This window comes from Blautia difficilis, from assembly GCF_014297245.1.
GTDB lineage: Bacteria > Bacillota > Clostridia > Lachnospirales > Lachnospiraceae > Blautia_A > Blautia_A difficilis.
This window is the reverse complement of sequence record NZ_JACOQG010000009.1, coordinates 1-57,671: the sequence shown is the minus strand read 5'-3', so window position 1 is coordinate 57,671 and position 57,671 is coordinate 1. Positions and strand designations below refer to the sequence as shown.

The 57,671-nt window shown below is 41.2% G+C and carries 51 protein-coding genes and 4 pseudogenes (1 of these 55 running past the window's edge); 8 read left to right on the top strand and 47 right to left on the bottom strand.

All coding sequences use genetic code 11. The features are described 5' to 3' along the window. The 5 genes from H8Z82_RS07565 to H8Z82_RS07545 all read right to left on the bottom strand — a co-directional run. Positions 1-1,131: the 5' portion of an HlyD family efflux transporter periplasmic adaptor subunit gene (locus tag H8Z82_RS07565; protein WP_186994758.1), read on the bottom strand. 393 nt of this gene lie to the left of the window's left edge; the window shows 1,131 of its 1,524 coding nt (coding positions 1-1,131); its start codon is at positions 1,129-1,131; the stop codon falls past the left edge of the window. Positions 1,132-1,157: 26 nt separating this feature from the next. Continuing rightward, a complete protein-coding gene (locus H8Z82_RS07560; protein ID WP_226852677.1) occupies positions 1,158-2,045 on the bottom strand; it encodes a carbohydrate ABC transporter permease in 888 nt (295 codons plus the stop codon). Further along, positions 2,042-2,986, bottom strand: a complete 945-nt coding sequence (locus tag H8Z82_RS07555) for a carbohydrate ABC transporter permease (RefSeq protein WP_186994757.1) — start codon at positions 2,984-2,986, stop codon at positions 2,042-2,044. Before H8Z82_RS07555 ends, H8Z82_RS07560 begins: the two co-directional genes overlap by 4 nt. Before the next feature lie 53 nt (positions 2,987-3,039). Continuing rightward, positions 3,040-5,508 (bottom strand): ABC transporter substrate-binding protein, encoded by a 2,469-nt coding sequence (locus H8Z82_RS07550; RefSeq protein WP_186994755.1) that lies wholly within the window; start codon positions 5,506-5,508, stop codon positions 3,040-3,042. A gap of 84 nt (positions 5,509-5,592) precedes the next feature. Beyond that, entirely contained in the window at positions 5,593-6,264 is a 672-nt protein-coding gene (locus H8Z82_RS07545) for a response regulator transcription factor (protein WP_118419853.1), read from the bottom strand. 143 nt (positions 6,265-6,407) lie between these two features. On the opposite strand from H8Z82_RS07545, the gene H8Z82_RS07540 reads away from it, so the two are divergent. Together H8Z82_RS07540 and H8Z82_RS07535 are read left to right on the top strand one after the other, a co-directional pair. Continuing rightward, the gene (locus tag H8Z82_RS07540) at positions 6,408-7,685 is read left to right on the top strand and encodes a sensor histidine kinase (RefSeq protein WP_186994753.1); all 1,278 of its coding nucleotides are present in this window, start codon (positions 6,408-6,410) and stop codon (positions 7,683-7,685) included. A gap of 759 nt (positions 7,686-8,444) precedes the next feature. Continuing rightward, positions 8,445-8,609, top strand: coding sequence for a hypothetical protein (locus H8Z82_RS07535; RefSeq protein ID WP_226825030.1), 165 nt, complete (start codon positions 8,445-8,447; stop codon positions 8,607-8,609). Positions 8,610-8,693: 84 nt separating this feature from the next. Here H8Z82_RS07535 and H8Z82_RS07530 read toward each other — a convergent pair whose 3' ends face one another. Continuing rightward, a complete protein-coding gene (locus H8Z82_RS07530) occupies positions 8,694-9,212 on the bottom strand; it encodes a nitroreductase family protein (protein ID WP_186994751.1) in 519 nt (172 codons plus the stop codon). Between the two features lie 123 nt (positions 9,213-9,335). Here H8Z82_RS07530 and H8Z82_RS07525 point away from each other — a divergent pair, with 123 nt between their 5' ends. After that, the gene (locus H8Z82_RS07525; RefSeq protein ID WP_025579182.1) at positions 9,336-9,659 is read left to right on the top strand and encodes a winged helix-turn-helix transcriptional regulator; all 324 of its coding nucleotides are present in this window, start codon (positions 9,336-9,338) and stop codon (positions 9,657-9,659) included. 65 nt (positions 9,660-9,724) lie between these two features. On the opposite strand, the pseudogene H8Z82_RS07520 reads toward H8Z82_RS07525, so the two are convergent. From H8Z82_RS07520 to H8Z82_RS07510, 3 genes and pseudogenes are all read right to left on the bottom strand, one after another. Next, positions 9,725-9,910, bottom strand: a pseudogene (locus H8Z82_RS07520) (conjugal transfer protein); the annotation flags it as partial. Positions 9,911-9,972: 62 nt separating this feature from the next. Beyond that, positions 9,973-10,932: a PDDEXK nuclease domain-containing protein gene (locus H8Z82_RS07515; RefSeq protein WP_207665007.1), complete on the bottom strand. Its 960-nt coding sequence runs from the start codon at positions 10,930-10,932 to the stop codon at positions 9,973-9,975. 157 nt (positions 10,933-11,089) lie between these two features. Continuing rightward, positions 11,090-11,437 (bottom strand): TnpV protein, encoded by a 348-nt coding sequence (locus H8Z82_RS07510; protein ID WP_117676347.1) that lies wholly within the window; start codon positions 11,435-11,437, stop codon positions 11,090-11,092. Between H8Z82_RS07510 and H8Z82_RS17900 the strand changes: the two are divergent. Next, positions 11,437-11,559 (top strand): annotated as a pseudogene (locus H8Z82_RS17900) (helix-turn-helix domain-containing protein); the annotation flags it as partial. The gene H8Z82_RS07510 and the pseudogene H8Z82_RS17900 overlap by 1 nt on opposite strands. Positions 11,560-12,171: 612 nt before the next feature. On the opposite strand, the gene H8Z82_RS07505 reads toward H8Z82_RS17900, so the two are convergent. From H8Z82_RS07505 to H8Z82_RS07470, 8 genes and pseudogenes are all read right to left on the bottom strand, one after another. Continuing rightward, complete coding sequence (locus H8Z82_RS07505; RefSeq protein WP_186835699.1) at positions 12,172-13,269, bottom strand: RNA-guided endonuclease TnpB family protein; 1,098 nt, start codon at positions 13,267-13,269, stop codon at positions 12,172-12,174. Beyond that, a pseudogene (gene tnpA / locus H8Z82_RS07500) lies at positions 13,232-13,605 on the bottom strand (IS200/IS605 family transposase). The gene H8Z82_RS07505 and the pseudogene tnpA overlap by 38 nt, the downstream one beginning before the upstream one ends. Before the next feature lie 441 nt (positions 13,606-14,046). Further along, positions 14,047-14,469: a helix-turn-helix domain-containing protein gene (locus H8Z82_RS07495; RefSeq protein ID WP_186994750.1), complete on the bottom strand. Its 423-nt coding sequence runs from the start codon at positions 14,467-14,469 to the stop codon at positions 14,047-14,049. Between the two features lie 124 nt (positions 14,470-14,593). Then, positions 14,594-15,970 carry a sensor histidine kinase gene (locus tag H8Z82_RS07490; protein ID WP_186994748.1) on the bottom strand — a complete coding sequence of 459 codons (1,377 nt, stop codon included), beginning with the start codon at positions 15,968-15,970 and terminating at the stop codon, positions 14,594-14,596. Further along, positions 15,958-16,620: a response regulator transcription factor gene (locus H8Z82_RS07485; RefSeq protein ID WP_186994747.1), complete on the bottom strand. Its 663-nt coding sequence runs from the start codon at positions 16,618-16,620 to the stop codon at positions 15,958-15,960. Before H8Z82_RS07485 ends, H8Z82_RS07490 begins: the two co-directional genes overlap by 13 nt. 14 nt (positions 16,621-16,634) lie before the next feature. Continuing rightward, on the bottom strand, positions 16,635-17,393 hold the full coding sequence (locus H8Z82_RS07480; RefSeq protein WP_186994745.1) for a lantibiotic immunity ABC transporter MutG family permease subunit: 759 nt from the start codon (positions 17,391-17,393) through the stop codon (positions 16,635-16,637). A gap of 1 nt (position 17,394) precedes the next feature. Further along, on the bottom strand, positions 17,395-18,126 hold the full coding sequence (locus tag H8Z82_RS07475) for a lantibiotic immunity ABC transporter MutE/EpiE family permease subunit (protein WP_186994744.1): 732 nt from the start codon (positions 18,124-18,126) through the stop codon (positions 17,395-17,397). Then, positions 18,119-18,832, bottom strand: a complete 714-nt coding sequence (locus H8Z82_RS07470; protein WP_186994743.1) for a lantibiotic protection ABC transporter ATP-binding protein — start codon at positions 18,830-18,832, stop codon at positions 18,119-18,121. The genes H8Z82_RS07475 and H8Z82_RS07470 overlap by 8 nt, the downstream gene beginning before the upstream one ends. 310 nt (positions 18,833-19,142) lie before the next feature. Between H8Z82_RS07470 and H8Z82_RS07465 the strand changes: the two are divergent. Further along, positions 19,143-19,544, top strand: a pseudogene (locus H8Z82_RS07465) (DUF554 family protein); the annotation flags it as partial. Between the two features lie 82 nt (positions 19,545-19,626). Here H8Z82_RS07465 and H8Z82_RS07460 read toward each other — a convergent pair. The 5 genes from H8Z82_RS07460 to H8Z82_RS07440 form a co-directional block, all read right to left on the bottom strand. After that, complete coding sequence (locus H8Z82_RS07460) at positions 19,627-19,971, bottom strand: DUF554 family protein (protein WP_243176418.1); 345 nt, start codon at positions 19,969-19,971, stop codon at positions 19,627-19,629. A 44-nt stretch (positions 19,972-20,015) separates the two neighbouring features. Continuing rightward, complete coding sequence (locus H8Z82_RS07455; RefSeq protein ID WP_186994741.1) at positions 20,016-20,456, bottom strand: helix-turn-helix domain-containing protein; 441 nt, start codon at positions 20,454-20,456, stop codon at positions 20,016-20,018. Positions 20,457-20,712: 256 nt separating this feature from the next. Beyond that, on the bottom strand, positions 20,713-21,510 hold the full coding sequence (locus tag H8Z82_RS07450; RefSeq protein ID WP_186994740.1) for an EAL domain-containing protein: 798 nt from the start codon (positions 21,508-21,510) through the stop codon (positions 20,713-20,715). A gap of 25 nt (positions 21,511-21,535) precedes the next feature. Next, positions 21,536-22,663: a YibE/F family protein gene (locus H8Z82_RS07445; protein ID WP_186994739.1), complete on the bottom strand. Its 1,128-nt coding sequence runs from the start codon at positions 22,661-22,663 to the stop codon at positions 21,536-21,538. Beyond that, a complete protein-coding gene (locus H8Z82_RS07440; protein WP_243176417.1) occupies positions 22,663-25,182 on the bottom strand; it encodes a metallophosphoesterase in 2,520 nt (839 codons plus the stop codon). The genes H8Z82_RS07445 and H8Z82_RS07440 overlap by 1 nt, the downstream gene beginning before the upstream one ends. 539 nt (positions 25,183-25,721) lie before the next feature. On the opposite strand from H8Z82_RS07440, the gene H8Z82_RS07435 reads away from it, so the two are divergent. Continuing rightward, complete coding sequence (locus tag H8Z82_RS07435; RefSeq protein WP_186994737.1) at positions 25,722-26,294, top strand: cytidylate kinase-like family protein; 573 nt, start codon at positions 25,722-25,724, stop codon at positions 26,292-26,294. Positions 26,295-26,386: 92 nt separating this feature from the next. Here the strand turns inward: H8Z82_RS07435 and H8Z82_RS07430 are convergent, their stop codons facing one another. The 3 genes from H8Z82_RS07430 to H8Z82_RS07420 form a co-directional block, all read right to left on the bottom strand. Further along, positions 26,387-27,187, bottom strand: coding sequence for an MBL fold metallo-hydrolase (locus H8Z82_RS07430; protein ID WP_186994735.1), 801 nt, complete (start codon positions 27,185-27,187; stop codon positions 26,387-26,389). Positions 27,188-27,286: 99 nt separating this feature from the next. Beyond that, a complete protein-coding gene (locus H8Z82_RS07425; protein WP_186994734.1) occupies positions 27,287-27,769 on the bottom strand; it encodes a GNAT family N-acetyltransferase in 483 nt (160 codons plus the stop codon). Between the two features lie 99 nt (positions 27,770-27,868). Continuing rightward, the gene (locus H8Z82_RS07420; RefSeq protein ID WP_186994733.1) at positions 27,869-28,363 is read right to left on the bottom strand and encodes a pyridoxamine 5'-phosphate oxidase family protein; all 495 of its coding nucleotides are present in this window, start codon (positions 28,361-28,363) and stop codon (positions 27,869-27,871) included. Between the two features lie 343 nt (positions 28,364-28,706). Between H8Z82_RS07420 and H8Z82_RS07415 the strand changes: the two genes are divergently transcribed. Next, the gene (locus H8Z82_RS07415; protein ID WP_186994731.1) at positions 28,707-29,285 is read left to right on the top strand and encodes a TetR/AcrR family transcriptional regulator; all 579 of its coding nucleotides are present in this window, start codon (positions 28,707-28,709) and stop codon (positions 29,283-29,285) included. A gap of 31 nt (positions 29,286-29,316) precedes the next feature. Here H8Z82_RS07415 and H8Z82_RS07410 read toward each other — a convergent pair whose 3' ends face one another. The 14 genes from H8Z82_RS07410 to H8Z82_RS07345 form a co-directional block, all read right to left on the bottom strand. Further along, positions 29,317-30,861: an AMP-binding protein gene (locus H8Z82_RS07410; RefSeq protein ID WP_186994730.1), complete on the bottom strand. Its 1,545-nt coding sequence runs from the start codon at positions 30,859-30,861 to the stop codon at positions 29,317-29,319. A 48-nt stretch (positions 30,862-30,909) separates the two neighbouring features. After that, positions 30,910-31,140, bottom strand: coding sequence for an acyl carrier protein (locus tag H8Z82_RS07405; RefSeq protein WP_186994729.1), 231 nt, complete (start codon positions 31,138-31,140; stop codon positions 30,910-30,912). Between the two features lie 96 nt (positions 31,141-31,236). Continuing rightward, entirely contained in the window at positions 31,237-32,625 is a 1,389-nt protein-coding gene (locus tag H8Z82_RS07400; protein WP_186994728.1) for a condensation domain-containing protein, read from the bottom strand. Between the two features lie 299 nt (positions 32,626-32,924). Next, a complete protein-coding gene (locus H8Z82_RS07395; protein ID WP_186994727.1) occupies positions 32,925-33,911 on the bottom strand; it encodes an alpha/beta hydrolase in 987 nt (328 codons plus the stop codon). 1 nt (position 33,912) lies between these two features. Continuing rightward, positions 33,913-37,290, bottom strand: coding sequence for a bifunctional diguanylate cyclase/phosphodiesterase (locus tag H8Z82_RS07390; protein WP_186994726.1), 3,378 nt, complete (start codon positions 37,288-37,290; stop codon positions 33,913-33,915). 252 nt (positions 37,291-37,542) lie between these two features. Further along, a complete protein-coding gene (locus H8Z82_RS07385; RefSeq protein ID WP_186994725.1) occupies positions 37,543-38,757 on the bottom strand; it encodes a carboxynorspermidine decarboxylase in 1,215 nt (404 codons plus the stop codon). Further along, positions 38,757-40,016, bottom strand: coding sequence for a saccharopine dehydrogenase family protein (locus H8Z82_RS07380; protein ID WP_186994724.1), 1,260 nt, complete (start codon positions 40,014-40,016; stop codon positions 38,757-38,759). Before H8Z82_RS07380 ends, H8Z82_RS07385 begins: the two co-directional genes overlap by 1 nt. An 80-nt stretch (positions 40,017-40,096) precedes the next feature. Further along, positions 40,097-40,954, bottom strand: a complete 858-nt coding sequence (gene speB, locus H8Z82_RS07375; RefSeq protein ID WP_186994723.1) for an agmatinase — start codon at positions 40,952-40,954, stop codon at positions 40,097-40,099. A gap of 3 nt (positions 40,955-40,957) precedes the next feature. Next, entirely contained in the window at positions 40,958-41,812 is an 855-nt protein-coding gene (speE, locus tag H8Z82_RS07370; protein WP_019162638.1) for a polyamine aminopropyltransferase, read from the bottom strand. 5 nt (positions 41,813-41,817) lie between these two features. Beyond that, positions 41,818-43,287: an aminotransferase class I/II-fold pyridoxal phosphate-dependent enzyme gene (locus H8Z82_RS07365; RefSeq protein WP_026077052.1), complete on the bottom strand. Its 1,470-nt coding sequence runs from the start codon at positions 43,285-43,287 to the stop codon at positions 41,818-41,820. A gap of 635 nt (positions 43,288-43,922) precedes the next feature. Beyond that, complete coding sequence (locus tag H8Z82_RS07360; protein WP_019162640.1) at positions 43,923-44,780, bottom strand: EamA family transporter; 858 nt, start codon at positions 44,778-44,780, stop codon at positions 43,923-43,925. Positions 44,781-44,827: 47 nt separating this feature from the next. Further along, entirely contained in the window at positions 44,828-46,105 is a 1,278-nt protein-coding gene (locus H8Z82_RS07355; RefSeq protein WP_019162641.1) for an L-cysteine desulfidase family protein, read from the bottom strand. A 78-nt stretch (positions 46,106-46,183) separates the two neighbouring features. After that, on the bottom strand, positions 46,184-47,533 hold the full coding sequence (locus tag H8Z82_RS07350; protein WP_186994722.1) for an MATE family efflux transporter: 1,350 nt from the start codon (positions 47,531-47,533) through the stop codon (positions 46,184-46,186). Then, on the bottom strand, positions 47,523-47,975 hold the full coding sequence (locus H8Z82_RS07345; RefSeq protein WP_019162643.1) for a MarR family winged helix-turn-helix transcriptional regulator: 453 nt from the start codon (positions 47,973-47,975) through the stop codon (positions 47,523-47,525). Before H8Z82_RS07345 ends, H8Z82_RS07350 begins: the two co-directional genes overlap by 11 nt. Positions 47,976-48,170: 195 nt before the next feature. On the opposite strand from H8Z82_RS07345, the gene H8Z82_RS07340 reads away from it, so the two are divergent. After that, entirely contained in the window at positions 48,171-48,713 is a 543-nt protein-coding gene (locus tag H8Z82_RS07340) for an LOG family protein (RefSeq protein ID WP_186994721.1), read from the top strand. A 563-nt stretch (positions 48,714-49,276) separates the two neighbouring features. On the opposite strand, the gene H8Z82_RS07335 is transcribed toward H8Z82_RS07340, so the two are convergent. The 8 genes from H8Z82_RS07335 to H8Z82_RS07300 form a co-directional block, all read right to left on the bottom strand. Then, positions 49,277-50,038, bottom strand: coding sequence for an ABC transporter ATP-binding protein (locus tag H8Z82_RS07335; protein WP_019162645.1), 762 nt, complete (start codon positions 50,036-50,038; stop codon positions 49,277-49,279). Beyond that, complete coding sequence (locus tag H8Z82_RS07330) at positions 50,035-50,829, bottom strand: ABC transporter ATP-binding protein (protein WP_186994720.1); 795 nt, start codon at positions 50,827-50,829, stop codon at positions 50,035-50,037. Before H8Z82_RS07330 ends, H8Z82_RS07335 begins: the two co-directional genes overlap by 4 nt. A 100-nt stretch (positions 50,830-50,929) precedes the next feature. Next, a complete protein-coding gene (locus H8Z82_RS07325) occupies positions 50,930-52,468 on the bottom strand; it encodes an ABC transporter substrate-binding protein (RefSeq protein ID WP_186994719.1) in 1,539 nt (512 codons plus the stop codon). A 33-nt stretch (positions 52,469-52,501) separates the two neighbouring features. Next, entirely contained in the window at positions 52,502-53,368 is an 867-nt protein-coding gene (gene nikC, locus H8Z82_RS07320) for a nickel transporter permease (RefSeq protein ID WP_186994718.1), read from the bottom strand. Continuing rightward, positions 53,365-54,309 (bottom strand): nickel ABC transporter permease, encoded by a 945-nt coding sequence (gene nikB, locus H8Z82_RS07315; protein WP_118411432.1) that lies wholly within the window; start codon positions 54,307-54,309, stop codon positions 53,365-53,367. The genes nikC and nikB overlap by 4 nt, the downstream gene beginning before the upstream one ends. Before the next feature lie 329 nt (positions 54,310-54,638). Further along, positions 54,639-55,547 (bottom strand): LysR family transcriptional regulator, encoded by a 909-nt coding sequence (locus H8Z82_RS07310; protein ID WP_186994717.1) that lies wholly within the window; start codon positions 55,545-55,547, stop codon positions 54,639-54,641. A 7-nt stretch (positions 55,548-55,554) separates the two neighbouring features. Next, entirely contained in the window at positions 55,555-55,779 is a 225-nt protein-coding gene (locus H8Z82_RS18040) for a diguanylate cyclase domain-containing protein (protein ID WP_408610010.1), read from the bottom strand. Beyond that, positions 55,679-57,397 (bottom strand): GGDEF domain-containing protein, encoded by a 1,719-nt coding sequence (locus H8Z82_RS07300; protein ID WP_243176416.1) that lies wholly within the window; start codon positions 57,395-57,397, stop codon positions 55,679-55,681. Before H8Z82_RS07300 ends, H8Z82_RS18040 begins: the two co-directional genes overlap by 101 nt. Positions 57,398-57,671: the final 274 nt, after the last annotated feature.

Sequence of the window (57,671 nt, the reverse complement as noted above, 5' to 3'; positions counted from 1 at the left end):
TTCATCCGCACCTTTTAAAATTACCTCTCCGCCACTCTTTATGTATTTCAGATCATCTTTGCTGACCTCTGCCTGAAACCGAAAGGTTCCTTTGGATTCATAAAGGACAACCGCAGCTTCCGCTCCTGTCTGGCTTCCTGTCACTGCACTCAGGCTCTTTATCACACCATCACAGGGTGCTTTCACTTTTCCCTTTCGTGCCAGCACTTTCTGCAACGTTTCCAGATCTTTCTGCGCAGTCTCAAGTTCCGCCTGCGTATTCTCCAGCGTGGAATCCGAAGCATCACCGATCTGCGTATCCCGGATTGCCTGCTCTGCTGACTGAAGTTCTCTTCTGCGGCTGAGCATGGCTTCATTGACCGCCTCCTCTTTCGCCCGGATATCATCAATCAATGCCTGCTCCTGAGAATTGTCCTGCGCATTCGAATTGTCGCCGTTTCCTGATGTATTTTTATTCCCTTCGCCATCTGTGCGATCCGTATTTCCGGAATCATCGGAGTTCTCCGGATCATCTGTATTCCCGAAATCGTCTGTATTTCCCGGATCATCAAACTCGCTGGAATCACTGAACTTCTCCTCATCCGGTATCTTATCCTGTACGTCATTCTGCGCCGCATCCCGCTGTGCGTAATAATCCTGAAGCTTCTGTCTGGCTATGGCTGCCTCATTCTGTGCCGCCTGCACACTGTAATTTCCGCTGGAAACCGCACTGTTATAATTTTCCTGTGCATCTGAAAACTCATTATTTCTCTTCTGCTGATTCACAGACTCTGCACTGATCAGATCATTGATCTTCCCCTGCAGAACATCTATGGCATCCTGTTTTTCCTTTATGGTTTTTTCTAGATATTTTACAGAAAACTTCAGCAGCGCATCCCCTTTTTTCACATTCTGTCCTTCCTGCACATAAACCTGCTCCACCTTCTGTCCCTCCTGGGTAAAAACTGCCCGTTCTCTGGTTCCCATCACTTTACCTGTGCCGGTCACCTCATGCGTGATCACCTGATTCTGAGCTGTTTTTGTCTCTACCTGTGCTACATTCACCGAATCTGCCGCCCTGGACAGAAAAGTAAACAAAAGCATCAGGGCAAAAAATCCTGCCAGAATTTTTATCAGTTTTATTTTCTTCATAGATAAATCCTCTCGTTTCTGTCGCTCTATTCCTTGATTGCCGTGGATATGATCCCTTGTTCCAGATAATCCTGCCCTGCCAGAAAAACGATCACTGCCGGGATCAGAACCAGAACAGATACCGCAAATGCCTTTCCTGTCTGGGAGATATCGATCTGTGGAAGGTACAGAGACAGCGGCCACAGACTTTTGGTCTTCAGAAATGCCATTGGCTGTTCGATCAGATTCCAGTATTCCAGAAATCCCAGAACCAGTGCCGAAATGATACCCGCAGAACCCAGAGGGATTCCGATTCTGATAAAAATAAGCAGCTCACCCGCCCCGTCCAGCCGCGCAGATTCCATCAGTGCCTCCGGAATACTCTCAAAGAAACGATACATGATAAAAACCGGAAACGTGGAAAAGGCCGCCGGAAGAATAATCCCCCACAGATGATCCAGAAGTTTCATCTGATCCAGAACCAGATAATTACTGAGCATCATTACCTGAAAGGGCATCATCATCAATGCCACATAGATCATAAACAGCAGATTTTTTCCCGGAAAACGATATCTGGCAAATCCCCACGCTGCCGGTACTCCCACCAGGATCTGCCCTGCCAGAACTCCGACAGTAATCTTTACGGAATTCCAGAACATCACAAAAAACTCCGGAGAATCCAGCAGGACTTTCACATAGGATCTCAGCGTCGGATAAAGCGGAAGTACTCTCCAGAATACATAACTGACTGCCTGACCGGAAGCAGATCCACTGTCTGCTGTCAGTACCGCCCCCAGAAGATCATTTAATTCCTTCTGCCCCATCAGTGATCCTGTAACTGAAAAAAATACCGGAAATACTGCCACCAGTGCAAGGAGTACAAGGAGCAGGCTTCCTATCTTCCTGATACGGAATATCTGCATAACTTTTCTCATTCTGCCCCGCCTTTCCCCCAGGCTTTCCACAATCCCAGGATCAGCAGAAAAATCACCAGTCCGGTCACCACTGCCGCAGCCGACATCTTATCCAGCGACAGGTCCCTGTACCAGTTGTTAAACAGATGCTGAAGCAGATACATTTTTTCCTGCGGATAATCACCGGCCACCAGATATGCCTCACGGAAAACCTTAAATGCATTGAGTACAGAAAGTACCACGATCGTAAAAAGGGACGGGAGCAGATTCGGGAGTGTGATCTTCGTAAAACATTTCCACTCCCCTGCCCCGTCCACTTTTGCTGCCTCGTAAAGTGCCGCCGGAATGGCAGACAATCCTGCCATCCAGAGCACTACATCATATCCAAGATTTCTCCATATATAACTGATCACCAGTACATAAAAAGAAGCACCTGTATTCATCCAGTCAGTCGTCTGAACAGATAACATATGAAGCAGGTGATTCAATAAGCCCTGATCGTCAAAAAGCAGTCTCCACAGAAGTACCACTGATGCTACAGGGATTGCCATTGGCAGAAGAAAGAAACTTTTCAGAATCTGCGTAAATCTTTTCTGCCCTGCAAGCAGGACTGCTATGATCAGAGACAATACCACCAGCAGCGGCACACACACTCCGAAGAACCGAAGTGTGTTGCCTGCTGCCAGACGAAACGCTTTGTTTGCAAATATCGTCCTGTAGTTCTCTATCCCCACAAATTCTCCATTCACTGCCCCGCAAAAAGATCTGCGGATCACATCCACATACGGGATCAGCCAGAAAATGCAGACACCTGCAAAACTCGGAAGAATAAAAGCCAGACCTTTTTCTGTATTTCTGAAAGCTGCAGATCTTCTGCGATTTCGTTTCCGACTAAACAGCAAATCTGATTTTGCGTTCCGTTTCTCTGTTAAAGATAAGTGTTCTTTTAAATTAATCTTCATTCTCTTAAACTCCCTTACCTTGCAGTATTGGGTAATCAGCAGCAGACAGCCGCTTATTCAGATAAATACAGATTTACTTCCTGCATGATCTCTTTCACAGCATCATCCAGCCCCGTTTCTCCATTGAGGTATTTCTCACCGGATTCCGTTACTGCATTTCGGATGATCTGATTACTCTTTGCAGGTACAGTAAGTGTTTTTCCCAGATCCATGATGTTCTGTATTGCTTCATCTTCCGGAATGATCTCGTCCATCTCAAGCTGTTTGATATTACCATCTCCCGTATCATAAGAGGTTTCGATCGAGCCAATGGTATCTCCACTGGATTTTCCCATTTTCCAGTAAGCCATATCTTCATAAACCTTGCTGTTTACAGCCAGTCCTTCATCATTGCTTGCTCTCTGGGATTCCTCTTCAAACAGGAACTTTACGAACTTCTCTGCCGCTTCTTTTTCAGATGCCTTTGCACTGATTCCCACAATGCTCCTTGGATAGAAACAATTCTCGCTTTGTCCGTTCAGAAGTCTGTAATCCAGATCCGGATCTACTTTTTTTGCAGAATCCAGATACACCAGACCCTCCGGTGAAAGCAGACCGCCTGCCGCCACTGTATTGACTTTTACAAGCAGATCCGTTATCGATCCTGCAATATTTGTATATCCGGAACGATCTGAATTCGCCCAGTCATCACCCATCTGGTAAGCTTTCTTTGTCTCTTCTATCGCATCCTTCTGAGTCTGCCAGATCCTGTTTACCTGCTCCAGATATTCTTTCAGTGCATCTTCTTTGAGGGTTCCGTCCTCGTTCATCCATGCCGATGTACTATTGTCTATGGTTCCCTGTATCAGCCAGGATGGTGATATGGAAAAAGAGCTGAAAAATTTCAGTTTTCCATAGCTGTCTTTCTGGCTTTCCGCTGCATCAGCCTCTGTTGTCAGATCCGTAATTCCGGCGATGATATCCTTATTTCCCTCTATCATCGGAATGCCGAACTTGACAGGCATGGTATAAATGCTTCCATCCTCTTTTGTATATGCATCTTTGATATTTGGCAGGATATCTTCGTCTTTTAATACCCCGCTTAAATTCTCCAGCATTCCTCTCTCTATATAGGTATCCTCTGAAATTCCATCCAGCAGCAGAACATCCGGTCCTGTTCCGGCCATGATCTCTGTATTGAGCACTTTCAACGCATCCGTATCTGTGACGGAATCATCTCCTGACATTCCCGCCTCAATATTCACATAAATATCCGGATATTTTTTCTGGAAAAGCACTGCTGCCTGTTTTATGAAGTTACTGTCTTTCAGGGAATAAACTGTCAGCTCTGTATCCGGTGTCGTTGGGGTATCTTTGGAATATACATAGGAATAAATTCTGATATCCTCGCCTGCATTACAGCCCACATAGAAATTTCCATCGCTGTCCTGTCCCCATGCTACAGTTCCTGTATCCGGTGAACTGAGCGAATTCAAGGAACCATCGATTATCTGTTCCACTGTGCTGCCTCCCAGAACATATCTGTAAACACCGGTATGATCAATATAAAAAAGGCTGTTATCCTCATCTCCCTTTAAGAACATAAGCGGAAAACTGCTGGTTGTTGTCCAGTTGACATCCTGCTCATCAGACTGGATCTGCTCTGTAAGCGCGCTGATATTGTCCAGTGGTTTTCCAGTATCCAGATCATATCCGTGAAGAGTCTGATCCTGAATGGTAAACAACATTTTTCCTGCTGTTCCGATAAAATCAACATTGATTCCTTCCTCATATCTTCTTACCAGACTTCCATCTGAAGGATTGATCTCTGCTACGCCATTATCGGGATCTACGATAAGAACTGTCCCATTCTCTGTGAAACATGCCTGAAATGTATAGGAAGACTGAAGCGTATCTCCGGTATCAACTTTCTGTACATTTCCATCAGGGGAAAGATAGAAAAATTCCATTTTCAGGTTGTCATACGCAGAATCCTCTTCCCCACTGTCGGCTGTTGTCTGTGCATTTTCATTGTCCCTGTCAGGAGACAGATCTGCCCCGACAAGTATACTTCCATCCGCTGCTGCAGAGACAACGCTGATATATTCTCCCAGATTCTCCTTAAGCCCCAACAGTTCTTCCAGACTTTTTCCATTCGTCCAGGTTTCTCCATTATCTGCAGAATCTGCTGCATAATAACAGTTATCTGCTGTACTGTAATAAACCATGCGCAATGCACCTGAGTCGAGTACTTTGACATCTCTCAGAAACTGGCTGTTTTCAGGTACTGTAAGATCATTTTCCAGAAAACGTCCCATTGCTTTTGTGCTCTCATCTTTTGTTTTTTTGCCATCTGAATTGTCAGTATTTACATTCACAAGATCTGCTGTATCTGCATTTCCTGCCTGATTGCTGCTTCCTGTTTTTCCTTTGCTTCCGGAATTTTTTCCATCTGCACCGCCACATCCGGCAAACAGGCTGCCGGTAAGTGCGATCACTCCGGCAACGGCGATTCCCTGTTTCCATCTTTTTATTTTTCTCATATCAGGATATACCTCCATGTTTTTATTTTCTTTCTGTCCCTCTCAGGATAAATGGATTGTAACAGGCAAATCTCTAAACTTTCTCTAATTTTCCAGCCGATATCCAATTCCCCGGACGGTTTTCAGGTTCAGTGTACTTCTGACACTTTTTAATCTTCGCCTCAGAAAATGAATATAATTATCCAGATTTCCATCCTCCACCTCGCTGTCTGCTCCCCAGACACGGTTGAGGATCACCTCTCTCGGAAGTGTCTGACCGGCGTTTCGAAGCATCAGCTCCAGAAGTGCTCCTTCCCGTTTGGAAAGGGTACATTCCTTTCCGTTTCCTTCCAGTCTGCCGCTTTCGGGATCAAAAATAAGATCTCCGAGCGATAATACTGCCGTGTTCTCCCATCTTCCGGGTCTTCGAACCATGCACTGTATTCTTGCCAGAAGTTCTTCGAAGGCAAACGGCTTCACCATATAGTCATCTGCGCCGCCTTTCAGTCCGGTCAGTTTATCCTGTAATTCTCCCAGTGCAGTCAGCATGATCACCGGTGTGGAAACATGATTCTTTCTGGCTTCCTGCAAAACAGTGATGCCATCCATGGACGGGAGCATCCGGTCCAGGATCACCAGATCATGGCTTCGTTCTTTCATATAATAAAGCCCTTCTTCTCCGTCATCGCAGATATCTGTCTCATAGCCTTCTTTTTCGAGCTGAAATCTCATGCTCTCTGCCAGTTCCCTGTCATCCTCTATCAGTAAAATTTTCATCTGTTTTCATCCTCCTGATCTTTCATTATACATGAGTTTTCTCTAAATTGTCTCTATACTCGGTTACAGGAATTTTTTTAGAGATTATTTACAGGTTTTCATGATACAATTACCATACAATCTCATAAAGGAGTAAATATTTCATGTTTCGCAGACTTCATATTCAAATGACTTTTTTCTCTGCTCTGATCATCGGCATCGTCATTTTTATTATGACAACTGCCTGTAATTTCATCGCAGAAAACAGCACACGCCAGAATGCGTGGAATACCTTTCAGAACAACGCCATCTCCTGTATCTCTCATCTGGAAACGCAGAGTATCATCAGCAGTGACTGGATTTTGCAGGCAGAAAAAAATTATGATATTTCCATGGATATCAGAGACAACGGAAATTCTCTTTATCTGAAAAAACTACAGACGGATTCTCTGGATGAAACGATTTTCCGGAAGGCAGAAGAAATCTCTGCTGCTTCCTATGCACTTGATCTTTCCAATCCCGGTGCGGTCAGTAAACTGACAAAACGGATCTTTTTTCAGATGAAAGATTTCTATGTTTCCACTGCTCTGATCCCCAAGAGCCACGGAACCGTCAGTATGATCATCCTGTATTCCCTGGATTCTGTAAAACACAGGATTCTGTTACAGAGACTTGCATTCTCCGGCGCAGCTTTTCTGGCAATTCTGGCTCTGAGTATCTGTTCCTGGTTCTTTACCGGAAGAATGATCACTCCCCTGGAAAAAAGCAGGCAGGAACAGACCGAATTTATCGCTGCTGCCTCCCATGAGCTTCGCTCCCCTCTGGCAGTAATCCTGTCCGGAATCTCTGCCATGAAAAAGGCAGATCCGAAAGAACAGGAACATTTTCTTTCAGTCATAGAAAAAGAAGGGACACGAATGTCCCTCCTGATAAATGATATGCTCTCTCTGTCAAATGCAGATAACCATTCCTGGAAAATGCATCCTGTTTCCTGTGAACTGGATACTTTACTTCTGGATACCTACGAAAAATATGAACCCCTGATGCAGGACCACCATATGAAATTTTTCATTGAACTTCCGGAAGAGGAAATCCCTCCCTGTCCCTGTGACCCGGAAAGGATCAGTCAGGTGCTTGGAATCCTTCTTGACAATGCCATCAGTTATGTCCCCGCAAACGGGAAAATTGTTCTTTCCCTTTCACAGACCGAAGCGCACTTTCTTATCCGCGTCAAAGACAACGGACCCGGTATTCCGGATTCTGCCAAGACTTCTGTTTTCCGGCGTTTTTACCGGGCAGATTCTGCCAGAAATAACAGGCAGCATTTTGGTCTGGGACTGTGTATTGCGTATGAGATCATTTCACTTCATAAAGGAACAATCTCTGTACTGGATACCCCGGGCGGTGGTTCTACTTTTCAGATTTCTCTGCCGTTGGCATAACACAGTAATTTTCTGTAACATAAAAACCGGAACGAACATACGGCTTCTCCCACATATTCGTTCCGGTTTTCTAATATTCATTCCTCTGATGGATTCATAGGTCGAGTAGGTGCACCCCTTACGGTCGTACACCCCTCACAGAACTCCGGACGTGCGGCTTTCCCGCATCCGGCTCTTTGCGAAACGAATCGTTCACATTATCATTCGTATATATTGACATATATCCGGGGTCTTACCAGTGGATAGCTGTTATCCAGCATATTTAGAAATTCTACCCAATTATAGCTTTTCTTCTGGCTTCTCCGGTTCAGACAATAGAACAGGCTTCTCATGATGTTATATCGGAATGCCGTTATACTTTCTTAATGTTTATTTTTGACTTTCTCCCAAATTCGGGAAAACTTATATTTGTATCAGCTAAAATGTTGATACATAAAAAAGGGCAGTCAGTGTAAAAAAGTAAAATTTTATGTACTCTGGCAGCTATCTTTGTTATTTCTCCTGCTCCGGTAACATTTCTTTTTGCTTATTTTGCCCTAAATGCCCTTAATTCCCTGATTCATATTTAACTGTAACTGTTTATAATCTCTTTTTTTAATCCCTATCATATCTTTTGACTCCTAATTCTATCAAAATATGGTGTTTCAATTCATCTTTCTAGAAATGTACTTTGTCAACTTTTCCGTTAATATCGTTCGATATGCCCATTGTAATTATGAGCTTTTTCAAGAAGAACGAAAGATACTGCTGGAAAAGTGTATGACAGTTTTACAGCAGTATCTTTCTGGTATTCAAAAACAAGATACGAACGAATGGGAAAAACAGGTCAATCCGTATCATGTTGCCAATCTACAACGTATGACGGATATTGTCTTAGCTGAAATTAGCGGTACAGAACGACTTTTTAAAGCTACAACAAAATAGAATATATGGAAATAGGGCTTGCGGAGCATACTATATAGAGTATGACGCAAGCCTTTTGTCCCAACCTATAATCTCTGTCCAAATTTATAAATAATCATAAGAAACTAATTCTTCCATAGGAATACGTGTTTCTGAATGACGTTCTGAATCTTCTGCAATACCTTTTCCATAACCGATAGCCAAAATATTGATAGGCTCTAAATTATCCGATAACTGAAATTCTTTCTTGATTACATCTGGTTTAAAAAAGCATACCCATACAGTTCCTAATCCTAATTCTGTCGCCTGCAACATCATATGATCTGTTAAGATAGAAGCATCTATATCTGTCGTCTGTTTATTATCGAAAGGTCTTGTCCATGCCTTTGAATGGTCTGCACAAACGATAATTGCCAGTGGAGCATTGTAAATATTTCCAGCTTTAGCAATGCTTTTTAATCGCTCTTTGTCCTGTACCACTAACAATTTAACCGGCTGTAAATTCGCCGCAGTTGGTGCAACATGAGCACAAGCAAGTATTTTTTCTAACTTTTCTTTTTCAACTGGTTTATCTTCATATTTTCTAACAGAATATCTTTTCTTAGCAATATCTAATAATGACATATTAAAATCTCCTTAATTCTTGTATATTAGGTCAACCTATACTATAATTCTATCTGAAATAGTATTTTTGTACAAGAACGCACTATTTTGTAATATACTACCCAAAAAGGAAGTGAAGATATTATGGGAAATAATTGTTGTGGTTTTAGCTGTCCAGTTGAGGCAACCATTCAACTTATTGGTGGAAAATATAAAGCTGTTATTTTATGGCATTTAATGAACAAAACGTTACGGTACAATGAAATTCATAAACTAATTCCGAAAGCAACTGATAAAATGCTAGCTCAACAGCTTCGAGAGCTTGAAAAAGATGGACTTATTAACCGTAAGGTTTATCCAGTTGTTCCTCCAAAAACAGAGTATTCTTTAACAAAATTCGGGGAAACACTGACACCCATTCTTGATGAACTATGTAATTGGGGAGAACAATATTTGATTCAAAAATAAATGTCATGGTAAATAACTTTTTATAAATTATTTACCATGACATTCTTTTAGCATTTTTTACAAACTTATCCTACAATCTTCCAGTTATCGTCCTTATGAAGCACAAGCTCATACTGTGAGATTTGTGTCATTTTCGACTTGTTATCCAGATACTTTACGGGCACACTGACTTTGAGGTTGTCGCCATCTTTGGTAAAGACAGGGTTTACCAGTTCTGAAAATACATAGTCGCCGGATACAGGAGCAAGCACGAAACTGTCCAAGTCGTCCAACAAGTAATCTGGTAATTCTTCTAACTGCTCATAGATACGGTTCAGTTCCGAAATGGAGATATTATATTTCCATGATCCAATTGCATTAATTCTATGGTTTCCTGCGATTTTTCTGCACATAATATAAGAGCAACCGGACTTTCTTCACCTTCTACTCTTTCATTTTTTTCCAACCATCGCAAATACAGTTCAACTTGTCCTTTATCTTGCGGTTCAAATTCTCCAAGCTTTAACTCAACAAGAACCAGCCTTTTCAAACCTCTGTGATAAAACAATAAATCCATATAATAGTCTTTACCATCCAGCACAAAATGCTTCTGCCTTGCCAAAAACGCAAAATCCGATCCCATTTCCAAAATAAATTTTTCTAATTCCGCAAGAATGGCATTTTCCAAATCTTTTTCACTATAAGTATCACGTAAACCAAGAAAATCAAGCATGTATGGATCTCTGTAAAAAAGATCCAGACTCATTTTTCCATCATCCCGTAATTCGGCAATCTCATTTTTTATTGTTTCTTCTGGTTTCTTCGATATTGCAGTGCGTTCATAAAGCATAGATTTTTTTCTTTCACGCAATGTCCTCACTGACCAGTTCTCTTGCATACACATTGCAGCATAAAAGTCTCTCTTTAACTCGTCGTGTATTGGCAAAATCTCTACAAAATGTGACCAGGTCAATTGTTGCGACAGTGTCGCAACTTTTTCGAAGTCAGGAAATTCCTGATAAAATTTAATCATTCTCGAAATTGATGTTTTATCAAATCCAGAACCATACTCCTGTTCCAAACGTTTACTGACTTCTGCAACAACTTTTTTTCCATACTCAGGCTTATTATCTCCGGTGAACTCCGCACTAAGTCTTTTCCCAATTCCCCAGTTAAGTGAGATAATGGCATCGTTCACAACTTTCTTTACATCCGTTTTCTTTTCTCTGATCAATGCATTTATTTCATCGTAAATGTTATCAATATTATTTGCTACTATTATTTCTTTTTTCATTATTGATTCCCTTCTATAATTTAAAATACCAACTTGGCATTTCAAAATCGTACCAACAGGTTATTGTTATATTATCCTATTTTTCTCGTTCTGCCTACTGCAATTTTATATTCTCATACAACAATGAGGTCGCATTCCACGACCTCATCACATTCATTTAAACATAAATCAATTCTTTCAGGATAATCTCTTCTGCAATCGCTCTGTGCTGATTGGCAGCTCTGACCCATGCCATCTGATCTTTCTCTTTATCCGGCAAAGGCTCTTTTTCCTCTAACTGTTTCAGAATGACTTCTTCTCGTTCCCTGGCTGCCTTGTCCACTTCCAGCAGATGCTCACCAATCGTATCCTGCAAAAGCATCACCTGATACAGGGAATTACGATGGTTCTTCAGATAATCTCTGCGTAAGAATCCATACTTGCCAAGCTGCTCCATCTGATTACCTGATTTATAAGTAAGGTTCGGAATCAGATATCCATTCACATTTGTATAAGTCAGTTTCATGGACTCTTAGAAAAGAAGAACTAAAATCCGGCGAGATTACCAGAGATGAATATTTTGAATGGAAAATCAACTGGCCGCAGACTTGTGATGATTGCGGTAAACGGGAACCGTCAAAGCAGTGAAAAAATTCATACAAATAATCCAAAGACCGAAACTCACCATCATACTCTGAATTTCGGTCTTCTTAAACTCATTCGCAGTTGGTCTGTGCCTTCACAGTAACTACAAATATTGTACCTCATATAATTTCTACAAACGTCTTATAAAAATCATATATTTTTCCGTTTTCCTGTGCACAGAGCAAAAAGCGGCTGATGATTGCACCGGTACGGTACGATTCCTGAATATGTGATAAGTGTTCGTAGAGATTATTGGGAAAACCAGCTGTCACTTCTTCCCTCAGCAAAAAAGTTACATATCGATTTACCTTTTTTTGCCAAAGAATACTGGATTTTGGAAACAAGGAACTCATTTCCGCCGGTATAGTAAGCCCACGTTGTTCCTGTGGAAGTGTTTGCGTATGCTGTACTCGTGAATAAAGATATGGATTTTCAATATACTGACGCAGCTTGTCCCTTTCAAGTGACATGCTCCCACCACTTAAATCTTACGATTTTGAAGTGGGGGCTTCCTGCTCGATTGCCTTTTAAGGCAAAGCTAAAACAGGCTATCCCCACGTGTCCCGCGGTTTTGTTTTTTATGTTCATACGGTTACGGATTTTTTTCTTGCGCCGTCAGGCACATTCTTTATAAATCCTTTTTCCTTCTTCTCGGATATTGACTGCTGCATTCACATCCCGATCCATCCTGTTTCCACATTCACAGACATACATTCTGTCCGACAATGCCAGTTCCTTTTTCTTATGTCCACATACACTGCAAATCTTGCTCGATGCAAAATAACGGTCTACCTTTATAAGATGTTTTCCGCGCTCTTCCAGTTTGTATCCCAGCATGGACAGAAACTGCCCATACCCGTTATCCTGCACGCCTTTCCCAAGATGCAGCCCTCCGGACATTCCCTGCTGATTCAGATCTTCCACGCATACTGCATCATATCTTTCAGCAAGCTCCCTGCTGAGCTTATGCTGGAAATCTTTTCTCTGGTTCTTTATCTTTTCATGAAATAAAGCTACCTTTTTCTTCTGTTTCTGATAGTTCCGGCTTCCTTTTTCACAGTGGGAAAGCTTTCTCTGTTCCCTTGCAAGTTTTTTCTCTGCTTTTCTGTAAAACATAGGGTACCCGGCTTTTTCTCCTGTAGAAAATACACACATTCCCTGCATGGCAAAATCGATCCCGAGAAATCTCTCTGCCCGTCTTTTTTCCACTGTTTGGCTCTCACAGCAGAACAAAAGACTTGCATAATATTTCCCGGATGACTCACGGCTTATCGTTACCGATTTCAGTTTCCAGTCTGACGGGATCTGGCGATGAAGTTTTATTTTTACGGCAGACATCTTTGGAAGCTTCAAATGGGTATCCTGCAAAAGGATATTCCCATTTACTGCATTGGTCGTATAAGAAATTCCTGAATGTTTTCTTGATTTATAGCGGGGAAATCCGCAGGATGGTTCCCGGAAAAACTTCCGGAACGCACTTTCCAGATGCAGCTGCGCATTCGCCAGGGCAAGGGAGTCCACCTCCTTCAGCCAGGGATATTCCTTCTTATATCCGGCCGGTGTGTTCCTGAGCATCTTTTTTTCTTTCTGGTAATAGCTGATCTTGTCCGCAAGCATCTGGTTATAGATAAAGCGGCTGCAGCCGATTGTTTTCTCTATCTGAATTCTCTGCTCTTTATCTGGATAGATCCTTATTTTTATGGCGCGGTTCATTTTTCTCACCCTGGCTTTCTATATACTGCCGTATCGTTTCAATCGGCGCCCCGCCTGCACTGAGCAGACAGGAGCTTCAGCAGTCTGTGGTTGGCACTTTTACAGGCATTGATGAATTTACGGTGTTCCGTCTTTGGCTGTGCGCAGAACATCACATGAACATGGTCTGTATCGTGATTCCATTCTTCCAGTACGATCCCGTATCCGGGTGCGATATACTCAAAGATCTCTTTTGCTCTTTCGGATATTTCGTCATTCAGTACTTTTCTTCTGTATTTTATAACCAAGGTGATAATATAGCAGAAATACTGAATTGGAATTATGGTCTGATTCTATTGTATTTATCACTCTTTTTCTTATATCGACTGATATGTATTTACGAACTAATTGTTCTTTTTCAGTATACTATATCAGGGGATAGAGAACAAGTGTTTCTTTGGTACTATAAGGACTTTTTTGAGCAGATATGCTCAGATGTGCAATTCATCTCACCACCTGAAGGACGCCACTGAAAAACTGTTTTTTCATACTATATACAGTGTCTCAAAGTTGATTGATGTACTTTATTTTGTGTTAATTTATACGCAAAAAGGACTTTTTCAGTGGCCTTCCTGAAGAGGTGGGAGAATTCTTGCTACATTTGTTAAAATATTCATTCAATAGCCTGTAGGCTATCATTCGTTAGCTTTATAATAATACATCTATAGAGAGTATGCAAGTCCTTTTCAATAAAGCGAATGCTATCCTGATTGACTTGCATATTATAAGCTCATCTCTCTAATTGTCATTTTCTTTATTAAGATACAATATGGCAAATAGCACCATTAATCCAAGAAGTACCCATGGCAATGCAGCCGAAATAAAATCAATGAACGGATTGCCGTCAAATACATTACCAAGAATAATCATAACAACACCGATTACGATAGATATCCATACAAATTTGATAACGTTATTTTCGGCTTTGGCTACTTTCATGTCTCTTTCAATTTTATTAAGCAATGTCGCATCTCCTTTCAATAATTCATCCAGGCTTAAATCATATAATTCACTCATTCTTATAATGCTTACAATATCAGGTAGTGATTTTCCATTTTCCCAGTTAGAAATAGTCTGCCTGGAAACATTGAGGTCTTCAGCAACCTGTTCCCGTGTAAGTTTCTTTATAGTACGAGCATTTTTAATTTTATCAGCTATCATAATTCTGTATGCCTCCTTCTTCCATGAGATTACAGCAAACGTAGTAGTAATATCTATCAAAAGGCTTTTACATATTAGATAAAAGCATGTAAAATTTCTTTTACATAGCTTAATTACGGTCTATTTAGCCTGTTTCTTGACTACTCAGGAAAAATATCTCTACCTTCGCCCCACCTGTATTTTCAGAATTTGAAAGTTTAATACCTCCACCATATTTTTCAGCCACAGTTTTTGCAAAAAATAGCCCCATCCCATAATGGGCTTCGCCATTTCTACTTGTGTCATCCATAAAAAACTGCTCTGTGCCATGCAATAATGCTTCTTTTGTAAATCCTGATCCGCTATCCTCCACAATGAATGTCAGCCGGCCATCCTGCTCCTTTGCGTCAATATAAATGATTCCATTTTCTTTTGTATGCTCCACTGCATTCTGGATCACATTCATTACGGCTCGAAACATTGGATCATAAGCAATCGTTATCTTTTTATCACTTTGTCCCGCCTTCCAATCTATTATCTGGTGATAGATTTCTGCCAGTCCGAGTGCCTGTTCCTTTATATCTGCGAAAAAATCTTCTAAGCTCAACGTTGTATAGGTAACATCACTGCAATTCCATGATTTTGTGACATCTATCAACTGTTTTACATAACTTTGTATCTGTGTTGTGCCGTTCAAAACATAAGTGATATTATTCTTCTGTTCTGTGGTCAGTTCAGTCTCTGAAAGTAGCTCTGCATTTCCCCTTACAATCGTAAGAGGTGTTTTAATATCATGCGCCAAAGCAGACATTTGACGGTTCTTTTCCTGCTCTGTTTTCCACTGCTTTTCTAAAGATTCTCGCAATGCATCTCGCATGTCATCGATTGCCGATAAACAGTCATCAAACTCTTTGATACCGGAACAGGATGTCTCATATTCCAGATTTTGATCCTTTATTTGTCCGATTGCGTCTAATACAGGCTGCATCTGCTTTTTGATTCTTTTTCCAAAACGTATGGACGGAATGATGATAATCGCTACCGCTCCAATCACAGACATAATACTCATCACATTCTGTGGTCCTATAAAATGCTCCCTCAAAAAAGCCGAATGATATTGAGGTGTCAGGCGATATTGCAATACAACATATTCATTTTCCCTTACAATTACTTTATAAAAATATTTCCCGGATGCGTTTCCGTACTTTGCAACATTCCATGCTATCTGTTCGTATTGTTCTGGAAGATTTCCACCTATTTCCTCTCCCTTCTCTGAAAAAATGACATAATTACAAAGTGCAGGAATCATCTCAGCAGTCACTTTATCTGCATGCAAAATCGTATCATATGCTTCATTAATCTTTTGCTCTGCATAATTCGCCGGATAAATGCAGCCCACACTGATCAAAAGGTAAAGTAGCAGATAAGCAACAATCACCAAACCGACTAATGATCCAAGCATGACAAGTACATATCTCATAAAAATCCAGCTGAGTGCATTGCTTCTCTTTACTCTTCCCATTTATATCCAATCCCCCAGACTGTTTTTATCGGTGTATAATCATAATCCGCAAATTTTGCTCTTATATTTTTGATATGCGTGATAATGGTACTGTCATTACTCTCACTGTCAAAACCAAAGACCTCTTCTAAAATCTGTTCTTTCGAGAAAACCTGTCCCCTGTTTTTAGCCAGGAATTCACAAATTTCGTACTCCGCTTTCGTAAGAGGAAGTTCCTTATCATCAACCAATAGTTTCTTTTGAGATATTTGAATACAGACCCTCCCCAAAACCATCCGGACAGAATGTTCCCTGTGCTCTCTTCTAAGATGTGCATTGATTCTTGCCCGAAGTTCCATCACTCCAAATGGCTTTGAAATATAATCATCTGCTCCCAACGAAAGTCCGTTCACCAGACTTTTTTCCTCCGTTTTTGCCGTAAGAAACAAAATCGGACAATCCACAAGTGTCCTGATTCTTTTGCATAATTCAAAGCCGTCCATTCCAGGCATCATAATGTCAAGTAAAATCAGGTCATAACGATGTAATTCTTCCATATTAAGTTTCAGCGGATTACTTACTTTGGTAACCAGATGTCCATCCTTAGCCAAAATGTTTTCTATCATTTCCAGGATTGCCGGCTCATCATCAACTGCCAGTATTTTTGCCATAGTTCCCCTCGATTCTATTCCGATATTCTGTTTCCTTCCCAGTGGTTTACCCACCAAAAATAGTATATCATACTAATCCCTGTAAATATTAAGCAGCCTGGTATAAATGACAACCATTCACCTACACTAGTTTCTCCCAATACAGATTGCAGATAAGTATATGGTACTCTACCCGTCCAGCAGACAAATACATATTTCCACACATAATCTCCAAGTCCGGTAAGCATCAATGCACTAATTAGTCCTGATATAATCCCTGCTCCAATGGATACCCCTTTTCCAAACTGAAAAGCCAGAATCAGCTGCCACAGATAAAGTGGAACACTGCTTCCCCACAGCAGCAATGCTGCAACAACACATATTTTTACAATTTCCATATTGCTGTTACTCCAGCTACCACTTGCTGATATCATTCCAAATCCTGTTCCAAATATCAAAGTAGTCAGTAAGACAGAGCCAAGGCAAAGCATCAGTAACAGCAGCAGCTTCGATATAAATGCCACTCCTTTTTTCGATAAGGATAACATATTCTGAAAGTTACCTGCATTTTGTTCCTGTTCCATCACACTTGCTGTAAAAATTCCAACAAGTACTGGAAGTCCTGCTCCTATTGCCTGATAAAATGCGATTATTTTCATATTGTCATCCCATAGTGAAAAAGAGTAGTACATTAAAAATACAACGCTGGTTATAATCGGAATCAGTAAGTGTGCCAGAATCACAGAGGTTCCTTTCATCTTCCGTAAATCTGCATTCAGAAACCTTCCAAGCATCTTACTTCACCTCTCTTCCCTCAAACCATTTCAAAAGCAAAACTGTTACAAGAACAAACCAGATCATTGAGAGGCAGATCCCCGGAGCAATGACTCCCGTATTCAAAAAAGGATTTCCAGTTTCCGCAGCAAGACCATTCGGTAAAATATGAAGCAGCGGGCACATCATCCTCATAGGAATTGCAGAGACAAGTACATACCAGATTCTGGTTTGTGATATCACTACACCGCTGACGGTAATAAACAAGCAGACGATCAGGTTTACAATCATTCCAAAGCGTTCACTTAAAAATAAAGCTACCGGAATCTCCCATAACTCAGAAACCGTCAGAAACAATACTGCAATCAACGCTCCTCCAACTGGAACATGTGTCGTCAGAAGAAAACCTCCAAACGATGCTCCTGCAAATACAATCACATTGGAAAATAGAATCATGCACCCAATATAAATAATTTTCCCCAGCAACAATTTGCTTCTGTCTGTGGGAATAGTCGTTAAATGATAGTATTTTATCTTTTTCTCCTGCGCCACAGAAAGATAACAAAATAGAGCAATCATCCCCGGCAGCAAAAGTGTATACCACCAGTTCCAAACACTTTCTGCATAAGCATTTGTCATCCCAAGAGTAAATATAAATGCCATGACAAATGTAAGAAGAGGAAATCCCCAGATAAACTTTTTTCGCATGGTTCTTTTGGCTTTTTGATGTTCTGCTTTTATAATATTAACCATGGATTTCACCTGCTTTCTGGTTTTTTCTTACCACATTCATAAACAAATCTTCAAGATTATCTCCCTGCTTTAATGCTCCTTCGTATCCTAAGATTCCACCTGAAATAATCCCGACTTTATCTGCAAGTAACTGTACCTCTGAGAGAATATGACTGGAGAGAATTACAGTGATTCCCTGTTCCGGAAAAGACCGGATCAGCTCTCGTAACTCCTCGATGCCTATTGGATCTAATCCATTCGTAGGTTCATCCAATATCAAAAGTTCCGGTTCTCCAAGTAATGCCATTGCAATGCCTAGTCTTTGCTTCATTCCCAAAGAAAACTGCCCTGCTTTCTTCTTTCCGGTGTTTGTAAGTGATACAATCTGCAAGACCTCATCAATTCTGTTTTCATCTATACCAAGCAATAATTGTCTTACCTTCAAATTCTCTCTGGCTGAGAGATTTTCATAAATTGGCGGATTTTCAATCAACGCTCCTATTTTTGATAAATCTTTCCTATCCAAAAGTTTTCCATCAAAGTAAATCTTGCCTGCAGTTGGTTTCATCATACCGGTCAGCATTTTCAATGTGGTAGATTTACCAGCGCCATTCGGTCCAAGCAGTCCATAAATCTGTCCTTTTTCGATATTAAGCGAAACATTATTTACCGCTTTCTGTTTTCTAAAATATTTACATAAATTTTGTGTCTGCAACATCATTTCCATCTTTACTATCCTTCCTTCTATATTTCATTTCTTACTGAAATATAACCTAACAGAAAAAAATAAAGATTTGATGAAGATTTATTCCCGTATGGAATAAACCATCAATTGAATATCATTATCAGGACTCGGCTTTCCACCTTTTTTCAGCCTTTTTCCATTACTTTCATGTGAATTACTCGGCAACTGAGTTACCAGAGCATCTGAAAAAAGGCGGGATACCGCCTTTTTTCAGGGTGCATCCATGACACCACTACTGCTTGCTCTTTAGAGCTATACAGCTACTTTTATTATTTCTGGTGTTTTTAGTCCGGTTACTATTATCGTATTATTCTGTGCCAGTGGAACCGGAATTTATGGTTCCATTGTGTCTGGAATGAGCGGAGATCATTCTGTACTGATTTCAAAATCTATTCTGGATTTATTTACAGCTGCTATTTTTGCATGTAGTCTGGGAATGGTGGTTTGCATGATCGCGATTCCGCAGATCATCATTTTTTTGATACTCTTTTTTGCGGCAACAGCAATTTTTCCGCTGACTACACCTGATATGATCAATGACTTTAAAGCCTGTGGCGGTTTCCTGATGCTTGCAACAGGCTTTCGTATGGTGAAGCTGAAAAACTTTCCAACTGCGGATATGATACCTGCGATGGTGCTGATCATGCCAATGTCATGGTTCTGGGTAACCTATGTACTTCCACTGGTATCATAACCGAATCAGGTAGAGCTCTTGTTTATGGAAGAAATCAGCTCTGCCAGTTGTTTCCTTTTGGTGCGTGTATCACCATTGATCATCAACTTGGAGTAACCAGTGTGTTCATAAACTCATCCTCAGACAGCTCTGAACTTGAGTTCTTGAGAAACTTGCTGATCCCACGCTGCATAACACCTGCACCTGCGTTAATTTTCTCACCAAGATGAACAGCCAGCCCGATACCTGTACCAATCACTATGGAAAAAATGACCGCCGGCATATTTTCCATCAGACCAATCGTACTGATTCCCATTCCCATAGAACATACCCCGAACACCAGGGTAATGTCCTCCTTAAACTTTGGACTCAGTTTGTGTCCCAACAAGGTACCCAGGATACCACCGATCACTATGGATAATCCGTTAATAATTACTCCAATTGGCATAACTTTTTCTCCTCTATCTATATTGTCTGTCTTATCTAAAATAATTAATCTTCTTCGAATTCTTCCATATATTTAAAAACTTTATTATCATACCTTGTTTTTTTATACCAACCAATTCCAATCATTACAAGTCCAACAATTATCGCTACAGTTCGACGTATGGAATCGGGTGAAAGCAAGCAAGCTACAATAATTCCAGTGCCTGCACCCGAAAAAAATTCAATGATTGATTTTTCTTTTTTTATTTTTCCCAATACTCTTTCTTTATCCATTGTCTTTACCATTTTTGAATCCTCCTTTATCAACGTATCAAGAGAAATTTCAAACTGATTGCTTATATCTATCAGCATTTGTAAATCCGGATAACTTTTTTCATTTTCCCAATTTGAAACAGTTTGTCGGGTAACATGAAATAATCTGCCAAACTTCTCTTGTGTTAATTGCTTTTCTTTACGAATATTCAATATTTGGTTTCCTATATTCATAATATCACATTCCTTTCTCTGATAGCATAATATTCATATTTTCATCATTCTTTGAACGCAGATTGCGAAGCGACTGCGTTCATGAGCAAGTAGCGAAGCGGATTGCGAATGTCCGCTTTACTATTAGTATCTCAAAAATAATGTTCAAAGTAAAGCAATCATCACATTACATTGCATATATAGTTGCGCAAAGATTCTTTGACAGGTGCTTTTCTCTATGTTTCGTTTCCAGGCAATTATCGTACTTGTCGTAATTTCAGGAAAAATTCTCCGCTGCACAAGAACGTCTTCTCTCTAATATCTCTGCAGCTTCATCGCCGATATTTTCAAATGCGCGCTCTGGTTTTCCGAGGAAAAATCCCTGACCGTAATGCACTCCCAGGCTGTGTAGACATTCCAGTTCCTCTGCTGTTTCTATCCCTTCTGCAATCAGAATTGCTCCTGTTACATTACAGTAATCCAGCAGGAGTTTCATCATGATTTCTTTTTTCTTATACTTGTGGATATCCCTTACCAGTTCTATATCCGCTTTCAGATAATCAGGTGTGGTATTTACCACACGGTTTAGTCCTGAATGCCCTGCTCCCACATCATCCAATGCTATCTCATATCCCTGATCTGCATAATGTTTCATGATTTGCTGCAATATCTGGTAGTTTTCTATGTCTGATCTCTCTGTTATTTCGAATACAATATCAGAAGCAGGAACCCCGGCTTTCATAGCCTTACGGTTTGTAAATCCCTGTATAAACGCTTTATCCTGAATAATATTGCCATCAACATTAAGAAATAATTTTACATTTTCCGGTTTTGCAACTGCTGCCTTCAGAGCTTTGTTTCTGCATAGTTTCTCTAATTTCCATACGCATCCCAACTGTTCAGCGATCACAAACAAATCTGAAATCGTAAGTGTCGTACTGCTCCTGTCTATACGGCTAAGTGCCTCATAGCCGGACACCCTGCCAGTCTGTAAATTGACGATCGGCTGAAACACCGGATATATGGATTTTCTCTCTAATATCTTATAGAATTCATCTGCTTTATTTACTTTCATCGTTTTATGATCCCTCCTGCAAGAATCATTTTTTCAATGCTTTTCCTGAAGTAAAGAAGGCTCCTGCCAGTGAGGTAAAGGGAACCGTCAGGATCACTCCCATACTTGCTGAAATCCCCTGCATCAGTTCAATCCCAATAGAATACATATTGATGATCTGATGATAGGAATAGTTATATGCAAAAATAAATACCAGTGTGTTGAGAGAGCCGCCTGCAAAAGCAAGAATCAGCGTGTTTGACATAGTTCCCATCATATCTTTTCCAACATTCATGCCACTTTTAAACAAGTCCCACATTCCAAGATCTGGGCGTCTGCTGTATATTTCCTGTAAAGTAGAGGCAATAGACATTCCTACATCCATTACTGCTCCCAATGATGCGATCAGGATCCCTGCAAACAGAAGTTCATTTATTTTTATAGCTGTTTTCTCTTCCAGGTAAATCAGCTCTTCAATGTCACTTACATTATATCCTGTGATCTGAGTTACTTTTCCAAATATCCCTGCAAATATAACAGCCATAACAACCCCTGTTACAGTTCCTGAAATTGCAGTTAATGATTTAACCGAAATTCCGGAAATCAGATAAATTGTTACTACAGTAGTTATAACAGCAACAACTACCGCTGAAAAGATTGGCGAAACACCTCTGTATATCATCGGAAGAAACAGAAACAGTACACATACAATGGTAAAGCCCAGTCCCAGTACAGATGCCGCACCTTTTTTCCCCCCGATCAGGATAATTGCCAGAAGAAACACCGCGATCATAAAATATAAGGAAAATTCACGGTCTGCACTATATACAGATGCAATGACTTCGCCCTGTGATTCACTGACCAGTGCAATGACTTTCATACCCTTTTTACAGGTTGCTCCAAACAGATAGCTGGAAGAACTGATTGCTTCCACTTCATCATTCTTAAATTTGCCGGAACAGAGTCTCAGACTGACCGTCTGATTACCCACTCTGTTTCCGTTTTCTGTAAGGTTATCTGAAGTAACCTCTGTTACTACTGCTTTCTCAAAGGTTCTGCCCTCTGTGGAAAGAAGTTCTGTTTTTTCTATCTTATTATATTGAATCAGAAAAATGAGGAAAAGGATGCCTGCGATCACCAGGCACCCTCTCCGAAGGAAATTTTTGTTTAACATTATTTTGCTTTCACCTTAATTGTTTTGCTTGCTGCGCCATACACGTTTTTGTCTGAAACTTTGGTAAATGCTTTTACTCTTACATAGTAAGTTTTTCCTTTGGACAGATTTTTAAGAGTATATGTAGTTTTTGCTGTACGGTAAGTAGTTACCTTTTTGAATGAAGGATCTGTAGAAACCTGGATTGCGTAGCCGGAAATTTTTCCGCCTGCTTTTCCGATCGTAACAGTAGCTGTTCCGGATTTTCCGGCTTTCACAGTTTTTAACACTGCCTTCTCTGGCACAATCTTAAATGTTACTGTCTGTGTTCCTGTATACTTTCCGGTTCCATTGATGGTTGCTTTTGCCAGACCTGTATTTTTGTTATTTGCATAGGTAACTGTATAGTCTTTTCCTGCCTTTAATGTCTTTCCATTCAGAGTTACCTTAAGAGCCGGCTGAATCTGTTTTCCTGTATAAACCTGATTCTTCACTTTACCTACAGATGTGGATTTAATATCTTCTGTCACACCTTTTTTAATCGTAAAGGTTTCATCAATTTTCTGGTCATTATCTGTACGATAAGTATTGATCGTAAATGTGTTATCTGTTACATCAATAACAGAATAAGTCGGAATATCTTCCTGCCATCTGTTTGCAATATAGCTCTGCATTCTTGGTACAAGATCATAATACTTGCTTCCTGATGAAGAGTTTGCTGTCATATAGAGAATACCATCCGGATTTACAACTGTCTCACCCTTTTCTGTATCCTCTACTGCATCCTTATCCATAACCGCATTCAGATAATTCAGATAAGCCACATCAGCCGGTTCCTTGGAATCTGCAGAAATATTTGCCGGTGCTTCATATCTTGTAGCCGGATTTTCTCCTGCATCCATGTCCTTATCCAACTCTGCATCAAACTCATCATCCGTATATTCTACAGTTTTATGTCCGCCCTCAAGAATATGGGTACGGGAATATGCATGATCGTGTCCTGTAAGAACAACATCTACATCATTTGCTTCAAAATAGGGTACCAGTGTATATCTGAGGTTTGTAATCTCCGGTTCATTGGAATGCTCTGCTGAACCATAAATATCCTGATGTAAGGTTACGACTCTCCAGGTACAGTTTGGATTTGCAGCAATCGCCTGTTCCATAAACTGTTTATGTTCAGCAGCATTGGTATCCTGTGTATTGAGCATCATAAACAGGGTGTTTCCATATGTGAAATAATAATCTCCACCCACAACTCCGTTAGAACCAAGGTCACTGCTGTTTGGTGTATTAAAATGATATGTGTAGTTCGCATTATCTGCGTCATGGTTACCAACTGTAGTTGCAACAGGAAGGGATTTCAGCACATCCGGGCTTAAATATCCAGTATACTCAATCTCACTGGTCATTTCACTTTTTCCCGGAGATTTCTTCTTTGTTGTCTGGATCTGGTCACCTGCGGATACTACGAAGCTTGCATTTCCGCCTGTTTTATCCATAGCTTCATTTAATGTAGTGTTCCAGTTAAAGGAATCATTTCTGACCGCATCGGATTGTGCCTGATAAAATTCTGCTGTATCAGAGCCTTTCAGTTCATTGGAAGATCCGATCTGCGGATCACCTACGAAAATAAAGCTGTAATTATTTGTTGATTTTGTAGCATATTCTGCTGGCTCTGTGTAAGTTCCATCCTCTTTTTCATAGCTGTAATAGTACGCAGTATTTGCACTCAGACCAGTGGCTGTTACTTTATTGGAAAAATATGCCTCATTTGTCTTTGTATTTGTAGTTGCATCTGTCTGCTCTGCAACATACACTTTTGCATTTTTCATATTTCTGCCTTCACCAATAATCAGTTTCGGCGCAGTTGTATCAGCCTGTGCTCCAAGGATATCCGCTACCATTGCAGCAATTGCACGACTTTCATCGCTTTCTGTATCAAAATCAGGAAAGTCCGCATCTGAGTTTGCTTCTGCTGCGAACTCTTCTACGTCATTCTCAGAAGCACTAAATGCTGCTGCATTTTCTCCTTCTTCCGCATTAAATGCTGCTATGCTTTCTTCTGCTGCTGTATCCTTTTCAGCTATTGCAGTTTCCTCTGCTGTATTTGCTTCTGTCTCTTCAGACTGTGTTGCTTCCACTGTTTCACCTGCTGAAGTATCGGCTTCTGTCCCTGCAAAGACAGATTCACTGCTGTCACTGAAAGCATCACCTGACTGAGCGGAGAACTCCTGTGCAGCCTGTTCTTCTTTCTTTTCTGCTGTGTCAGAGTTGTCTTTTTTAGAATACCATGCGAAATTTAACTGGCTAAAGTCAGAGCCTGGAGTAAGTGAAACCTGAGTCCAGTCATTCTTAACAGCTTCCCACTCTGTTTTCCAGGATTCCCAGTTCTGGGAAATTCCCATTCCGCCTGCAAGAGAAGCAGCCTCTGTTTTTCCGTCCGGTGCTGCACTTGCAAATACCGGGGTAACCGCTCCTGCTGCCAGTGAAACTGATAAAATACCTGCCATAAAACTTTTTCGCCATAAGTTGTTCATTTTTTCATAATCCTCCTGAGAAATGAATGTTTCATCACACGATCACAGATCGGGTGTTCATTACATTGGAGAGTATATGAACATTAAGAAAAAAGTTCAATAGACTTTACTGAGGTTTAACTATATTTAACATAAGTCTTACGCTACTGTTCGCTCTGTTCTCAGTAACGTCCTGACAATAAGGTGCACCTGCAAGAAATTCGGCTTAAAGTGCTTTTCTCGGATTTGTCAGACCAATTTGCCATAAGTACCAGAATATCAATGTTTGCAAAGGCAATTTATAGTAGATTTTGGCATATACATTTCAATTTTTTTTGAGTATAATAATTCCGAAAAAGATTACTGTTCACTCCGTTCCCAGCAACACGCTTCGCGATGCACGAATATATGCTAATCGCATAAATTCGCGCGGTATGTCTCGGGTTTTCTGTGACCTTCGCTCACAAAAAACACCTCGCGGGATATTAGCAGTGAACAGTAATCGAAAAGTACTCTAACAGTAAATTAAATGCGACATCATTGCACAGGAGGCATGGGATATGATTATTACAATAGCAAGACAGTGTGGAAGCGGCGGACATGAAATAGGAAAAGAACTGGCTTCCAGACTTGGACTGGAACTCTATGACAGAAAGAAACTGGAAGAAGAGGCCCAGAAACTTGGAAAGCTTGACGAAAACAAAGAATTTTTCCGGGAAAAAGCAGTAAACAGCCTGCTCTATAGCATTGCTGTAAGCTATGGAGAAAGCAATCCAATGGAAAAATCTTTTGAACTTATACGTGAACTTACACAGCAAAAATCTGCCGTAATCATCGGACGCTGTTCAGGAGCAATCTATGCAAATGATCCTGACGCAACTACCGTTTTTCTTCACGCAGATAAAGACTGTCGTATCAAACGTGTAATGGAGCGAGACGGCATCAATGAGAAAAAAGCTGCGAAACTGATAAAAGAAGTAGATGAAAAGAGAGCATCCTTCCACAAATTCTGCACAGGCAAAGAATGGGAAGACGCCAGCCAGTATCAGCTGTCTATCGATACTGGAAAACTTGATATTTCCGATGCAGCAGACATGATCATAAATTATATAAACGCTAAAAAATCAAAATAAAAGCTCCTGTAAAACAATCCGGCTGCCGCAATCTGAACGGCAACCGGATCTGAAAAATCTCTTACAAATCTCTTTTCTTTTGACATAGAATTTCAAAGTTCAAATGATTCCAGGTCATCCGGAATCAAAATATTTCCATTAAAATACTCTTTTCCCTCATTATGATAAAGTTCTTTTCGCTGGGCTATATTTTTGTCTTCGGTATGATACAGCAACAGATTTTCCACCTTAAGTTTTTCTGCCAACTGGCAGGCATCTTTTACTGTTGAATGATGTTTTTCATAAGGATGAAATATATCTGCCTGACCATCTAAACAAAATGCTTCATGTAATAGCCATGTACTGTTTTCTGCATATTTCTTTTCATAATCATTATATGGTTCATCTCCGCAACAAGTCAGTTTTTTGCCTTTTTCCAGTTCCATGCAAAATCCGAACTGTTTTGCTTTTGTTGACTGTATATCAAAAAATGTAACCTTTTTATTTAAAATATTAACAGCTTCTCCATCCTTAACAGCAATCAGATGAAGGCGTTTGCCGATAAAACCAATTTCTTTTTTCTGCAGAAGCTTTTCTGCTAAATCTTTTAGCAGATCAATCACTTCATCATGAGCATATATTGTGGCTTCTCCTTCGTATTCTCCCTGTCTCATATACTGACATATCATACGCATCATCCATAATATACCTGTAATGTGGTCAATATGCTTATGTGTTACAAAAATAGTTTTTACATTTTTCCAATCAATTCCTGCATGTTTTAATTGATGAAGTATTGTATTTCCACCGCCACCATCAACCATAAAATACTGATTATTTTCCTGTAATGTGAAGCAAGTATTATAGCACTCTGTAACAAGTGCATTTCCAGTACCTAACATTGTAAGATTCATATATTTTTCTCCTAAGCTAATTCCGATTGACTTTTTCCTTGTTGTTTTTCTTGAATTACCGCTTTACTTACCGCTTGAATTATATCATTTTATCCATGTTTATAAACTCTGATTTAGGATATATTCCATCTGTCTTTCTTTTGTTTTCATGCCCATTTTTTCATAGAACTTTTCGGCTGAAGTATTTCCTGCCCATACATTCAATGTCACTTCATAACAGCCCATTCGCTCTGCTTCGTTTTTTACATACTCAAACAGACGCTCACCAATATGCTGTCCTCGTGCCTGCTGATCCACACATAGATCATCTATAAAAAGAGACTTAAACGGTACCATATTGGTTGAAAAAGGCTGTTCCTGTAATTGGCAAAATGCATATCCCACACAAACATCTTCCTCGTTCACTGCTACATATATGGGTTTTTCTTCTTTTCCTAATAGCTCTGTCAATTCGCTTACAGTATATTTTGTGGTACCAGGAATAAAAATATCAGGTCTTATATTGGCATGAATTTGCAATACCTGTCCCAACAGTTCAATTATTCTTAGAATGTCTTTTTCTTCTGCTTTTCTAATAGTCATTTTTCCCCTTCTTATTTCACAGATATTATTTTATCATTCATTTATAAATCAATCTTTTATTTGTTTCTTTGCTATATACCAGAAAGTTTCTTAATTTTCCTATCTTTCCACTCCTGGCTTTGCCGGTAATGGTCTGTACTTTGCAGTATAATAATCACACTCAATTCGGATGACACTGACAATTGAAACCAGCCGCTCATTAAACTCAAAATCCTTACCTGTTTGTATTTTCATTAAGGCACTCATGGCCTTAATTTTTTCTTGTGGTGCTTCCACAATCTCCGCAGTTCCAAATCCATCAAAAGAATAATAACTACACCCATATTGGCAGGCTACTTTACCTGAAAATGGTTGAACATCACACTCGATCTGAACACAGCAGTCTGAATTGTTTCTGATAATGTCAAGCTTACGGCCTTCCAAAGCACTGTGCACATAAAATACAAGTTTATCATTTTCCATAACATAACCGTAGTTCATAGGAACTATGTATGGCTTTCCCTGATCCACTAGCCCAAGGTGCAAAACCTTACCCGAATCAAGTATATGTATGATCTCATTAAGATCTGTTACTTCTCTGTCTCTTCTACGCATAAAAACTACTCCCATCGTACCTCTGATATTTTCATTTTTTCTTCTCCGGATAATGGATTATTCCATAGTCGATTTAATCATAGCACATACATTCCTGCTTGACAAATACATCGCAATGCGATGTAACATAATATTTTGGCTTGTATGTCTCGGGATTTTGGCATATTCATGCCAAAACACCTCGCGGGATAGTAGTGTGTGAACAGTAACTTTAACAATCAATTATGGATATGGGATTATGCAGAAAGTAAAAGAATTGACTGAGAATGAAAATATATTTTTTTATCGTCAGATTTGTGGTATACTTTATGTATTACTTACAGACTCCCGGGAGGAGACGGCTATGCAAAATATAATTCCCGATGAAAGATATTCCGTGGCTGACGAGGCCATTTTAGGTGCTTTTTTCAAATTGGTAAAAGAAAAGAAGCCTGACAGGATTACTGTATCCGACATCACAAAAACAGCAGGTATTGCCAGAAGTACTTTTTATAATCACTATCAGGACATCCCTTCACTGATCTCTGCAGTTGAGGATAAAACGATTTATGATGTTTTTTCCATGATGGAAAATTTCCAACCCAAAAATGACCGGGATATCTGCAGTTCCTATTTTCTGACTCTGTGCCGGTACACTATGGAAAATCCTTTTCTGTCCGGTCTTTTAAGCACACCTCATGGCAATGATCTGTTTGAAAAAATGCTGACTATGCTCCATCATTATGTTACAGAGACTACATCTAATTCTAGGCCTGACAGGCATACAAAGGAAGAAGTTTCCTATGTGATCACCTGTGCCATCGGCAGTACTATCGGAGTTCTCCACAAATGGAGCCGGGATAATTTTAATCTTGCACCGGAAGTAATCGCTGATATCCTGTCTGAAATTTTTTTATCCGGTATGCTGCCGCTTTTATCCTAATTCAGGGAGCATAATCATTGCCCGGTCTTATTTACGCCAGCGGCTCATCAATCAGAACATCCTGCCTCTTAATCTTCTTTGTTGTGTTGCGGATAAACGGATTTTTGCGGACAACCAGTCCTGTAATGCGGCGATAGGTGGGCTGATTTCTGTTATATTCATCCAGAAATGCCTGAAGCTGTGTCTGAATCGCCTCTGTATCCAATGCTTTCGCTTCCACAACTGCCTGCTCCGGATAGATGCGGGCAGTCAGGCCATTGTCCTCACCTGTCACGATCACTTCGCCTACCAGCGGATTCAGAGCCAGCTTATTCTCGATTTCTTCCGGAGATACATTTTCACCGTTGGACAGGATGATCAGGTTCTTCACACGTCCATTGATAAACAGATAACCGTCTTCATCCATATATCCCTTGTCACCGGTGTGAAGCCATCCATCCTTTAAAGTCTCTGCTGTCTCGTCAGGCATCTGATAATATCCCTTCATAACACTGCTGCCCTTTACCAGGATCTCACCGTTTTCAAATCTGATTTCTGCATTTTCAAGTGGTTTTCCGATAGAACCCTTTTTATGATTTTCCGGTGTGTTGTTGCTGATAACAGGGGAACATTCTGACATTCCATAGCCTTCCAGTACTTCAACACCATATTCTGCAAAACGTTCAATATAATATGGATCCAGATGTGCACCGCCTGTAAAGATAATACGCAATTTTCCACCGAATACCTTTTCTGCCAGAACTTGCTTCGGGATTGACGGATCAGCGGCAGCCAGTCTCTTATAAATAGTTTCGATCATCATTGGAACCATAAGCATAATATCCGGTTTGAAAATACTCATATTCCTTACCATATGAAGCAGGGAATCATTGATACAAAGAGTTGCACCCAGAGAGAATCCCTTCAGCCAGTCCATAACCAGGCAGAATGCATGATGGATCGGAAGCACACTGAGCATGGCAGTTCCCGGTTCTGCTGTGATCTTTACTGCCTCAACATTAGAAGCCAGATTATTCTGTGTCAGCATAACACCCTTACTCTTTCCTGTTGTTCCGGAAGTGAAGATAATGGTTGCAATATCCTCTGCATCCGGGCAGACAGAATCTGCTGATGCACTCTTTCCTGCATTTCGAAGTTCACCAATACCGTATACCTTTGCCGGCGCATCTTCTACCTCTTCCTGAAGCATCCACACCTTCTGAAGTTTCGGGCAGTTTCCAAGAAATGCATCCAGATATGGTCTAAGCTTCGGACTTAAGAAAAGAGCGGCGGAATCGGAACGGTTAAGCAGGTCGATCAGATCCTCACAGGGAAGTGCGGCATCCAGCGGTACTGCTGTGGTACATCCTGTAATGATTCCCAGATAGCTTTCCATCCACTCTACAGAACTGGTTCCGATCAGCGCAATGTGCTTTCCCTCAAAGCCTTCTGCAAGAAGACCTTTTCTGGTGGAAACTACATTTTCCATCAGTTCGCCATAGCTTCTTTCCATGATTTCCTTTTTATTGAGCCATTTTACTGCTTTTACTTCGTCAAATTTACGTGCACTTTCTTCTAATATATTTCTGATCAGCATATCTGTCCCCCATTATTTTCTGAACTGTTCAAGTTATTCCAAAAAAAATTACTGAAGTTCTTTCAGCAGATTTAAGGCTTCGCCAAGAGTTGTGATCTTCAGCACTTCGCTCTCGTCAAGTTCGAGATCAAAAGTATCCTCAAGCTCACCTAAAAAGGACATAAAATCCAGAGAGCTGAAACCCAGATCCTCGCGGAATCTCATTTCATGATTCATTTCTTCCGGTGCTACCTTGCTATACTGTGCTACAATATTTTTAAATTCCATTTCCTGATTCATTACGTTTCCTCCTACTTATTTGTTCTGTTATCCTTATCGTCTATACTGTTCAATATTCTTATAGTCAAACGGATTGCAAATATCTGCTTGATTCGGTTAAACCAGTTCCATAATTTCGCCAATGCTCATATCCGGCTCTGCGATTCCCTTGAAAAGAATACGCATCATATAATAATAAAGCAGCTCCATATCATGTTCCTCCAGATGAGCAGTCTGGTAATGATAGGAGAAGTTCATACCTCCATCTTCTGTATGGGATACGGTCAGATACATCTTCTTGGTGGCTGCACCGTTTGCAAACCATTTTGCATGCTGACGGATGGTTCCAAGCATTTCATTCTCCACCTTCACAGTCATTGGCTGATAAGTCAGATAACAGCTCTCATATCCTGTATGCTCCGGTGTATTGTATCTCTTTCTCATCTCATCCATAATAAGTGCCGGATCGTAATTGCTGTGCATGTAGATACGATTCTGCATATTCTGGATCTCATAAGCTGCTGAAAGGAAATCTGTCTCCGGTGAGATCACTGTTCTGCATGGGAACATGATGGTTCTGCTTCCTCCGGAAGTCCACTCATCATGAGTAGAACGTCTGGATATAAAGTTCTGAATAGTGATATCTTCCTGTCCGTTATTTACCTTTGACAGATAGGTACGGATGCCAAGCAGAAGAAGATTAGTCATGGAGAGCTGATGATTCATACAGAAATCGATCAGATTTTTAGTTGGTTCCGGCTCCAGATAATAATCCTTAACTGCCACAAACAAATCCTTCATCTCAATGTCAGAAGAACGAAGTCCGGGATTTCCATGACGTTTTCTCGCTTCCTCCAGTACGGATGGTCCCTGAATATCAGAATACAGTGGCTCGCCCAGTGCATCCAGCTGGTCATCCCAGAATTTCTTATCTTTTGCAAAACGTTTCTCATTGCCTGCTTTTGCCAGGTCTTTTTTAAGTACTGTCTCAAAATCTGCCAGTTCCTGTGGATAGGCTGTTCCATATTTATAATAGGTATATAACTGAAACAGATCACCGATCATTACTACCAGACCACAGGAGTCGATCAGTCTGTGATCCATATGTACAAAGAAACCATTATATCCTTCCGGCAGCTTCAGCATAGTAAACTCGCACATGGGAATATCATCACCGTCAAAGGTTTCATATGCCCACTGCTGCATCAGCTCATCTGCTTTTGCAAGGCTTCCCATTCCTGACAGATCCTTGAATCCGATATCCCTTGGATCCTGTTTTACAAGGTACTGCTGTACATTTCCGTCTTTATCAGGCTTCGTAAAACGGATTCTGGTGCATCCTGAACGTTCTGTCTCCATCTGAATGCATTTTTTTAATAATCCAAAATCCAGTTCAGCCTGTACAGATGCCACAACACTGACACCGGATACCTGCTGTGTACCGTAATCCATGATCCAGTTGTGGTGCATTTTCTGTGCTGCTGTTAAAGGATAGTAGTTTGTCATACTTTATTTAAACCTCCATCTCTCGGTTTCTCTTTTCCCGGGTGCAAAAACATTACATATTTGTTCAGTAGCTTACAGATATTTCAAAAACAATGTACTGACAGCTACAACATTACTTTTTTATTACGGGACAAAAAATAGCACAGATTATTCCAAAATACCAGTACCCTCAGGACTTAATGAACACTTTACATAAAATTGACCGGGACTTATCATACATTTAACAAAACGTATCTGATAAGTCCCGGTCGGGGATTATTGTCATTCGTAATCACCTTTGGCGGTGGAAAACAGTCACATTATTTTTCAGAATTACTACCATCATATTTCTCAAAAAACTCCATCACTGTACGCTGATACAATTCCGGATCTGCATAGGCACTGCACAGATGCCTTGCTCCCGGTACAATGACCAGCTCCTTTGGTGCTCTGCACAGCATATAGTTCTGAAATGAATTATTCGGATACACATAGGTATCTTTCTCTCCATGAAAGAAAAGAACAGGTCTTGTATTCCTTTTCATGGCTTCTGTGGTATCCGCATCTTGCATATGAAATCCTGCAATAAGGTGACACAGACATTCCATTTCCTTCAAAAGCAAAGGGATATAATGCAGATGGAACCAGTTATCAGCCATATCCCGCATCTGTCTTTCCATAGACTGGAATCCACAGTCTGCGATCAGTCCCTTCACTTCTGGCGGAAGCCAGTAGCCGGATGCCATCAATACAGCAGATGCTCCCATAGACTGTCCATACAGATAGATGGGAAGCTTCTCCTTATTTCTCTCGGACACATAAATTGCCCACCGCTGTACATCCCATTTTTCCTTTGCTCCAAAAGTGATATATTTTCCTTCACTTTCTCCACAGCAACGCTGTTCCATAAATAAAAGATTGCACTGGCGCTCGTGGAGATATTTTGCCATAAATGACAGGGAACCAAATCTGCTGCCCCGATAGCCATGGCTTAATATGACAAATCTCTTTGCATTCTCTGCAGGCAGATAGAATCCATGGAGTTTTAATCCATCCACACTCCGGATATAGCAGTCCTGCATCTTCTGAGCTTCGCACCATGCCCTGCTCTCCTCATATTCCTTTGCGTATCCGTTTCTGGGATGATTATCCCGGATATGGGATAATTCAAACCATTTCTTTCTTTCCTTTTTCCTTCCTCCTCTTTTGCAGCAGACCACCATGTTAAAAAAACGCCAGCCAATCTCCATAATCCCTGTGAAAAAAAGTAATACTGCTGCTGACAACTTACAAATTTTTTTCTTCATCTCATTTTCTTTCTATAAATTTTCTCATAAACTCTTCATACCCACAAGGTTTTCCCCAGAAATATCCCTGGGTAAATTCCGGGCGCAGCTTTCGGATTTTGAGCCATTCCTGAGCATTTTCCACGCCTTCGATGCAAATCTTCATATCCAGATTATGGGTCATGGTACAGAACTGATTCAGCAGATAATATTCCTGTTCATCTGCAACTGCTTTGGCAGTGAAAGAGCGGTCGATCTTAATAATCTCCGGTTTCAGTTCGCTGAGATAATGGAAATTCGAGTATCCGGTTCCAAAATCATCCAGTGCAAGACTGATCCCCATCCGCTTCAGTTCTGTAAGAAAATGCTTCTCATTTATATTTTGTTCCAGAAGGTCACTCTCTGTCAATTCCACGATCAAGGCTTCCAACGGCAGCCCGGCTCTTTTCATTTCCCCACTGATATCCTGGATCACATCAGACTTGGATGCCTGAACCTGAGAAATATTAATACTTACTCTGAACTCTGGAATTACTTTCCTGATTTCACTGCATTTTCCCATAACCTCCCTCATCATCCATCGGCCAGCAGGAATAATAAGTCCTGTTTCTTCCAGAATCGGAATAAACTCTGCCGGTGAAACCATTCCAAATCTTTCAGAAGTAAAACGCATTAAAGCTTCTGCTCCATAAGACACCTTTTTATCTTCAGCAAATACAGGCTGATAAAAAGCCCTAAAGCCTCGGAAGCCATTGTTCACAGCTTCTCTCAGTTCCTGAGTAATCTCCCTCTTCCTAAGAAATCTTCTGTAGGTTTCCTCATTAAATATATAGCAACGGTTTCTTCCCAGCTTTTTCGCTTCATTCAAAGCGAAATCTGTCAGCTTCAGGGCTTCTGAATACTGATTCCCCTTTAATGCCGCAAATGGCACAATTCCTCCTGAAACCGTATACATGACCTTAAACTCATTAGATTCAATGAATCTGTCTATTTCATTTCTCACTTTATCATAAAGTTTATCTGCATCCTTCACCTCGTCAGAAAAAACATCCAGAATCAGAAATTCATCTGCCACAAGCTTGTACACTTTCTGTGCTTCTGATATGCAGCCGGAAATACAATCTGCTGTTTTTCTAAGTACAAAATCACCGTACTCCTGTCCGAAGTTATCATTGATTTCCTTAAAATGATCGATTCCTATACGAAGCAGATATCCTGTTTCCAAAGGAGTATCCTGTTGATCCATATACTGCCGCAATCCTGTCTCTCCTAATAACCCGCTTACATTATCTGCCTTCTGTCTTTCTCCAATCTCATTGATACAACCGATCATATAAAGAGGTTTCGTATTATCATCCCGGACCAGATATCCTTTGCAATGAATCCAGACCGGCATTTTTTTCAGATCCAGCCATCGATATTCCATACTATGGATACAACGGTCTGTTTTAAGAAGATTATCAAATTCCTCTTTCAGTTTTTCATAATCAGGTTCATATACAAATTCTTTATGGTTTGAAATCACATTATGAAAACTATTTTTCGGAATACAGAAACGGTCAAGAGCCTGGTTTGCTATGTAATAAAAATCTGTCCGGAAATCAACCACATACGGGTAATTATCTGTGGTCGGACTCAGAAGATCGATCACGCTGCAAAGCTCATCCAAGGGCATTCTCTGATATTTTTTCTCCTGCAGGATCACTTCATCTGTAATTTCCTCTGTGGAATGCTTTTCCATGCGGGAAAGCAAGTGACCCGGATCAGTTGACCCCGCAATCTTCTTCCTGCGCTTCTGACGGTACAGCATGGTATCACTTCGTCTTACGATATCTTTAAAGTCAAAATCTATATCCGGCTGATAATAAGCGTATCCTGCTGATATACTAAGCGGATACTCCAGCTTGTGTGTTTCTGCGGTTTTCTTCAAAATCAGCTCCAGTGTCTTCAGCCGTTCCGGAATCATATCTTTCTCATCGCTGTGATATACATATGCAAACTCATCGCCGCCAATTCTAAAACAGTTCTTTACATTCTGAAATGCCTGACTGATACACTGATAACACAGCTTCAGTGCCTCGTCTCCCTTTTCATGTCCAAAATTATCATTGATTACTTTCAGATTATCCAGATCAAAAAGCACTACACCTGTAGTGCGCAGTTTAATTTCACCTTCATCCAGATATTTCACCATATCCTCGTAAGCATTTCGGTTCATGGCCTCTGTGAGCATATCCATATTGGCTATTTTCTGCAGATAGATCACCTTTTGCTTCTGGATATATTGATCGTAATATTGAGAAACCTGGATCCAGATCAGCATAATAATAAACAGCATGGTTCCTGTAGAAAGCAAAATGGATGTCTGTTGAAATCTTCTTAAATAATAACGAAACATTTCTGCCATTCCAAATCCCATGGCCACGTACATAGAATACTGGAATTTTTGGGCTACATCATTTCTTTTTTTTCTGGCTTCGTAAAGAATGATCACAACTGTGTAAACCGCATTTGCAACCATAATAACATGAGTTACAGAAAGTAACCGGAACATATCAATAATTCCTGTACACTGAAGCAAAACATCGACTGCCATATTTGCAAGATAAAGAATGGAAAAAATCAATGCTCCTTTATGGTACCTGCTTTTGCAGATATCATATAACAGGAAATTAAATGGTACCGGGAAAAGAAAGAGTGAAAAATAATCCACAAAATATAAGGTTCTTCCATCCGGAATCAAAAACTGCAGAAAACCACATTGTACCAGTGTCCATACTGCGACCAGCAATGAGAAAAATCCAAGGTTTAAAAAAATCTCAATTTTTGCTTCTGTTTTGTCTCTTCTTTTTCTTCGCACTGCGCCACAATAGAGAAGCAGGCAGATAACAGCGGCAAACAGAATTCCACAGCTGATTACCAAAGTTCCGAGACTGTCTGTTAAGATTTTCAGAATACAATCGCCTCGTGTTCCGTATACAAGGATGACTTCATTTCCATAATAGCCCTCATATACCGGAATAATTCTGACTTCCAGATTTTTACCTGAACTGTCTCCCGGAATATCCACAATATGCCAGCAGCTTCCAGGTGTCTTCATAAAGCCCGGGGCATCCGCTTCATTTCCGTATTCATATATTTTTTCTCCATCCAGCAACACTTCTGCAATGGTGTGGGTGGTTTTAAATAAGATGGATCTGGGGATATCGAAATCTTCAGGCAGAGCAATATTCTCTGATTTGATTTCTCCTTCTTCCAGTTCTTTTGTTTCGCACTGGATCGTATTATCCCAGAACAATTTTTCCCTGGTGGTACTCTGGCTGAAAATCCAACCTGAAAAACAGATGGCAAACAGCCCAAACACGAACAGAGTAATCCATAATCTTTTTTCTATTTTCATAGTCTCTCCTTTAGAGTGTATGTCAAGCGGATATTCATAAAACATACCTGATCGCTATGGTTATTTTGTGTTTCATCTTTATCATTGTATCACAGATTTCTGAATAAATGTTAGTGCTTTTAACACTTTCTTTGTTATAAAACCACAAAATTTTAGAGCAGAAATGCCTTTCACGAATAATCGCTTCAGACATTTCTGCTCTACTGATTCCCGGATATCACTTCTTCCGGACTATATATATCGACTCTTAACTTAAAGGTGCCTTCCAAGTCTTCCCTTAAAATCTGCGTAACCAAACTCTGTAAGCTGTAACATAGTGTTGTCAGCACGTCTGAGCCAGATATCCGGCAGTGGCATTCCATTAAATGTATTATTCTTACAGGTAGTATAAATGGCCATATCTCCAAACATAAGAAGATCTCCATATTGGGGGATCTGTCTGAATTTATAATCTCCGATCACATCTCCTGACAGACAGGTAGGGCCTCCAAGCCGAACCGTAATCCCTTCTTCTTCCAGTTCATCTGTACCAAGTAATGGCGGTCGATAAGGCATTTCCAGTACATCCGGCATATGGCAGGCTGCACTGGCATCTACAATTGCAATCTGTGTCTCTCCATTTTTCAGAACATCCAGTACACTGGTCAGGAAAAATCCAGCATTTAATGCCCACGCCTCTCCTGGTTCCAGATAAACTTCCACATCCCAATCATTCTTTGCCATCTGAATACATCGTTCCAGTCGTTCAATGTCATACCCTGGTCTTGTAATATGATGACCACCGCCAAAATTGATCCACTTTACCTGAGAAGCCAGATCACCAAAATGCTTCTTTACAGAGACAAGTGTTATCTCCAGATCATCAGAATCCTGTTCACAGAGAGTATGAAAATGAAGACCATCCAGCAGATCCAGAAGCTCCGGATTTTTCCCAATTGCTTCATCCCACTGAGCTCTTGTTGTACCCATACGGCTTCCCGGTGCACAGGGATCATAAATCTCGTGTCCTTCCTGAGTAGAACATTCCGGATTGATCCGAAGTCCCACACTCTTTCCAGCTTCCTTTGCCATCAGTCCAAACCTAAGAAGCTGAGACGGAGAATTAAACACAATGTGATCTGCATAACGAAGCAGTTCTTCAAATTCATCTGCCCGATAACCGGCGCAGAATACATGGACTTCCTTTCCAGGCATTTCTTCTGCGCCCAGCCTTGCCTCAAACAGTCCGCTGGCCTCTGTACCTGCAAGGTATGGTTCAAAAAATCCATAACAGTCATAGTTACTGAATGCCTTCTGCGCCAGAAGCATCTTACATCCTGTTCGTTCAGCCACTTTACCGAGAAGCTTTGCGTTTTTTATAAGTGCATTTTCATCCAGGATATAGCAGGGAGTTTTTATATTCCTAAATTCCGGCGGAATGACTCCGCCGGTGGCTGTAAATGGTGCTCTTTTATCCAGTTTTTCCATTAATCTACCAGCTCCGGATCATGGCTTTCGCTGCGTGGCAGACCGTAACGGTCAAGTGCTTCCAGGAACGGATCCGGATCAAATTCTTCTACTGTATACACACCTGGTCTGATCCATTTTCCGGTCAGCATCATAAGTGCACCGCACATTGCCGGAACACCTGTTGTATAACTGATTGCCTGACTTCCAACCTCATGATAGCATTCCTGATGATCGCATACATTATAAATATAATATGTTTTTTCTTTTCCGTCCTTTACGCCTGTAAAAATACAGCCAATGTTTGTTTTACCTTTTGTACGTGGTCCAAGACTTGCAGGATCCGGAAGCAGTGCTTTCAGGAACTGAATCGGAACAATTTCCTGTCCATTATACTGGATCGGTGTTGTAGAAAGCATTCCCACATCCTCAAGACAACGCATGTGATCCAGATAGCTCTGTCCAAAAGTCATAAAGAAACGAATCCGTTTTACGCCCGGAATTGTTTTTGCCAGAGACTCGATTTCCTCATGGTGAAGCAGGTACATATCCTTGTCTCCCACCTGGTCAAACTTATATTCTCTCTTAATGGCCATGGGCGGGATTTCCACCCAGTGTCCGTTTTCCCAGTAGCTTCCCGGTGCACTTACTTCACGGAGATTGATTTCCGGATTAAAGTTTGTGGCAAATGCATATCCATGGTCTCCGCCATTGCAGTCCAGAATATCAATGGTATCAATCTGGTCAAATTCATGCTTTAATGCATGGGCACAGTATGCCTGTGTAACACCCGGATCGAATCCACAGCCAAGTAAAGCTGTAAGACCTGCATCCTCAAATTTTTTGCGATATGCCCACTGCCAGGAGTAATCAAAGTAAGCGGAAAAGCCCTCTTCTTTACAACGTTTCTCATAAATAGCACGCCACTGTGGATCATCCGTATCTTCCGGTTCATAGTTTGCGGTATCCATATAGTTTACACCACAGGCCAGACATGCATCCATGATCGTCAGATCCTGATATGGAAGTGCAATGTTCATTACCAGATCCGGCTTATAATCATTGATCAGTTGGATCAGCTGATTCACATCATCCGCATCAACCTTGGCTGTGGTAAGAACTGTCTTTGTCTTTCCCCTTAATTTTTCTGCAAGGGCATCACATTTTTCCTTTGTACGGCTTGCAATACATAATTCTGTAAATACCTCATCTGCCTGACAACATTTCTGGATTGCTACACTGGCTACTCCTCCGCAGCCGATCACAAGTACTCTGCTCATAACTTTTTCTCCTTTTTCCTTATATATAACCGTTGCTTCAACAGTTTTTTATAGTGTTATATTATCTGTGTACTGCTGGCTTATTTTGTAATTGCCAGAAGCAGTTCCCGCAGTACCTTACATGCTGCTGCAGTGGATACACCGCTTGCATCCAGCATAGGTGCCAGTTCATTCACATCTGCACCTACCACATTGGTCTGAGAAACTGTCTGTATTGCTTCCAGAAGTTCCAGGAAGGTCACACCTCCTGCCTCCGGAGTTCCTGTTCCCGGAAATGCTGACGGATCCAAACAGTCCAGATCAATTGTAAAATATACCGGAACCTTTTTTTCTTTCAGTTCTCTGACTGTCTCTTTCAGTCCGTCAAAAGTAAAGGGATGAAAATCTGTATGCTTCGCAGCAAACTGAAATTCCGCTCTCTCTCCGCTTCTGATGCAGAACTGGTGGATACGGTTATCTCCCAGAAGATCATGGCATCTTCGCAGCACACATGCATGACTTAACCTGGCTCCCAGATAATCGTCTCTTAAATCTGCATGTGCATCAAAATGTATGATATGAAGATCCGGATATTTATTAAATACAGCACGTACCGCTGCTAATGTTACCAGATGTTCCCCTCCCAGAAGCACCGGGATTTTTTCTGCTTTCAATATTTCCTCTGCCCGCTTTTCAATGTCTGAAAGAGCCATTTCACTGCTTCCGAAACAAAGTTCCAGATCACCGCTGTCAAATACTCTGATATCCATAAGATCTCTGTCCTGGTATGGACTGTAGGTCTCCAGTCCGAAGCTCTCATGACGCATGGCAGACGGGCCAAACCTGGCACCTGGACGAAAGCTTGTTGTGGAATCAAAAGGAGCACCATAAAGAACAACAGATGCTTCCTCAAAACTGCTTTCACAGCCGATAAAAGTTTCTACATTAGACTGAATCATAAGTTATCCCTCCACTTCCTTCAGCATATCTTCCAGAAATGCAGGAAGATAGAATGCTCCTTTATGGAGTCTTGTTGTATAGTAACGTGTGCGGAGATTTAATGCATTCCATGCTTCCGGGTCCAGATCATCAACAGGATGATATTTTTTACTCGCAAATCCAAACAACCAGTAACCTGCGGCAAATGTAGGGATATGAGCCTGATAAACACGACTGATCTGAAAAGTACTGGCAATTTTCTTATGACTGCGCTGCATTGCATGTGCATCTTCTGTATAGAATGGACTTCCCTGCTGGTTGACCATAATTCCATCATCTTTTAATGCATTATAACAGTTCCCGTAAAATTCACGGGTAAACAGTCCCTCCGAGGGACCAAAGGGATCAGAAGAATCCACAATAATAAGGTCATATTTTCCCTCACATCGCCGGATAAATTTCAGCGCATTTTCGTAATGAAGATGTACTCTTCTGTCATCTAGTCTGCATGCATTTTCCGGAAGATATGCACGACAGGCTTCCACAACCAGAGGATCCATTTCTACCAGATCAATATGTCTGACTCTGTCATATCTGGTCAGTTCACGGACAACACCGCCATCTCCTGCGCCAATCACAAGAATATCCCTTGCTTCTTTGTGAACTGCCATGGGCACATGGGTGATCATCTCATCATAAATAAATTCATCTCTCTCTGTGAGCATTACATTTCCATCCAGAGTCAGCACACGTCCAAATTCAGGTGTTTCAAAAATATCTATCCTCTGATAATCACTCTGCTTAGAATAAAGCTGACGGTTTACCCGGATACTATGCTTCACATCCGGTGTATGAAATTCTGAAAACCACATTTCCATTATCTTTACCTCCCTGCCAGAACATTCAGTCTCAAAATATCCGGATCTTCAGGTCCTGTCATATTGCAGCCCTTTGCTTTGGCATATTCAATATAATCCAGGATTTCTGCTGTAATCCTCTCTCCAGGTGCAAGAATGGGAATCCCAGGCGGATAACACATCACAAATTCACTGCATACCTTCCCTTCAGTCTCCCGGAGAGGCAGGCTGCATTTGTCTGCATAAAAAGCTTCCTGTGGACTGGTCACCACCTGAGGATCAATATATTCCTGGCTCAACAGCCCGGAGCCATCTGTCTGAAAACGTCTGCGGATTTCAGCAAGTGCACTTACAAGCCGCTCCACCTCCTGGGCACGGTCACCAATAGAAAGATAGGCCAGAATGTTTCCAATATCACCAAATTCTATCTGGATATCATATTCATCCCGCAAAATATCGTAAACCTCGATGCCTGCAAGTCCGATGTCCAACGTATGTACACTTAATTTCGTAATGTCAAAATCAAAGACTGAATTTCCATTGACCAGTTCTTTTCCAAATGCATAATAACCGCCAATGGCATTAATTTCCTCTCTTGCATATTCTGCCATATCTGCTACCTGATGAAAAATCTGGCGGCCTCTCTGTGCAAGATTTCTTCTTGAAATATCAAGGCTGGACATCAGAAGATAGCTTCCTGATGTTGTCTGTGTCAGATTAATGATCTGACGAACATATCCTGCGTGTACAGCCGGGCCTGTGAGGAGAAGACTTGACTGTGTAAGACTTCCACCGCTCTTGTGCATGGATACAGATGCCATGTCTGCACCTGCTGCCATAGCAGAAACCGGAAGACCCCCTCCAAAATAAAAATGCGTTCCATGGGCTTCATCTGCCAGGCACAGCATTCCAGCATCATGTGCCATCTTAACGATCGCACGTAAATCACTGCATATTCCATAATAGGTGGGATTATTTACCAGTACTGCAACTGCTTTCGGATGTTCTTTTATGGCCTTCTCAACCTGTTCCCTGCGCATTCCAAGAGAGATTCCAAGTCTCTGGTCCACTTCCGGATTTACATAAACAGGGATTGCGCCGCATAAAACAAGGGCATTTAAAACACTCCTGTGAACATTACGGGGAAGTATGATCTCATCTCCCCGTTTACAGGCAGTCAATACCATTGTCTGAACGGAGCTTGTTGTGCCTCCTACCATCAGAAATGCATGTGCTGCACCAAAAGCATCTGCCGCCAGTTCTTCCGCTTCCCGTATTACGGATACCGGATGACAGAGATTGTCCAGTGGTTTCATGCTGTTGACATCCACACCTACACATTTTTGTCCCAGAAATTCTGTCAGCTCCGGGTTACCTCTTCCGCGTTTATGACCCGGCACATCAAATGGCACCACTCTCATTCGTCGGAAAGTCTCCAGAGCTTCATGTATGGGTGCATGATTCTGGTTTAATTTAAAACGACTTCCTTTCATCATTCCTCCATTTCCAGTTTCCTTTGCTTCAACCCTCAATCAGCAATTCCACAGACTGAACAAAACAAAAAGCGCAGGTAAGGGCACTTAACCACAAACCTGCGTTTTGATCTGTATCTATATGTTTTATCAACAAGCATAAAAAGCAGATAACACTTTCTTTCAGCATCATAAATAAAACTTCTGGATCATGCGTGTCAGAGTCTATATAGCAATTATACTTTTACTACTCTTATTGACCGTTTCACAAGTCTGCGCGTCCGGCGCATCGCGGTTATCAAAGGAACCTACTTATAAAATTTGAGCTTCTAACTCAATCAATAAGGTAACCAAAGTTACCATAATCGGCAGTGGACCCGGCTGTCCGTATGGCCTTAACCCTCCCGGGTGGTCCAAAACAATTGCTTTGAAAAGACTCTGTCTGTTACTCTGTATCTTCGTCTTTCAAAATCGCGTTTATCATAACATGTAAAAAACATACTGTCAATAATATACAGTTAAAATAATTGATAAGATTATGTAAAATTGTTACTGTTCACTGCGTTCTCAGTAACTGTAAAATTTATCTGCTATTCTTCCGTTTTCTTCCCATTTAAGCACATCTGTTTTTTATCGCAAGGCTATCTTAAAAAAATCCCTTATATCAACAAAGCTAACGTTCCAACAACAATCAGCAACAGTCCTGTTCCTGATTTTAATGACAGCTTTTCATGGAATACAATATACGAGAATGCAATGGTCACAAGGATACTCAGTTTATCAATCGGAACTACCACACTGGCCGGACCTGTCTGAAGTGCTCTGTAATAGCATAACCAGGAACCGCCTGTTGCAAATCCGGAAAGAATAAGGAATAGCCAGCTTTTTCTGTCAATATTCTTAACCGTATCCTGCTTTCCGGTCACAAATACAACAATCCATGCCATCACTAATACAACAGCTGTCCGGATTGCAGTTCCGAGATTCGAATTGACATCCTGAATTCCAATCTTTCCCAAAATAGAGGTGAGACTGGCAAAAACAGCGGAACCAACTGCATAAAGTAGCCACTTCTTATCTTCTTTTTTCTCCTGCGTTTCCTTTTTCTGTATCATCAGATAAGTACCAATCCCGATAAGTATCATTGAAACAAATTTCAGCCACGTTATTTCTTCTCTCAGAAAAATAAACGCCAGCAGCATCGTTATCACTGTACTGGATTTATCGATTGGTGTTACTTTATTGATATCTCCGATCTGCAATGCTTTGAAATAGCACAGCCAGGATATACCCGTTGACAGTCCTGACAAAATCAGAAAGACCAGGACTTTTTCCGAAATATCCCTGATTCCGCTTTGCGCCCCGACCACAAATACCATAATCCATGAAAAGATTAACACTACGCCGGTTCTTAGTGCTGTCGCAACATTAGAATCTGTGTTTCTGATTCCGCATTTTGCCAGTATGGCGGTCAATCCTGCAAACAGGGCAGAACCAAATGCAAATAGCAGCCACATATTATCTTTCCTCCACCCCAATCATCCTTTTCATCTGTTTCATGAGATCAAACGCTTTCCAGCATAATCCGCAGTATTTCTTTATCTGTTTCTTTCATTCCTTCTTTTCCGATCTGTCCTACGCAGCTGATTGTTTCGCCGGCTTCTTCCTTGAGGATTCCGGTGTATGGCGCATAGGACTGACCGTTCATAGCAAGATGATGTGCCAGGAATGCAGCATCAAGACTGGCGGCAATTTTCGCTGCACAGGATATTTTCGCTCCATCACAGATGATTCCCGGAATATTGGCAAGCGTATTCTCTATGGTCTTCTTGATCACAGAAAGTTCGCCACCGCCCATGTAAGTAATTCCGGCCCCGGCTGCACAGGATGCAGATACCGCACCACAAAATGCGGAAAGTTTACCGATGTACTGTTTCTGGTACACAGTTAAGAGGTTAGAAAATACCAGTGCGCGGTAAAGTACATAGTCCGGAAGTTCCATTTCTCTGGCATACACGATCAGAGGTACAGAACAGGCAATTCCCTGGTTTCCGCTGCCTGAGTTGATGACTACCGGCATGTCACATCCGCCCATTCTGGCTTCGGAAGCTGCGGCTGTAAGGCTGCGCATTTTTGTGAGCATATCATTGGAATAGGTTTCACGGATGATCCGGCCAATTCCAAGACCGTATTTACCAGTCATTCCTTCATGGGCGATTGCCATATTGCTGCGGATCTGATTTTCTATAATTTCTTTGACATCATCAAGTTCTACAGTATCTGCAAATGTTTTAATATCTTCCAGATTGAGCAGAGTTCTGTCTGCTGCAGCTGGAGTTTCACCGGATTTATGATCTGAATCCAGCAGGACTTCCTGATTCTTTACGATTTTGGTTACATTAATATGATCGTATTTAATTTCCAGACTTACTGTATCATCTCCTGCCTGCATTTCTATAATAAAGTGCAGGACTACCGGGGAGTCCAGAAGTTCTACTTTGCATATCTTTTTGTCCAGAAGTTCACAACATCTCTTTCTTCCGGATTCATTTACCTTCGAAAGAACTTCCATATTCAGGGATGGGTCTCCGGCTACTGCACCAAGGACTACACCTGCTTCAATTCCAGTCAATCCGCCGGAGTTTGGAATGATAACACAACGGACATTTTTTATAATGTTTCCACTGCATTTTGCTGTGATATGTTCCGGTTCTTTTCCCAGAACTTCTCGTGCCCTGGCAGCTCCATATGCCAGTGCGATCGGCTCTGTACATCCCATTGCGGGAATCATTTCTTCTTTCAGAATGCCTATGTAATTCTGATATATTCTCTCATCTAACATTGTGCTGATGTCTCCTGTTCATTTGTAATTCTACATAATTTAAGTATGACATAACACTATCAGAATGTCCAGAAAGAATCAGCCCAGTGTACCGTCATTTTCTGTGCGGTTCATGTATATATAAAATCCCACATTCAGGATAATTCCCGTTACTGTTGCCACAGGGGCAGCCAGTCCGATTTTGGTAAGGCTTGCATCTGGCTGGATACTCATAAAGTATGCCAGTGGCAGACGTACCAGAAGTGTCTGAATCAGTCCCTGGATCATTACCCAGACTGTCTTGTTATTTCCATTAAAATAGCCGATCATACTGAACAGGATTGCCGTCACTATGGTTTCCGGTGCAAAGCCTTTCAGATAGTCAAAGGCATTACTGATAACTTCTGCATCTGTGGAGAAAATACCAGCCAGCATATCACCTTTGAACATAACCAGTATAAATACCACACATCCCACGACAAGCCCTACTCCGATTCCTGTAAACATGGACTGTTTTGCTCGTTTTTTCTTGCCCGCTCCTATGTTCTGGGATACAAAGGATGCCATAGACTGCATCAGAGAACTTGGTACCAGCATGGCGAAGTTAACGATTTTGCAGGCAACCCCGTAGCCGGACGAAGCCTCCAGTCCCAGACGATTTACGAATGCACAGAGCGCAAGGAAGGAAATCTGTGTCAGACATTCCTGCAATGCAAGAGGAAGTCCGATCTGAAGAAATCTTTTGCACTGTACATTCAGCCTGAAGTCTTTTTTTGTGATCGTAAACGGAAGTTTCATTTTAACAAGCAGGATAAGTGCGAATACCACGCTAAGTGCCTGAGCAGCAACTGTTGCAATAGCAGCTCCGGCTGCATCCATATGAAGTCCCGCTACCAGCACCAGATCTCCGATCACATTTACAATACATGCCACCAGCACAAACAGAAGCGGCGATTTACTGTCACCCAGTCCACGAAAAATTGCAGACAGCAGGTTGTAAGCTACAATAAAGAAAATACCGCCGCCACAGATACGTACATAACTGGATGTAAGACTGACGGCTGATTCCGGCGCCTGCATCAGCACAGAAATCGGATGTGCAAAAGCTACCATTATGACAAACAACACAGCCGAAATCATTGTAAACACAATTGTACCGCCGCCGATTACAGCTCCTATCTTTTCCGGCCTTTTTTCTCCCAGATAACGGGCAATCAGAACTGTAATACCCATTGCAAACTGTACAACCACAAATGTAACCATGTTTAAGACCTGACTGCCTGTAGAAACTGCGGAAAGTCCGGCAGTGGAACCAAATCTTCCCACAACCAGAAGGTCAACTGCACCATATGCTGCCTGCAGGATCAGTGCTCCGAGAATGGGCATCATAAAGGAAACCAGCTTTTTCAGAATATTCCCCTGTGTGAAATCAGATTTATCATTTGTCATAGTGCTTTCTCCTCTCACACATGATCTGGTAAAATTTCTCAATTGTCCGGATCATGCAATCTGCTTCCTCTTCGGATATCTCACTGAGATAGGGAACCAGTTCTCCAAAATAGTACTCATTATATTTCTGTGACAGTTTTCTTCCCTCTTCTGTAATGGATATATAGGTAACACGTCCGTCATCAGGGGAAGAAATTTTCCGAAGATATCCTTTTGTTTCCATTTCCTTTACAGTTCTGGTAACACCGGGACGTGGAAGATTCATTACATCGCTGATATCAGATATCTTTACCTGAATCCCCTGTTTTTCCAATGCATGAATGTTATCCAGATACTGAATGTAAGACGGGGTAACTCCCTGTGGCAGCGACGGAAGCAATTCCCGTATCCGCTTCGCCTGATAACATGCATCCAGCATTCGCTTGATTTTTTCAGTTGTCATATTGTACGCTCCTATATAATTATCTTTGTTAATTACCATTGATAATTATACGGAAATTCTGAAATTTGTCAACCATCAAAATTACTATTGAACCGTAACTGAGAAAGTTCTATAATGAGTTCCGACATCAGAAATCGGGAAAAATAAAATATTTCCGATGACGGAATTTTTTAATAATACAAGGTGGAAATTACAATGAATATTACCGTTTATCTTGGAGCTTTTGAGGGGAATGATCCAGCACTTGGAGATGCAGTCCGAGAACTTGGTACATGGATTGGAGAAAGCGGAAATTCTCTGATATATGGCGGATCAAAGTCCGGTCTTATGGGACAGATAGCAGAAAGTGTGCTGAATGCCGGAGGAAAAGTAACAGGCGTGGAACCACAATTTTTTATAGATTCTGAACTGCAATATGATGAAATCACAGAACTGATCGTTACGAAAGATATGGCTGAAAGAAAAGCAAAAATGATTGAACTTGGTGATGCATTTATTGCATTTCCAGGAGGCACCGGTACTCTCGAGGAAATCACAGAAGTTATGTCCATGGTTTCCCTCAAACACTTGGATGCCCCCTGTATTCTGTATAATCTGAATGGATATTATGACAGACTGAAGCAGCTTCTTGACCATATGATCAAAATGGGGCTGTCCTCAGAAAAGCGTCAGCAGGGAATTTATTTTGCTGATGATCTGGAAAATATTAAAGCATTTCTGGCTACAGTAACTAAGTAAAATTCAGGTCGTAAACAATTGTCAATCACCCCTGGGGGATATTTACCTATTCATATATTGCATAGTTCATACTGCTTTTTTCATGGTCTGAAATCCCCCTGGGAGGCTTGTTCTTTCCCTTAATTTTGTTAAAATATAATCAATACAAAGATCATTAAATATCAGTCAGCTAGTACATAGAAAATTAAGTTTCCGCTATATTGACGCAGGATGATTTCTTCAGCTGCAAGGCGGAGGAATGAGGCGTAGCGGTGGCTACGGCGATTGACGACAACGCCGCAGATGAAAAATCAGACAAGTCAATATAGCAGTTACTTAATATTCGATGTACTAGGTACTTAATGATTCATGTATCCGCACAAAGATTTGTGTCAGAGTAACTGGTCGGTATGTTGACAGCAGACTTCTGAACAGTTACGTGTCAGATGACAAATAAAGGTGCACAGACCTCCGCGCAATGCGCATCTAAAAACTCATTAAAAAAAGTACTTCGTCCGCAGGAAGTACTTTTTTTAATACCTTTATACCGAAAAGAAAATATTTTAGCAGCCTGATTCAGTTAATTATGAAAGTACCGCATCCACCAGTCTCTGCGTATACTCCTCCTTCGGATCATTGATAATATCATCGGGAATTCCGCTTTCCACTACTTTTCCCTCATACAGTACCAGGACCCTGTCGCAGAACATCTGGACAAGGGCCAGATTATGACAGATAAAAATAAAAGACAGCCCCTTCTTCTCTTTCAGGTCTTCTAGAAGCTCCATGATCTGTTTCTGTATGGTTACATCCAGAGCACTGGTTGCCTCATCACAGATTAGAACTTTTGGTTCTACTGCCAGCGCTCTTGCGATCGCAGCCCGCTGACACTGTCCGCCACTTACCTCATGAGGATATCTTTTTGCATATTCCTTCTCAAGGCCGCACTGCTCGAGCAATTCTGCTACTCTTTTCTCCACATCAGCCTTTTTCATTCCACGGTTTCTAAGACTCTCACCGATTCCGTCACCCAGTGTCCTTCTGGGATCAAAAGAACCCACCGGATTCTGAAAAACCATCTGTATATCTCCATATACCTCTTTCAGCTGACTTTGTTTCAGTCTTGTAATATCTTTTCCTTCAAATTTCAGTGTGCCCTCTGTAATATCAGTCAGCCGGGTGAGCAGCTTTGCTATGGTACTTTTTCCACTGCCGGATTCTCCTACGATTCCCAGCGTTTCTCCTTTTTTTAGTGTAAAGCTTACATCATTTACTGCTTTAAAAGGATTTTTTCCTCTCTGGGTAAATATTTTTGTTAAATGTTCTGCCTCTAAAAGTATGCTCATACTCTGACCTTCCTTTGCAGCTTTGGTACAGCCTCCAGCAATTTCCTGGTATACGAATCCCGGGGATGATTCAGTACACGGTCTGCTGTGCCATATTCTACTGTTTTTCCATTTTTCAAAACCAGCACAGTATCTGCCATTGCCCGGACTACCCCGATATCATGTGTCACGATCACGATTGCAGTTCCAAACAACTCTCTTAACTTAAGCATTTCCCTTACAACCTGACGCTGTACAGACACATCCAGAGCACTGGTCGGCTCATCTGCAAATAAGATAGGCGGATTCATAAGCATGGCGATTGCTATACCTGCTCTCTGATTCATTCCGCCAGACAGTTCAAATGGATAACTGTCCCACACGCGCTGACTGTCCTTAAAGTTCAATTTGTCAAACAGATCCATTGCCCTGCTTTTGGCCTCACTTCTTGTTATCTTCGTATGTGCACGCATACTTTCATAAATCTGTTCTCCTATGGTGCGGATCGGGCACAGGGAAGCACCTGCATCCTGAAAGATCATGCCAATTCCTGCACCTCTGATCTTTCTTTTTTCTTTCTCCGGTATATCCAGGATATTCTGATCCATATATCGGATATCTCCTCTTGTCACAAGACCATCCGATCCCAGAAGTCCCATTGCGGCTTTAATCAGAGTGCTTTTCCCACTGCCGGATTCTCCCACAAGGCCAAGTATCTCTCCATGTTCAAGGGAGAAGCTCACATCATGAACCATCGCTTTCCCGCCAAATGATATCTCTACGGAATCGTAGGTCAGTATTTTTCTATCCATTTCTGTAAACCATCCTTGCTAATCCTTACCAAATCAGGGGCAAAATACCTTTTGCCCCTGAAATATCATCGTTCAAATATTCTTCATTTATTGTTACAATTTAGTTGATGTCCAGATCTGCTGTCAGTTCATAATAATCACATGGATGTGCAGTCAGTCCTGTTACATTAGACTGCATGATCATACTCATTCTCAGGTGAGAGCAGAATACATAGGCATTATCATCCAGGATTGTCTGCTGCATCTGAATTGCCAGATCTGAACGCTTATCTGCATCGAATTCTTGCTTCATCTGTTTTTCCAGATCTTCCAGTTTATCACTGTGATAATGTCCGTTATTGCTTGCAGATTCATCCAGTGTACAGGAAGTAAAGAAATACTCCGGATCTCCTGTAGGTGCAGTTACCATGGCACTTGCATATACATCCCATAATGTAGGGTCTTTACGAATAGTATTATTATCAGAGGTACAATTTATCTGAACATCCATGCCGATTTCTTTCAAAGTTGCCTGTGCAGACTCTGCAAGAAGCGGAAGCTCCTGACGGCTGGGATAAGTAAGCCAGCGGATCTCCAGTTTCTGTCCGTCTTTTTCCCGGATACCGTCACCATCGGAATCCACCCATCCTGCTTCTTCCAAAACCTTTTTCGCCCCATCAGGATCATAGCTCTCTGTTGTCAGATTCTGTCCGCCAAAAGAGAACGTATCCGGGAAAACACCGACTGCAGGATATCCATATCCGTTCAGGAGCACAGACACAAAACTGTCCTTATCAATACCCATGGCAATTGCTTTACGCACTGCAGGGTCAGATGTTACAGGACTTTCAAAGTTCATCCACGCATAGAATGCACGGCTTGTAGCTGTGCTGGTAAATGTAAAATCATCATTTTCAAATAAGGGATAGCTTGCATATGCCATACCATAGGCAGCATTGATCTCCCCTGCCTGAAGAGCCATTGCTAGTGTATCACCGTCAGAGATTGTGCGGACAGTGATCTCATCCACATTTACATCTCCGTTCCAGTAGTTTTCATTCTTTACAAGATTAACATGATCATCTGTCACCAGTTCAGTTGCCACATAAGGACCTGTACCGATTACAATCCCATCATCACTGACACCTGCCTGCATATCAATAATGCATCCATAAGGATCACTGAGATAATTGATAAGTGCAGGCTTCGGTTCTGTAGTCTTTATGGTAACAGTATTTCCGTCAGCCTCGATAGTATCAATGCAGAGATCTCCTGCTGCACGCTCATGATTGGCAACCAGAGCCTCCAGGCTTTCCTTTACTGCCTCTCCGTCACAGGCACGTCCATTGGAGAACACAACTCCGTCATTCAGTGTGATCTTCCAGGTCAGCTCGTCAATATTTTCATACTCTTTTGCGATCCATGGCTCTATTTCCATGGTATCGGAATAACGGAAAAGAGTTTCCCCTACTCCATAACGGATACACGCCCATCCTGCATATGTATTTTGTGGATTAATATCTGCCTCTTCATTTTCCGCATTAAAGGTGGTATCACCAAATACAAATGTCTTTTTGTCTGCTGCCAGTGTTGGCATAGCTGTCACTCCTACAGCCAGCCCCAGGGCAATTGCCATTGCCAGAAATTTCTTTGCTCTCATTTTCTTTCCTCCTTATGTTTTCAATATTACTTATCATAAACGACTGTTCTTCGGATCCAGATAGTCACGGAATGTATCACCTAACAGATTGAAAATTGCCACAGATATAAAAATTGCAATTCCAGGTGATAATACTACCCATGGATATGTCTGGATCATACTTCGTCCGCCGCTCATCATACTTCCCCACTCAGCCATGGGAATCTGTGCTCCCAGTCCAAGAAATGACAGACCTGCAAGCTCCATCATCATGGTACCGATATCAAGCATGGCTGTTATCAGAACAGGTCCCAGCATATTTGGAAGAATATGCCTGAGCATAATCTGAACTGAGCTGTCACCTGCCAGTATGGCAGCATGAATATAGGGTTCCTCTTTTAATGCCAGAGTCTGCCCTCTGGCAATACGTGAATATTTCGGCCAGCTTACTACTGCCAGTGCTATAACAGCATTCTGAATGCCTCCCCCAAGAATAGCCGCAATCGCCATGGCAAATACAAGCCCAGGGAAAGCAAGACATACATCTGAAATCCTCATCATAACAGCATCTGCAGCTCCGCCAAAATATCCGCAGCATACACCCACAGCTGTTCCTAACACAGAGATTACCGCAACCAGGATAAAGGTGGAGAAAATACTGGCTCTTGCACCACTTATAACTCTGGACAGCATATCTCTTCCATATGTATCCGTTCCCATAGGATGCTGAAGACTGGGGGGCTGAAGCGCACTTGTCAGATCCTGTGCATAAGGGTCATATGGACAGAGATGCTCTGAAAAAACTGCAAGTATTACAAGCCCTATTGCAAGAATAAGAAAAAAGACCAGCTTTTGTTTTATATGGTTTTTCTTAATCTTCTGTACACGCACTGTCACATTTTTATTCTGCTTTTCACTCATTGTTTCACACCTCCCAGACGGATTCTTGGATCCAGGAACCGGTATGACAGATCTGTAAGCAGATTTACCACAACATAGATGATTGCCATCCACATAACATATGCCTGAATAATAGGATAATCACGCATGGAAATGGCATCTACTGCCATCTTTCCAACTCCATCCCACATAAAGATCGATTCTACGATCGCAGTTCCTCCCAGAAGATTTCCCACTGACAGCATCAGCAAGGTAATGATGGTTACCAGCGAAGCCTTCATAATGCTTTTCCAAAGAGTAACAGAAAACTTTACTCCCCTTGCTTTCGCTCCTGCCACATAGTCTTTGCTTAATTCATCCAGCACAGTTGCACGGACCTGGCGGAGATACTTGGCTGACATGGCAATTGCCAGAGTGATTGCCGGCATTGCCACACTCTTTAAACTTACTTCTTTGGCTATAACCGGAAAAATCCTCAGCCTGATTGCAAGAAAATACATCAACAGCAATGATACAAAAAAATTAGGAAGACTATTTCCTATAAAGCTGCATAAGCGGATCAGATAATCCATAATCGTATTCTGTTTCACTGCTGACAGAATCCCCAAAGGGATTGATATGATGATGGTCAGCAAAATAGATGTCACTGTAAGAAGCAGCGTTGCCGGAAGCTTCGATATGAAAGTATCAAAAACCGGAAGACTGGATACATAGCTGTTTCCCATATCTCCATGAAGCAGTTTCCCAAGCCACACAAAATACTGGGTCAAAAATGGTTTGTCCAGTCCCAGCTGTTCTCTGGCTGCATTTAACCTATCTTCTGATACAATCTGTCCTGTATTTTCCATTTTTTGTGTTACCACATCGCTTCCGGCAATCCGCATCATGCCATAAGAGAGAAAAGTAATCGCAAACAAAATGGGAATCAGCTGAAGCAGTCGTCTGAATGCATATTTTTTCATTTGAGTATCTCCATTTTATAATTTTTCAAAATTGTACTTCTAATTAGCCACCATTCAGTTTAACAAAAGCAAAAATAGCCCACAACCCACCCTGGGGGTTATGAGCTATTCTTAATTTGAATATGTATCTTTATTTTTGGAATATGCAAATGGCTGGACAGCAGACATTAGACAGCACCAGTCTAAACGGAACATCTCACCGCAACGAGCAAGAAAGCCCTCAGAGCGGCAACTCTGAGGGCTTTCATTTCGCTTCATGGAATTTCACTTCATTTCTTAGCTACTATTAGTATATGCAAAATAAGTTAAAAAGTCAACTACAATTTTTATTAATGCTTCGGCAGTCTGCTCTTTAAAAACTCCACAAGTTCAGCCACACTCTCATCCATTTCTTCTCCTTTGTGAAGTATAAAGCCAAAAATAACTTTACTGTCACCAAGATCCAGAGGGATTCCCAGTGTAGTTCCTTCTTTGTTTTCTGACAGGTAACTTCCGCTTATATTTGCCACCTTACTGTTCTTCAGCATTTTTTCCATAATATAATCACTGTTGGTCAGCACAGAAATATCAATGTCCTTCCATTGGAATGCATCCTCTTTTACAGCACCGATGTCAAAAAATTCATCCTGATAATTCTGTATAAAACGGATTCCTTCCAGATCTTCCAGTTCTGCCCTCTCTTTGCCGGAATTGTAAAGCTCTGTCAGCCCTCCCGGATACAGCATTACATCTGTTTCATAGATAGGTTCGAAATGCATTTTGTTTTTTGACAGTTCATACAGGAAATTTTCCTTCTGCTGACTGAGGATATATACAAAACCAATGTCATCCATATAATCCCGTACTCTTTCCATTACGCTTTGTACGCCTGCTGTTGTTACCTGGAAATGGTACTTTTTTTCATAGGTTTCATTATAAAAGTCTACAAACTGATTGGCAAACCAGGAACTGGGATTTAAAGATATCCGGATCCATTTTGTCATTCCGCTGGAAGCCATATTTTCCAGAACATTTACTTCATTTATAATTTTCGACGCATATTCATAAATCTTGTGCCCCTGTACTGTCAGTCTGATTCCTCTTGGCAGCCGTTCAAAAAGCTGCATTCCCAGCGTATCTTCCAGTCCCTTGATCACCTTGCTGACGCTGGGCTGTGTAGAATACAGATTTTTCGCAGCATCACTGAATGAACCTGTCTGCGCACATACTACGAAATACTGTAATTGTTTTAAATCCATAAAGATTTTATCTCTCTTTCTTCAGTTCCTTTTTATTTTCATACATTGCTTCATCAGCCTCATGAAGCAGTTTTTCCAGATTCTTTTCTTTTTCAGAAGTCCATGCATAGCCGATTGCAGCAGAACTGTCATTAACCTTTTTTTCTATTTTGAGTTTTATCTCTGTACATTCTGTGATCTGCCATAATACGGATATCTCCAATTTCAGAGCTGTGCTCAGGATAAATAGCATAGCCACAACTTGTATCCACATACAGCATATGTCCTTCTATCACAAAGGGCGCATCAATTGCATTCTTTATTCTTCTGACCATCATTTCACAGAATTCATCATTTATATTGCCCTCCTCAATGATCAGTGAAAACTCATCTCCTCCGATCCGGAAAGCATAATCTGTATTTCGTATACATTTACGCAATCTCTGGGAAACCGCCTTCAGTAATTTGTCTCCCATATCATGTCCATACGTATCATTAACCGGTTTAAACCTGTCCAGATCCAGATAGAACATGGCAAATTTTTTATGCAGCTTTCCATTTCTTTTTAATCTTTCGGAAAGATAACGCTCATTATAAAGTCCGGTCAGTGCATCCGTATTTGCCAGCTTCTCAAGTTCATGCTTCTGCCCGATATCCTGAGCGATCAACATTACTTTGGACAGTATACTGCCTTTCCATTCCACAGGTATCACTGACATTACTTTATAAGAAGATCTGTCAAGAGTACAATATTCAAAGGTATACAGATCATCCTCAGACATAATAACTTTTCTCAGATGTTCCGGTGAAAGCAGATCATCCATCTGTGTATTTATCTTTTCCGTAAGTACCACATACTCTCCGGACATACTCTGAAGCAATTCCCTGTAATCACCTGTAGGATTATAATAAGACTCATTGTTCATCTCATAATATTCATATATCCCGCTGTCCAGATCACAAACTGCAAAACGCTCTACAAGCCTGGTTACTCCCTGAATAAGCTGATCCATGGCGATGTTTTGCTTTAACATCGCTCTGCGTTCTTTTTCCGCATTTTTCGAATCCGTCACATCACGAAGAAAAATCATGGCGTGTCTGACCTCTCCGTTCTCATCTGTATCTCCCTCCATCACTACATTCCGGATAATACGCTGCTCTCCGTCAAACACTGCTTTGCATTCCTGACTGAGTTCCCCGGTAATTTTTCTGAGTTCCTTCATAATATATTCCCTGTTATAAATCTGCGCAACCGCTTCTTTACTCTCAGGACAGACATAATTATCAAGAAACATCTGTATCAGTTCATCCCATGTCCGGCTTTTGCTGAAAATTTCCTGAAGCGAACCCTTTACTTTCATAGATTCAAATGTATTTTCCTGAAGATCCACATAATATTCACACAGATTCATATCTGTAAAAGCGCGGTGAAAAGCAGCCTCCCTTGCTTCCTGATTCCGGGCAAAGTGATCAGATCTGGCAGATAATACCCAGATTGGCCGTCCTTTATTATCCCTGGCATCTGCCTTCATAATTCTTACCGGTATTGATAAACCTTTACTGTCTGTCAGATACAAGATGTGAGAACCCTGTAAATCATGAAGTCTTTCCGGTGAAAATATATGCTTTTGCTCATTACAGACCACACTGAGCATAGAACCATCTGATGCTTTCATAAATTCATCAAGGTCATCCCACCTCAAAAGCTGCAGAAAATAGTTACTTACACTCCAGATTGTCAGCTTCTCATCATAATAACCGGCGACTGTCCCCACCGGATCATTCTGTTTCAGTACATATTCAATAGCTTCCTGAACTGAAGGATTAATATCCGTATCTTCATTTGCGACATATATTTCAATCTTATTCATTTTGTTAAGCATGCACCTATGCTCTGACATAATATTCTCAACCTTTCTGTGAATTATATCCTCACATGACTGAAGTCACGTGCTTCCAAACGCTTTAGGCGTCAGACTAAATATCGGCGGATACGCCTGTAACTTAGGTTTGCGCAGATATGCGTTTTTTCCCATGCCAGATATGGCAGGTCCCCACATTACAGGTAGTCCGCTGTATATCTGCCTGCATCTATGCAGCCATTAAGAGTCCCATCTCAGAACTGAGTTCCCTTAGATCTGCATA

Coding starts and splice junctions, on each gene's coding strand:
- H8Z82_RS07505 (WP_186835699.1), bottom strand. CDS start 13,269: ATGAACCGCGCCATAAAAATAAGGATCTATCCAGATAAAGAGCAGAGA.
- H8Z82_RS07420 (WP_186994733.1), bottom strand. CDS start 28,363: ATGCGTAGAAGAGACAGAGAAGTAACAGATCTTAATGAGATCATACAT.
- H8Z82_RS07355 (WP_019162641.1), bottom strand. CDS start 46,105: ATGTTAGATGAGAGAATATATCAGAATTACATAGGCATTCTGAAAGAA.
- H8Z82_RS07340 (WP_186994721.1), top strand. CDS start 48,171: ATGAATATTACCGTTTATCTTGGAGCTTTTGAGGGGAATGATCCAGCA.
- H8Z82_RS07410 (WP_186994730.1), bottom strand. CDS start 30,861: ATGCTGATCAGAAATATATTAGAAGAAAGTGCACGTAAATTTGACGAA.
- H8Z82_RS07510 (WP_117676347.1), bottom strand. CDS start 11,437: ATGAAACTGACTTATACAAATGTGAATGGATATCTGATTCCGAACCTT.
- H8Z82_RS07415 (WP_186994731.1), top strand. CDS start 28,707: ATGCAAAATATAATTCCCGATGAAAGATATTCCGTGGCTGACGAGGCC.
- H8Z82_RS07470 (WP_186994743.1), bottom strand. CDS start 18,832: ATGGAAATGATGTTGCAGACACAAAATTTATGTAAATATTTTAGAAAA.
- speB (WP_186994723.1), bottom strand. CDS start 40,954: ATGATTCAGTCTAATGTAGAAACTTTTATCGGCTGTGAAAGCAGTTTT.
- H8Z82_RS07405 (WP_186994729.1), bottom strand. CDS start 31,140: ATGAATCAGGAAATGGAATTTAAAAATATTGTAGCACAGTATAGCAAG.
- H8Z82_RS07435 (WP_186994737.1), top strand. CDS start 25,722: ATGATTATTACAATAGCAAGACAGTGTGGAAGCGGCGGACATGAAATA.
- H8Z82_RS07545 (WP_118419853.1), bottom strand. CDS start 6,264: ATGAAAATTTTACTGATAGAGGATGACAGGGAACTGGCAGAGAGCATG.
- H8Z82_RS07430 (WP_186994735.1), bottom strand. CDS start 27,187: ATGAATCTTACAATGTTAGGTACTGGAAATGCACTTGTTACAGAGTGC.
- speE (WP_019162638.1), bottom strand. CDS start 41,812: ATGGAAATGTGGTTTTCAGAATTTCATACACCGGATGTGAAGCATAGT.
- H8Z82_RS07380 (WP_186994724.1), bottom strand. CDS start 40,016: ATGAGCAGAGTACTTGTGATCGGCTGCGGAGGAGTAGCCAGTGTAGCA.
- H8Z82_RS07345 (WP_019162643.1), bottom strand. CDS start 47,975: ATGACAACTGAAAAAATCAAGCGAATGCTGGATGCATGTTATCAGGCG.
- H8Z82_RS07390 (WP_186994726.1), bottom strand. CDS start 37,290: ATGAAAATAGAAAAAAGATTATGGATTACTCTGTTCGTGTTTGGGCTG.
- H8Z82_RS07365 (WP_026077052.1), bottom strand. CDS start 43,287: ATGATGAAAGGAAGTCGTTTTAAATTAAACCAGAATCATGCACCCATA.
- H8Z82_RS07360 (WP_019162640.1), bottom strand. CDS start 44,780: ATGTGGCTGCTATTTGCATTTGGTTCTGCCCTGTTTGCAGGATTGACC.
- H8Z82_RS07530 (WP_186994751.1), bottom strand. CDS start 9,212: ATGTCATTATTAGATATTGCTAAGAAAAGATATTCTGTTAGAAAATAT.
- H8Z82_RS07325 (WP_186994719.1), bottom strand. CDS start 52,468: ATGAGAGCAAAGAAATTTCTGGCAATGGCAATTGCCCTGGGGCTGGCT.
- H8Z82_RS07515 (WP_207665007.1), bottom strand. CDS start 10,932: ATGAAAAAAGAAATAATAGTAGCAAATAATATTGATAACATTTACGAT.
- H8Z82_RS07490 (WP_186994748.1), bottom strand. CDS start 15,970: ATGGGAAGAGTAAAGAGAAGCAATGCACTCAGCTGGATTTTTATGAGA.
- nikC (WP_186994718.1), bottom strand. CDS start 53,368: ATGAGTGAAAAGCAGAATAAAAATGTGACAGTGCGTGTACAGAAGATT.
- H8Z82_RS07350 (WP_186994722.1), bottom strand. CDS start 47,533: ATGACAAATGATAAATCTGATTTCACACAGGGGAATATTCTGAAAAAG.
- H8Z82_RS07460 (WP_243176418.1), bottom strand. CDS start 19,971: ATGCCAATTGGAGTAATTATTAACGGATTATCCATAGTGATCGGTGGT.
- H8Z82_RS07550 (WP_186994755.1), bottom strand. CDS start 5,508: ATGAGAAAAATAAAAAGATGGAAACAGGGAATCGCCGTTGCCGGAGTG.
- H8Z82_RS07330 (WP_186994720.1), bottom strand. CDS start 50,829: ATGGATAGAAAAATACTGACCTACGATTCCGTAGAGATATCATTTGGC.
- H8Z82_RS07540 (WP_186994753.1), top strand. CDS start 6,408: ATGTTTCGCAGACTTCATATTCAAATGACTTTTTTCTCTGCTCTGATC.
- H8Z82_RS07335 (WP_019162645.1), bottom strand. CDS start 50,038: ATGAGCATACTTTTAGAGGCAGAACATTTAACAAAAATATTTACCCAG.
- H8Z82_RS07525 (WP_025579182.1), top strand. CDS start 9,336: ATGGGAAATAATTGTTGTGGTTTTAGCTGTCCAGTTGAGGCAACCATT.
- H8Z82_RS07450 (WP_186994740.1), bottom strand. CDS start 21,510: ATGAAAGTAAATAAAGCAGATGAATTCTATAAGATATTAGAGAGAAAA.
- H8Z82_RS07310 (WP_186994717.1), bottom strand. CDS start 55,547: ATGGATTTAAAACAATTACAGTATTTCGTAGTATGTGCGCAGACAGGT.
- H8Z82_RS07300 (WP_243176416.1), bottom strand. CDS start 57,397: ATGAATAAGATTGAAATATATGTCGCAAATGAAGATACGGATATTAAT.
- H8Z82_RS07495 (WP_186994750.1), bottom strand. CDS start 14,469: ATGATAGCTGATAAAATTAAAAATGCTCGTACTATAAAGAAACTTACA.
- H8Z82_RS07535 (WP_226825030.1), top strand. CDS start 8,445: ATGACAGTTTTACAGCAGTATCTTTCTGGTATTCAAAAACAAGATACG.
- H8Z82_RS07395 (WP_186994727.1), bottom strand. CDS start 33,911: ATGAAGAAAAAAATTTGTAAGTTGTCAGCAGCAGTATTACTTTTTTTC.
- H8Z82_RS07400 (WP_186994728.1), bottom strand. CDS start 32,625: ATGACAAACTACTATCCTTTAACAGCAGCACAGAAAATGCACCACAAC.
- H8Z82_RS07425 (WP_186994734.1), bottom strand. CDS start 27,769: ATGACTATTAGAAAAGCAGAAGAAAAAGACATTCTAAGAATAATTGAA.
- H8Z82_RS07480 (WP_186994745.1), bottom strand. CDS start 17,393: ATGCTTGGAAGGTTTCTGAATGCAGATTTACGGAAGATGAAAGGAACC.
- H8Z82_RS07560 (WP_226852677.1), bottom strand. CDS start 2,045: ATGAGAAAAGTTATGCAGATATTCCGTATCAGGAAGATAGGAAGCCTG.
- H8Z82_RS07485 (WP_186994747.1), bottom strand. CDS start 16,620: ATGGCAAAAATACTGGCAGTTGATGATGAGCCGGCAATCCTGGAAATG.
- H8Z82_RS18040 (WP_408610010.1), bottom strand. CDS start 55,779: ATGCTATTTATCCTGAGCACAGCTCTGAAATTGGAGATATCCGTATTA.
- H8Z82_RS07555 (WP_186994757.1), bottom strand. CDS start 2,986: ATGAAGATTAATTTAAAAGAACACTTATCTTTAACAGAGAAACGGAAC.
- H8Z82_RS07440 (WP_243176417.1), bottom strand. CDS start 25,182: ATGAACAACTTATGGCGAAAAAGTTTTATGGCAGGTATTTTATCAGTT.
- H8Z82_RS07455 (WP_186994741.1), bottom strand. CDS start 20,456: ATGAATATAGGAAACCAAATATTGAATATTCGTAAAGAAAAGCAATTA.
- H8Z82_RS07475 (WP_186994744.1), bottom strand. CDS start 18,126: ATGGTTAATATTATAAAAGCAGAACATCAAAAAGCCAAAAGAACCATG.
- H8Z82_RS07445 (WP_186994739.1), bottom strand. CDS start 22,663: ATGTTAAACAAAAATTTCCTTCGGAGAGGGTGCCTGGTGATCGCAGGC.
- H8Z82_RS07385 (WP_186994725.1), bottom strand. CDS start 38,757: ATGGAAAAACTGGATAAAAGAGCACCATTTACAGCCACCGGCGGAGTC.
- nikB (WP_118411432.1), bottom strand. CDS start 54,309: ATGAAAAAATATGCATTCAGACGACTGCTTCAGCTGATTCCCATTTTG.